The 50,667-nt window shown below is 38.2% G+C and carries 51 protein-coding genes; 4 read left to right on the plus strand and 47 right to left on the minus strand.

The window, feature by feature from the left end; genetic code table 11:
• Positions 1–45: 45 nt before the first annotated feature.
• The 6 genes from P0N36_RS05895 to P0N36_RS05920 all read right to left on the minus strand — a co-directional run bounded on the left by P0N36_RS05895 (position 46) and on the right by P0N36_RS05920 (position 6,772).
• Positions 46–924, minus strand: coding sequence for a YicC/YloC family endoribonuclease (locus tag P0N36_RS05895; protein WP_275841963.1), 879 nt, complete (start codon positions 922–924; stop codon positions 46–48).
• 96 nt (positions 925–1,020) lie between these two features.
• A complete protein-coding gene (locus tag P0N36_RS05900) occupies positions 1,021–3,003 on the minus strand; it encodes a YgiQ family radical SAM protein (protein ID WP_275841916.1) in 1,983 nt (660 codons plus the stop codon).
• Positions 3,004–3,006: 3 nt separating this feature from the next.
• A complete protein-coding gene (locus P0N36_RS05905) occupies positions 3,007–3,675 on the minus strand; it encodes an HAD family hydrolase (protein WP_442957182.1) in 669 nt (222 codons plus the stop codon).
• 11 nt (positions 3,676–3,686) lie between these two features.
• On the minus strand, positions 3,687–4,400 hold the full coding sequence (locus P0N36_RS05910; RefSeq protein WP_275841918.1) for a pseudouridine synthase: 714 nt from the start codon (positions 4,398–4,400) through the stop codon (positions 3,687–3,689).
• Positions 4,400–5,764, minus strand: a complete 1,365-nt coding sequence (locus tag P0N36_RS05915) for an RsmB/NOP family class I SAM-dependent RNA methyltransferase (RefSeq protein WP_275841919.1) — start codon at positions 5,762–5,764, stop codon at positions 4,400–4,402. Before P0N36_RS05915 ends, P0N36_RS05910 begins: the two co-directional genes overlap by 1 nt.
• A 213-nt stretch (positions 5,765–5,977) precedes the next feature.
• Positions 5,978–6,772, minus strand: a complete 795-nt coding sequence (locus tag P0N36_RS05920; protein WP_330683968.1) for a GTP pyrophosphokinase — start codon at positions 6,770–6,772, stop codon at positions 5,978–5,980.
• A gap of 438 nt (positions 6,773–7,210) precedes the next feature.
• Here P0N36_RS05920 and nadA point away from each other — a divergent pair, with 438 nt between their 5' ends.
• Genes nadA through nadC form a run of 3 tightly spaced genes read left to right on the plus strand, consistent with a single transcriptional unit; the run spans position 7,211 to position 10,483 of the window.
• Entirely contained in the window at positions 7,211–8,119 is a 909-nt protein-coding gene (gene nadA, locus P0N36_RS05925) for a quinolinate synthase NadA (RefSeq protein ID WP_275841920.1), read from the plus strand.
• Between the two features lie 13 nt (positions 8,120–8,132).
• Complete coding sequence (nadB, locus tag P0N36_RS05930) at positions 8,133–9,653, plus strand: L-aspartate oxidase (protein WP_275841921.1); 1,521 nt, start codon at positions 8,133–8,135, stop codon at positions 9,651–9,653.
• Entirely contained in the window at positions 9,638–10,483 is an 846-nt protein-coding gene (nadC, locus tag P0N36_RS05935) for a carboxylating nicotinate-nucleotide diphosphorylase (RefSeq protein WP_275841922.1), read from the plus strand. Before nadB ends, nadC begins: the two co-directional genes overlap by 16 nt.
• A gap of 89 nt (positions 10,484–10,572) precedes the next feature.
• Here the strand turns inward: nadC and recN are convergent, their stop codons facing one another.
• The 39 genes from recN to mtaB form a co-directional block, all read right to left on the minus strand.
• Complete coding sequence (gene recN, locus P0N36_RS05940) at positions 10,573–12,276, minus strand: DNA repair protein RecN (protein ID WP_275841923.1); 1,704 nt, start codon at positions 12,274–12,276, stop codon at positions 10,573–10,575.
• Positions 12,277–12,301: 25 nt separating this feature from the next.
• Complete coding sequence (argR, locus tag P0N36_RS05945; RefSeq protein WP_275841924.1) at positions 12,302–12,757, minus strand: arginine repressor; 456 nt, start codon at positions 12,755–12,757, stop codon at positions 12,302–12,304.
• A gap of 12 nt (positions 12,758–12,769) precedes the next feature.
• Entirely contained in the window at positions 12,770–13,633 is an 864-nt protein-coding gene (locus P0N36_RS05950) for an NAD(+)/NADH kinase (RefSeq protein WP_275841925.1), read from the minus strand.
• Between the two features lie 11 nt (positions 13,634–13,644).
• Positions 13,645–14,457, minus strand: a complete 813-nt coding sequence (locus tag P0N36_RS05955) for a TlyA family RNA methyltransferase (protein WP_275841926.1) — start codon at positions 14,455–14,457, stop codon at positions 13,645–13,647.
• A gap of 4 nt (positions 14,458–14,461) precedes the next feature.
• Positions 14,462–16,327 carry a 1-deoxy-D-xylulose-5-phosphate synthase gene (dxs, locus tag P0N36_RS05960; RefSeq protein WP_275841927.1) on the minus strand — a complete coding sequence of 622 codons (1,866 nt, stop codon included), beginning with the start codon at positions 16,325–16,327 and terminating at the stop codon, positions 14,462–14,464.
• 3 nt (positions 16,328–16,330) lie between these two features.
• A complete protein-coding gene (locus P0N36_RS05965) occupies positions 16,331–16,909 on the minus strand; it encodes a hypothetical protein (protein WP_275841928.1) in 579 nt (192 codons plus the stop codon).
• 656 nt (positions 16,910–17,565) lie between these two features.
• A complete protein-coding gene (locus P0N36_RS05970) occupies positions 17,566–18,009 on the minus strand; it encodes a divergent PAP2 family protein (RefSeq protein WP_275841929.1) in 444 nt (147 codons plus the stop codon).
• 11 nt (positions 18,010–18,020) lie between these two features.
• On the minus strand, positions 18,021–18,917 hold the full coding sequence (locus P0N36_RS05975) for a polyprenyl synthetase family protein (protein ID WP_275841930.1): 897 nt from the start codon (positions 18,915–18,917) through the stop codon (positions 18,021–18,023).
• Positions 18,918–18,919: 2 nt separating this feature from the next.
• Positions 18,920–19,114 carry an exodeoxyribonuclease VII small subunit gene (xseB, locus tag P0N36_RS05980; protein WP_275841931.1) on the minus strand — a complete coding sequence of 65 codons (195 nt, stop codon included), beginning with the start codon at positions 19,112–19,114 and terminating at the stop codon, positions 18,920–18,922.
• A 1-nt stretch (position 19,115) separates the two neighbouring features.
• On the minus strand, positions 19,116–20,333 hold the full coding sequence (gene xseA, locus P0N36_RS05985; RefSeq protein WP_275841932.1) for an exodeoxyribonuclease VII large subunit: 1,218 nt from the start codon (positions 20,331–20,333) through the stop codon (positions 19,116–19,118).
• A gap of 58 nt (positions 20,334–20,391) precedes the next feature.
• A complete protein-coding gene (gene nusB / locus P0N36_RS05990; RefSeq protein WP_275841933.1) occupies positions 20,392–20,790 on the minus strand; it encodes a transcription antitermination factor NusB in 399 nt (132 codons plus the stop codon).
• Positions 20,791–20,859: 69 nt separating this feature from the next.
• Positions 20,860–21,228: an Asp23/Gls24 family envelope stress response protein gene (locus P0N36_RS05995; RefSeq protein WP_275841934.1), complete on the minus strand. Its 369-nt coding sequence runs from the start codon at positions 21,226–21,228 to the stop codon at positions 20,860–20,862.
• Positions 21,229–21,379: 151 nt separating this feature from the next.
• Complete coding sequence (gene efp, locus P0N36_RS06000; protein WP_275841935.1) at positions 21,380–21,940, minus strand: elongation factor P; 561 nt, start codon at positions 21,938–21,940, stop codon at positions 21,380–21,382.
• A gap of 150 nt (positions 21,941–22,090) precedes the next feature.
• Entirely contained in the window at positions 22,091–23,176 is a 1,086-nt protein-coding gene (locus P0N36_RS06005) for a M24 family metallopeptidase (protein WP_275841936.1), read from the minus strand.
• 36 nt (positions 23,177–23,212) lie between these two features.
• The gene (gene aroQ, locus P0N36_RS06010; protein WP_275841937.1) at positions 23,213–23,650 is read right to left on the minus strand and encodes a type II 3-dehydroquinate dehydratase; all 438 of its coding nucleotides are present in this window, start codon (positions 23,648–23,650) and stop codon (positions 23,213–23,215) included.
• 9 nt (positions 23,651–23,659) lie between these two features.
• Positions 23,660–24,181, minus strand: a complete 522-nt coding sequence (locus P0N36_RS06015) for a shikimate kinase (protein WP_275841938.1) — start codon at positions 24,179–24,181, stop codon at positions 23,660–23,662.
• A gap of 20 nt (positions 24,182–24,201) precedes the next feature.
• Positions 24,202–25,059: a shikimate dehydrogenase gene (aroE, locus tag P0N36_RS06020; RefSeq protein WP_275841939.1), complete on the minus strand. Its 858-nt coding sequence runs from the start codon at positions 25,057–25,059 to the stop codon at positions 24,202–24,204.
• Positions 25,060–25,560 carry a YqeG family HAD IIIA-type phosphatase gene (locus P0N36_RS06025; protein ID WP_275841940.1) on the minus strand — a complete coding sequence of 167 codons (501 nt, stop codon included), beginning with the start codon at positions 25,558–25,560 and terminating at the stop codon, positions 25,060–25,062.
• Between the two features lie 115 nt (positions 25,561–25,675).
• Positions 25,676–26,221, minus strand: coding sequence for a prepilin-type N-terminal cleavage/methylation domain-containing protein (locus P0N36_RS06030; protein ID WP_275841941.1), 546 nt, complete (start codon positions 26,219–26,221; stop codon positions 25,676–25,678).
• Positions 26,214–26,753, minus strand: coding sequence for a pilus assembly FimT family protein (locus tag P0N36_RS06035; protein WP_275841942.1), 540 nt, complete (start codon positions 26,751–26,753; stop codon positions 26,214–26,216). Before P0N36_RS06035 ends, P0N36_RS06030 begins: the two co-directional genes overlap by 8 nt.
• 10 nt (positions 26,754–26,763) lie before the next feature.
• The gene (locus P0N36_RS06040) at positions 26,764–29,301 is read right to left on the minus strand and encodes a type II secretion system protein (protein ID WP_275841943.1); all 2,538 of its coding nucleotides are present in this window, start codon (positions 29,299–29,301) and stop codon (positions 26,764–26,766) included.
• A gap of 8 nt (positions 29,302–29,309) precedes the next feature.
• A complete protein-coding gene (locus P0N36_RS06045; RefSeq protein WP_275841944.1) occupies positions 29,310–30,224 on the minus strand; it encodes a type IV pilus modification PilV family protein in 915 nt (304 codons plus the stop codon).
• 55 nt (positions 30,225–30,279) lie between these two features.
• A complete protein-coding gene (locus tag P0N36_RS06050; RefSeq protein WP_275841945.1) occupies positions 30,280–31,350 on the minus strand; it encodes a hypothetical protein in 1,071 nt (356 codons plus the stop codon).
• On the minus strand, positions 31,350–32,930 hold the full coding sequence (gene pilM / locus P0N36_RS06055; protein ID WP_275841946.1) for a pilus assembly protein PilM: 1,581 nt from the start codon (positions 32,928–32,930) through the stop codon (positions 31,350–31,352). The genes P0N36_RS06050 and pilM overlap by 1 nt, the downstream gene beginning before the upstream one ends.
• 78 nt (positions 32,931–33,008) lie before the next feature.
• Positions 33,009–33,749 carry a prepilin peptidase gene (locus P0N36_RS06060; RefSeq protein WP_275841947.1) on the minus strand — a complete coding sequence of 247 codons (741 nt, stop codon included), beginning with the start codon at positions 33,747–33,749 and terminating at the stop codon, positions 33,009–33,011.
• Positions 33,750–33,752: 3 nt separating this feature from the next.
• The gene (locus P0N36_RS06065; RefSeq protein WP_275841948.1) at positions 33,753–34,193 is read right to left on the minus strand and encodes a prepilin-type N-terminal cleavage/methylation domain-containing protein; all 441 of its coding nucleotides are present in this window, start codon (positions 34,191–34,193) and stop codon (positions 33,753–33,755) included.
• Between the two features lie 101 nt (positions 34,194–34,294).
• On the minus strand, positions 34,295–35,506 hold the full coding sequence (locus P0N36_RS06070) for a type II secretion system F family protein (protein ID WP_275841949.1): 1,212 nt from the start codon (positions 35,504–35,506) through the stop codon (positions 34,295–34,297).
• Positions 35,507–35,741: 235 nt separating this feature from the next.
• Positions 35,742–36,794, minus strand: coding sequence for a type IV pilus twitching motility protein PilT (locus P0N36_RS06075; protein ID WP_275841950.1), 1,053 nt, complete (start codon positions 36,792–36,794; stop codon positions 35,742–35,744).
• Between the two features lie 22 nt (positions 36,795–36,816).
• Positions 36,817–38,517 (minus strand): GspE/PulE family protein, encoded by a 1,701-nt coding sequence (locus P0N36_RS06080; protein ID WP_275841951.1) that lies wholly within the window; start codon positions 38,515–38,517, stop codon positions 36,817–36,819.
• A 67-nt stretch (positions 38,518–38,584) separates the two neighbouring features.
• Positions 38,585–39,826 (minus strand): peptidase U32 family protein, encoded by a 1,242-nt coding sequence (locus P0N36_RS06085; RefSeq protein WP_275841952.1) that lies wholly within the window; start codon positions 39,824–39,826, stop codon positions 38,585–38,587.
• The gene (locus P0N36_RS06090) at positions 39,819–40,481 is read right to left on the minus strand and encodes an O-methyltransferase (RefSeq protein WP_275841953.1); all 663 of its coding nucleotides are present in this window, start codon (positions 40,479–40,481) and stop codon (positions 39,819–39,821) included. Before P0N36_RS06090 ends, P0N36_RS06085 begins: the two co-directional genes overlap by 8 nt.
• 655 nt (positions 40,482–41,136) lie before the next feature.
• Positions 41,137–42,267, minus strand: coding sequence for an endolytic transglycosylase MltG (gene mltG / locus P0N36_RS06095; protein ID WP_275841954.1), 1,131 nt, complete (start codon positions 42,265–42,267; stop codon positions 41,137–41,139).
• A 6-nt stretch (positions 42,268–42,273) separates the two neighbouring features.
• A complete protein-coding gene (locus P0N36_RS06100) occupies positions 42,274–42,627 on the minus strand; it encodes a YlbF family regulator (protein ID WP_275841955.1) in 354 nt (117 codons plus the stop codon).
• Positions 42,628–42,888: 261 nt separating this feature from the next.
• Positions 42,889–44,556, minus strand: a complete 1,668-nt coding sequence (locus P0N36_RS06105) for a ribonuclease J (protein WP_275841956.1) — start codon at positions 44,554–44,556, stop codon at positions 42,889–42,891.
• Positions 44,557–44,604: 48 nt separating this feature from the next.
• Complete coding sequence (locus tag P0N36_RS06110) at positions 44,605–45,051, minus strand: Fur family transcriptional regulator (protein ID WP_275841957.1); 447 nt, start codon at positions 45,049–45,051, stop codon at positions 44,605–44,607.
• Positions 45,052–45,154: 103 nt separating this feature from the next.
• The gene (locus P0N36_RS06115; RefSeq protein ID WP_275841958.1) at positions 45,155–45,421 is read right to left on the minus strand and encodes a DUF1292 domain-containing protein; all 267 of its coding nucleotides are present in this window, start codon (positions 45,419–45,421) and stop codon (positions 45,155–45,157) included.
• 18 nt (positions 45,422–45,439) lie between these two features.
• Positions 45,440–45,856: a Holliday junction resolvase RuvX gene (ruvX, locus tag P0N36_RS06120; protein ID WP_275841959.1), complete on the minus strand. Its 417-nt coding sequence runs from the start codon at positions 45,854–45,856 to the stop codon at positions 45,440–45,442.
• A gap of 95 nt (positions 45,857–45,951) precedes the next feature.
• Positions 45,952–46,215, minus strand: coding sequence for an IreB family regulatory phosphoprotein (locus P0N36_RS06125; protein WP_275841960.1), 264 nt, complete (start codon positions 46,213–46,215; stop codon positions 45,952–45,954).
• A 326-nt stretch (positions 46,216–46,541) separates the two neighbouring features.
• The gene (gene mtaB, locus P0N36_RS06130) at positions 46,542–47,843 is read right to left on the minus strand and encodes a tRNA (N(6)-L-threonylcarbamoyladenosine(37)-C(2))-methylthiotransferase MtaB (protein ID WP_275841961.1); all 1,302 of its coding nucleotides are present in this window, start codon (positions 47,841–47,843) and stop codon (positions 46,542–46,544) included.
• A gap of 181 nt (positions 47,844–48,024) precedes the next feature.
• Between mtaB and P0N36_RS06135 the strand changes: the two genes are divergently transcribed.
• Entirely contained in the window at positions 48,025–48,258 is a 234-nt protein-coding gene (locus P0N36_RS06135) for an HPr family phosphocarrier protein (RefSeq protein WP_125138329.1), read from the plus strand.
• A gap of 68 nt (positions 48,259–48,326) precedes the next feature.
• On the opposite strand, the gene thiI is transcribed toward P0N36_RS06135, so the two are convergent.
• Entirely contained in the window at positions 48,327–49,508 is a 1,182-nt protein-coding gene (thiI, locus tag P0N36_RS06140; RefSeq protein WP_275841962.1) for a tRNA uracil 4-sulfurtransferase ThiI, read from the minus strand.
• Between the two features lie 7 nt (positions 49,509–49,515).
• The coding region (locus P0N36_RS06145) for a cysteine desulfurase family protein (RefSeq protein ID WP_330683972.1) at positions 49,516–50,667 on the minus strand (1,152 nt) is incomplete at its 5' end.

Genomic DNA, 50,667 nt, shown 5'->3' on the forward strand with positions numbered 1-50,667 from the left:
TATCGAATGTGAAAATTCAACTAAATAGTTTTGACCCTTAACCATTTACTCAATGTTTTGAATCTGTTCTCTGATTTTCTCAATATCCGTTTTCAACTCTAGACCATGACCGGATATTAGTAAACTATTGGCCTTAGACAATATGGTATTGGCTTCACGGTTCATTTCCTGTGTGAGAAAATCCAACTTTCTGCCAATGGGTTGGTCTGACTCGAGGGTTTTTTCCATATGCTCAATATGACTTCTTAAGCGTACAATTTCTTCATCGATACAACAACGATCAGCGAATAGTGCAACCTCAACAGCTAACCTAGCTTCATCTACAGCTGCATTCGATAACAGTTCTAAAATGCGTGCCTCCAACTTGATTTGATAATCCTTAACCACTGTTGATGATTCTTTCTCAATAAGAAAAAGTGCATCTTTCATGGCCGTCATTTTTAGAAGAATATCTTTCTTAAGTAATTCGCCTTCTACTTGTCTTGTCTCAACCATCTTTTCAATGGCTAAATCAAGGGCTTCTTTTAGTATGCCCCATAGAAGATTCTCATCATCTTGTTGTTCTTCTAATACAAAAACATCAGGGTATCTTGATATATGAGATACTTTTATATCATTTTCAAGGTTATATTTATCACTTATATATTGGAAATAGGTTAAATACTCTTCTGTTAGAGCTTCATTGAACCGGATACTCTCTTGCTTTGTTGAATTGTCCTCATAAGTTAAATAGACATCTATCTTTCCTCTAGACAACTTCTTTTTGGTATAGGTTTTAATGTCATTTTCCAGAAAATTCAGTTTTCTAGGGAGACGGACATTTACATCGCAGTATCTATGATTGACGGATTTCATCTCTACAATCATCTTTCTTTGATCTTTGACATGTTCGCCTCGACCAAATCCGGTCATACTGTTGATCATTTTCATCACTCTTCCTCATCGTTTTCTATGCACATCCATAGTTATAGGATTCTTTAGTACACTGTATTATAACTTAAACTGCTTAAAGTGTCAAAACTACTTTTTCTTCTTGTGCACATTCCGTATTGTTTTTCTTTTTTGCTTCGGTCCTGTTTTGGTTTGCCCCTTAGAATTATTCTTAATATGACTCTTAACATTACTTTTTGGTCTATCTTTTTTAGCCAATCCGTCTTTTGTCTGCTTAGGTACACTATGGGGTTGATGTTGGTTCTGTCTTGATTTATCACTGTTTTGTCTTGGCCGTATTAAGCAGTCTCGATCAAAACCAATAAGATCTTCTCTTCCTGCTAATAGAAGTGCTTCTTTAACCAACTCATAATTTTGTGGCTTTTTATATTGAATCAAAGCTCTTTGCATAGCCTTTTCCTTCGCCTTTTTAGGCACAAAAACAGGTTTCATCGTTCTTGGATCCAATCCTGTATAATACATAGTGGTCGAGGCTGTTGCCGGTGTTGGGTAAAAATCTTGTACCTGCTGAGGCTGATGGCCAATGTCTCTTAAATATAGAGCCAGTTTTATTGCGCTTTGTAAAGTGGAACCGGGATGGGAAGACATTAAGTAAGGTACAAGAAATTGCTTTTTCTCCAACGCCTCATTCTTATTTTCGTAACGTTTGGTAAAGCGTTCATATATCGCGTGATCTGGCTTTCCCATATAGCTTAGTGCTTCATGATCAACATGCTCTGGCGCCACTTTAAGTTGACCACTAATATGATGTTCACAAAGCTCATTAAAAAATGTAGGGTCTTTATCATACATGAGATAATCAAACCGAATGCCGGATCGTACAAACACCTTCTTCACTTTTGGGATACTACGTAGTTTTCTTAAAATCTCTACATATTCTGTATGATCCACATCTAGATTTTCACATTTCTCTGGAAACAGACATTGCTTCTCTTTACATACACCATATTTGAGTTGTTTCTGACAGGACGGCTTTCTGAAATTCGCTGTCGGTCCACCAACGTCATGAATATAACCTTTAAAGTCTTTGTCTTCAACAAAGCTTTCTGCTTCTCTAATAATTGATTTTGGCGATCTGGCCTGCATGACTCTCCCTTGATGAAAAGTCAATGCACAGAAATTACAAGCCCCATAACACCCTCTATTGCTAATTATGCTGAATTTGACTTCCTTAATAGCCGATATGCCACCTAAGACTTCATAACTTGGATGATATGTTCTTTCATAGTTCAACCCATAGATACTGTCAAACGCGCTTTCAGTTAGAGGCGCTTGAGGTGGTAATTGCACAATATACTCCCGATCACCATAAGTTTCTACAAGCGTTTTCCCTGTTATGGCATCTGTATTTTGAGATTGGAGTAAAAAGCTTTTTGCATAAGCTTCTTTTGAGGTTTTAATGTTCTTAAATGTAGGCAATATAATTTTATCATAAACCCCTTCAAGATTTGTTCCCCTATAACAGGTACCTTTTACAAAAGTTATGTCTTTTATATGAATACCCGACTCAAGGGCTTGCCCTACTTGAACAATGCTTTTTTCAGCCATGCCATACAGAAGTAAATCCGCCTGACTGTCTAAGAGTATAGACCGCCTAACTTGATCACTCCAATAATCATAATGACCCATACGTCTAAGAGATGCTTCAATACCACCAATAATAATAGGCACATCCCCAAAGGCTTGTCTAATCAGGTTCCCATATACAATGGTTGCTCGGTCCGGTCTTTTCCCCGCGACATTACCTGGTGTATAGACATCTTCTTTTCGTCTTTTCTTCGTTACAGAGTAGTGGTTCACCATAGAATCAATGTTCCCACCGGTTACCAAAAAGGCATGTCTTGGAATACCAAGTTTCATAATATCATCATGGTTTCTCCAGTCCGGTTGAGCAATAATACCGACAGTAAAGCCTTCTCTTTCAAGTACTCTTGCTATAATAGCTGCACCAAAAGAAGGGTGGTCCACATAGGCATCACCCGTTACTAAAATGAAATCCAATTGATGAATGCCACGTTGTTCCATATCCGGTTTTGAAATCGGTAAAAACATAGGTCAAGCCTCATTCCTAATCACTTGCATCACATCCGTATAACCATTCACATAATAATCTGCCAATCTTATTTTTTCGTCCGTCATATTTTTGGAAAAATCATCATAAATGGCACATACTTTCATACCTGCATTTTTTGCGGCCATAATACCCATCGGCACATCTTCAAAAACCAAACATTCCTCAGGTAGAACCATCAAGTCTTTGGCAACTTGCAGATAGATATCCGGACTTGGCTTACCTTTTGCTACCTCACAGCTGGTACGTACGCTGTGAAAAAAATGATTGATTTTGAATTTGTTCATAACCAATGAAACCAACTCTTTGGAGTTACTTGTACCTATGCCTGTTTTAAATCCATGATCCTTCAAATGACTTAAGAATAGACTTGCGTCTTCTTTTAAAGTCACCTTTTCAGTGTAATAGGACCATGCCATCTTATTCCATTCACCTTTAATGGTTTCAACCGAATCCAAAAGATTAAATCTTTTTTTGAAATACGTCGCGGTTTCACTGAAGCTCATACCTTCAATATCACCTTGAAGATCATCTGGTAATGACAATCCAAACCGCTCTAGATATTCCATATCAATCCTTTTCCATAACCACATGGAATCAATCAATGTTCCATCCATATCAAATATGACTGCTTTTATATTTTTTAACATAATTCTCCTTGTATTTAGAAAGTCTCGAGTGCTTGTACTTCGTCTTCACGAAGTTCTCTATAACCACCCAGCTTAAGATTTGAATCTAGGCTCAATCCTCCCATTTGTATTCTCTTTAGATAGACAACTTCTTTGTCAACGGCTTCAAACATACGCTTCACCTGATGGAATTTCCCTTCATGTATGGTGATATAGACCTCTGATGCTTCACCGGCACTTAAGATTTCCAGTTTTGCCGGCATGGTCTTATAACCATCATCCAGTGTCACGCCTACTAGAAATAGTTTGCAATCGGCCAAAGTAACACAACCTTTAATTCTTGCATAATAGACTTTTGGAACGTGTTTCTTAGGTGATAATAAGCGATGTGCCAGTTGGCCGTCATTGGTCAGAATCAAAAGTCCTTCTGTATCTTTATCCAATCGACCAATAGGAAATAAATCTTTCTTTCTCTTGTGGTTTACGAGGTCCAGCACCGTTTTATCTTTTGTGTCCTGGGTAGCTGTAATACAACCGGCCGGCTTGTTTAACATCATATACACATTGACGGCATACCCTATTGTCTTGCCATAAACCATGACATGATCCTTGTCTTCAGCCACTTTATAATCTATGGTCTTGACAACTTCCTTGTTCACCATGACTTTGCCGTATTGGATTAATTTCTTGACTTCTCGTCTCGTGCCAACTCCCATATTGCTTAAGTACTTATCTAAACGCATGGACATTATAACCATCTCCAACTTGCTTCAATCTTATTTTTCAGCTTATGATTAACCACTTTGCCCCATCCCAAGCTATAGACATCGACACAAATGAGATACCAACCGTTCTCTACATCTATCGACAAGGTTTCACCTTTCAAATACCTAGTTACATTAATATCATCATGGCTTAACATAATCTTGTTTCTGACTTGATCCGGTTTAAGTGCACTGGCAAGAGCCTGTGAAGGTTCAAACCGTTTTTTTTGATAGGTACCAAGTAACCAACCACTGGAAAAAACTCTAAGCCCTTGGGTCTTTGGTGCCTCTTTAGGCATACAAAATATCTTATCAACATGTTGATGTAAGGCATCTATTATACCTTCTTCCGGTTCGTAACCGATGGATTCTGCAAAATTCAAAAAAGCAGCTTTAGCCTCTTGATGAATAGAGGACTGAAAAACATGAACATTTGATTCTATGTACACATCTTTCTTTATCATTTTTGCAACAAAATGCCCTTCACCTTCAAACAAATGGGGCCATAGTCTTTTTGTTCTCTTAAGACAAGCATCTGAACCATTTATAGAAAAACCATCTGACACAGGCAAAATACGCTCCAATTCTAATAATTCATACTGCGGGTATTCCTTTAAGAATGCCGCAACCATATACTCATTTTCTTTCATATTAAAGGTACAGGTAGAATAGGTTAAGGTCCCACCATTTTTCAGTAACCTATGTGCTGAAGCTAAGATGCTTCTTTGTATAGGGACAAAATCATCCGGTCCGCTCTCTTCCCAGCTCTTAATCAGCTTAGGGTCTTTACGAAACATACCTTCACCTGAACAAGGCGCATCTACCAGTACTTTATCAAAATAACCTGGCCAAGCCCTAGCCAAAACCTTAGGATCTTCACTTGTAACGACACAATTTCTAATGCCGCTAATTTGTATATTCTTACTTAAATGCCTCACCCTTGAAGGACTGATGTCGTTTGAGACAATTAAGCCACGATTATCCATCATACCGGCAATATGAGTCGTTTTACCACCGGGAGCAGCACATAAGTCTATAATCTTATCTCCAGGTTTAGCATCTACCGCCCTACCTACCATCATCGCACTGGGTTCCTGAATATAATAACAGCCCGCCATATAATAAGCATCTTTGCCAGGACGTTCCTCTTCTTGATAGTAGTAGCCTTCATGGCACCAAGGTATTTTTCTAAGCTCAAAGGCCATCTTATCAGGAAAATCTGCTCCTACCTTCAAAGGATTAACCCTCAAACCAAAATATCTGGGTTGATCATAAGCATCTATAAAATCAGTATACTTGTCTTGCAGTAGCAATCGCATTTCTTTTTCAAATAATAAAGGTAAATCCATCCTAAACCTCACTCATGACCACGCCATTCATATCAGCGCATAGCCTGATTAATCATATCATGTGAAGTAGAAATAAACAATATAAAAAATACCATTATTGGGTTCCTTCTCTTATTTAAATGTGTAAAAAGCAGTAAGTATTCATTAATCAGATAATCCTATCGGACATCAGATTCAAATAAATACTTACTGCTTACAACAATCTTTATCTCTTTAATTCAAGCTCTGAGCCCTATATGTCTCAGCTACAATATCCAATCTCTTATTAAACTCCGTCAACTCCTCAATAACACCGGATTCCCATAAACGATAAAACTCATCTTGAATATGTTGAATTTCCAGATCATCCTTTGCCACACTGCTAATATTCTGAACATTATTAAGAATATCTGCAATAATACCGGACTTATATTGAAAAGAATCCTGAGCATCCAGAACTTCTGTACGAATCTTAGACATTTCATTATCTAAGTTATGAGCCGCCTCAGCTGCAGCTACCAATCGATTTCTAATCTCTATCGGTATATTATGCTTATACTTATATTTTAGAGAATGCTCAATCGTTGCCCAAAAATTCATAGCTAAAGTACGGATTTGGATTTCTGCCTGTATACGCTTCTCACCCAAAGCTGTGTGAACATCATAGTAGATAATCATATGATAACTTCTATACCCACTGGACTTCGTATTGGTCACATAATCTTTTTCATACTTTATAATTATGTCCCTTCTACTCTTAATAAGATCTACAACCTTATCAATATCTTCAACGAACTGACAAATAATTCTAACCCCTGCAATATCTTCAATCTGATTTTCAATATCGCTTAACGCAATGCCTTTTTTCTTAGCTTTTTCTAGAATGCTAGAAATCTTTTTAACCCTAACAGCAACAAATTCAATTGGTGAATATTGACTTAATTTATGATATTCATTCACAATACTTTCAAACTTTATTTGCATTTCTTGTACCGCTTGCTGATACGGAATTAAAAATTCCCGCCACATTTGCGTCTCCAATACCATCACTCCAATCCTGTTTGACTTTTGTTAAAGTGTCAAAATGAGGTTATTCTAAGTTCATATATAAAATACATGATAGTTCAACCCTATTGTTTAGACACTTTACTATGTTTTATAATATTTTTATATATTTCGTAGTATTACCTTTTGTTAAATGTTTAAATGAATTTAAACTCTTATTATGACTTGCATTCATTATAACATAAAATATAACATTTATTAATGATATTATTCATTTTTTTTGTATATATTTACTTAAACGATTAAAGTATCCATGCTAAACACTTAAGTATTTCTTTTCCTAGTATGTTAAGCTTGATTCTAATAAGGTTTCTATAGCTTCCTTTTGACACTTGAACCCTCTTTGTGATATACTTCTCCTAAATAATGTCAAGACACATGCTAAATTGGAGAGGAATAACCATGTCTCAAGAACTGATATCAAAAATTCATCATTTAAAAGCTAAAAAAAACGCAACCATCATTGCCCACTTTTACCAGTCTCCTGAAATACAGGATTTGGCTGATTTTGTGGGTGATTCTTTGGCTATGGCCAAATACGGTAAAGATGTTGATGCCGATTGCCTTGTCGTTTGCGGTGTAAAATTCATGGCTGAAACTGCCAAGATTCTATCTCCAGATAAGATGGTACTTCTACCCAATCAAGATGCAGGATGCCCCATGGCAGACATGGTTGATGCCAAGTCGCTCTCTATGCATAAAAAAAGACATCCTAACCATTATATTGTATCTTATGTCAATACTTCAGCGGATGTTAAAGCTTTAACAGATATTTGCGTCACCTCATCTAATGCTTTGCATATCATCCGACAACTGGACCAGAAAGAAATACTTTTTTTACCGGACAAAAACCTTGGTCACTATATCAACACACAGCTACCCGGTCAGCAAATGCATTTGTGGCCCGGGTTTTGTAGAACCCATGACCGTTTGAAGCCTGAAGATGTCATTTCTATGAAAGTTCTTTATCCAAGTGCCGAAGTCCTAGTCCATCCTGAATGCGATCCAAGTGTAGTAAAATTAGCTGATTTCGTTGGTTCTACGGCCGGCATTATTCATCGCGCTAGCGCCTCATCAGCCAGATCTTTTATCATTTGTACAGAAGAAGGTGTTTTACACCGTCTGAAGCAAAACGAACCTGAAAAAGCATTTTACCTAGCATCCGGTAAATTATTATGTCAGAATATGAAAAAAACTGAATTGGAAGACATTTATCGTTCTTTACTTAATAATAGTCCTGAAATGATGATCGATAAATCAACACGATTGGCCGCTTATAATGCCTTAGATCAAATGCTGGCACTCAGTTAGAAGGTGACATACCATGAAAACTACAGATGTTCTTATTATCGGTACCGGCTTAGCGGGTACTTATGTTGCACTTAATCTACCTACCCATCTTGAGATTACCATGATGTGCCACCACTCAACCAACTCAACCTTGGCCCAAGGCGGTATTGCCATCTCACTTGACCAAAAAGATTCTTTTGAAGCGCATATTGAAGACACTTTAACGGCCGGAAGGCATACCAATAAGCTTGACGCGGTTAAGACATTGATTGAGAATGCACCCTATCAAATCCAGACTCTAAAAAAACTTGGTGTGGAATTTGATTACGACGCACAAAAAAAAATACATGCTACTTTAGAAGGTGGGCACTCATATCCTAGAGTGATTCATGCCGGCGGCGATCAAACCGGACAATCTGTAATGAGTCTATTAGACCAAAAAATTGAGTCCGCAAATAATATACAAATCTTAAAAGGTGCTTCCTTACTAGAGCTGGTAATACATGATCAGCAAGCCATAGGCATTGTTTATGAAATGAATGAAACCATACAAGTTATCTATGCCAAACATATTGTTATGGCAACTGGTGGACTTGGTGATTTGTATACACATACTACGAATCAAGAAGGTTCAACCGGTGAGGCCATCGCCATCGCCGCTTTTGCAGGTGCAAAATGTCAAGATATGCGTTATATACAATTTCATCCCACTGCATATAAAAATAAAGACAAGGGGTATTTTCTTATAACCGAAGCCATACGAGGTGTAGGGGCCTATTTGCTAGATGCTCATAAAAATAGATTTATGGATCCCATTCACCCTTTGAAAGAGTTGGCTCCTAGAGATATTGTTTCAAAGGCCATCTATGATGTTATAGCGTCCACTCAAGAAGCTTTTGTTTACTTGGATACAAGGCACTTAAAAACAAAATACTTAAAAGAACGCTTTCCGAACATATATAAAACATTAGAAAAAGACGGTTTAACTCTAGGGGTTGACCTTGTTCCTGTAACACCGGTGGCCCATTATGCCATTGGTGGCATTTGTACGGATTTAATGGGACGTACCAATCTTATGAATCTATACGCATGTGGTGAAGTTGCCTCAACCGGAGTTCATGGTGCCAATCGATTGGCCAGCAACTCACTCTTGGAGTGTTTGGTCTTTGGTAAAAACGTTGCCGAACACATTGTTTCTAGTCACGAACATATATCACTGCCTTCTATTACCAAGGACCCACTGGATACATGGAAACATACTAAGACAACTGTTTCAAATAGTTATAAAATCCATAAGGCCTGTGTTCAAGAAATCATGACCAAATATGTTGGCATTGTTCGCTATGACCATCAACTTAAGTTGGCAAAATCTGAGCTAATACGCCTTCTGTCCCCGCTCAAAAAAATACGTTTTGATCATGTAGACCATGCCAAATCTTATAACCTCGTGTCCGTCAGTTTGATGGTTGTTGAAGATGCCTTAAATCATGAGAGCTTAGGCTGCCACTACAAAGAAATAGAAAAGAAAGGGCTTAAATCATGCAAGGACCTATAAATAAGCATCAATTAGTAGCAAAAATTATTGAATGGCTTGAGGAAGATATGCCCTATGGCGATATCACTTCCCAAAACATCGTATTTCATGACCATAAGGTTCAAGCCTCTTTTATCGCTAAAGAAGATGGTGTTATCTGTGGTATAGAAGTTATGAAACTCGTCTTTCAAACGATAGACAGTACAATCGTTTTTGAAACATTTGCTAATGATGGTGATTTGGTAGAGCCGGGATTCATCATAGGTACCCTAAACGGCCCTCTTGATAAGATTCTAATGGGTGAAAGATTAGCCTTGAATCTATGTCAACGCTTAAGTGGTATTGCAACGATGTCCCATCATTATGCTCAGGCTGTTAAGGCCTTTCCTGTTCGGGTCGTTGATACAAGAAAAACCACGCCCGGTCTTAGACTACTCGAAAAATATGCCGTTCGAATCGGAGGCTGTTACAATCATAGATATGGACTCTCGGATGCTGTTATGATTAAGGATAATCACATTGCCGGAGCCGGATCAATAAAAAACGCAGTGGCTCAAGTTCGCTTAAGGGTACCCCATACAACCAAAATCGAAATAGAAGTTGAAAGTCTTGAAGGACTAAAGGAAGCCTTGAGACTTGGCGTGGATATTGTCATGCTAGATAACATGACCAACGATATGCTTCGCGCTGCTGTCGAGATTAATCAGGGGAGAGCCCAATTAGAAGCCAGTGGCAATATGACCCTAGACCGCATCGTTGATGTGGCCAAAACCGGTGTGAACATCATCAGTGTAGGTGCTCTCACCCATTCGGTTCATGCTCTTGATATCAGCTTGAAGTTCTTAATATAATATCTTGTTCTGTATTTGCTATTGTAGTTACTTTTTCTACAAACCAAGGGGGCTAAAGTATAACTTTAGCCCCCTTGGTTTCATCTCATTTAAGCTTTATTAATATAAGCCTCTTTTATTGCTGTCGCTTGTTCTTTCATTTCTTTAGCCGACTCTAATGTATTCTCAGTTATTTTCACACCGCCAATAAGTCTGGCCAATTCTTGGAAGATTTCCGCACCTTTTAATGGTCTAACAAAAGTCTCAATCCTGTTTTGTGACTCTGACTTCTCGATTAAATAATGCTGATCTGCCATGGCGCTGATTTGTGGCAAATGGGTGATACATATAATCTGTCTATGCATGGCCAAAATCGACATTTTTTCTCCTACTTTTTGGGCGGTTCGACCGCTGATACCGCTATCGATTTCATCAAAAACCAAGGTACCAATTTGATCCATTTCAGCAAAAACGGACTTAATGGCGAGCATAACCCTTGAAAGTTCACCACCGGATGCGATCTTAGTTAAGGGTTGTACGGACTCGTTTTTATTGGTACTGATCAAGAAAGTAACTTGATCATAGCCATTTTGGCCGAATTCATCTAGTTTTTCAATATTGATTTCCATTTTTGCGTCTGCAAAATTCAAATCCACCAGTACGGTTTCAATATTTTTTCCAATTTCTTTTGCCGCTTTCTGTCTTAGACGAGAAATTTTTTCACACTTTGTCTCCAGTCGTTCTGTTAACTTTTGAATGGCTTCTTTGTTTTTTTCCAAGTCTATTTCATAGTTTTCCAAATGTTTTAAGCGCTTTTCTTTCTCTTCTAATGCAGCTAAAATCGCCTCTATACTATGACCATATTTAGACTTTAAAGTATTAATGATGTGTATACGTTCTTCTACTTCATTCAAGCTTTGATCGTCTGCTTCTAATGCCTCTAGATAATTTTCCACATGTTTATTCAAATCCCTGACCATATCTTCAATTTGTGCCATCATAATGGCCATATCTTCAATTTCTTCATCCAAATGGCGTATACCTTCAAAATCCCGTAAAATGTGACCAATCCATTCCCATAGATTCATTTCCGGGTTTTGTGTTAAACGCTGTTCAACACCCAATAATTTTTGAAGGATTTTATTACGATTAGATAAAAGCTTAAACTCTTTACTTAAAGTTTCATCTTCGCCTTCAATCAGATGGGCAGATTGAATCTCATTGATTTCAAACTTTAAAAAATCTATTTCCCGCTTTCGATCATCTACTGTGAGATAGTCTTCTTCTACGATTTTGGTCAGTTTTTTATAGGCCTTATAATCCATATATAGATCATCTTTTAAGGTCTTAAGCCCTTGACCAACATACCGGTCCAATAAATCAATATGGTTGTTTTGATCTAAAAGAGATTGATGTTCATGTTGACTGTGAATGTCCAAGGTCATATCCGCTATTTCGCTTACCACCCCAACCGTCACGGTCTGATGGTTGACTTTATACACACTACGCCCTGTCATATTGAATCTTCTTGATATTAATAGCTCTTGTTCATGATTGTAGTCAATACCATATTTTTCTTTTAATCTGATTAACGCTTCTTCCTGTAGAACAAAAATCATCTCAATCAAGGCATAATCAGATCCTTTACGAATCATCGACTTATCTAACTTTCCACCGGAGATGGCATTCATCGAACCAATAACAATAGATTTACCTGCACCGGTTTCACCACTAAGAACCGTCAGACCATGATCAAAGTCAATTTCCAAAGATTTAATTAGAGCAAAATTTTCTACATGTAGATAAGTTAACATCTAATCCTCCCATAAGCCTATGTTCTTATTGGCTGTGTGCCACTTTGTTTAAACGTTCCATGACAAAAATAGCATCAGCTTCAGTTCGAGTTGCACAAAATATGGTGTCATCACCAGCAATACATCCCACAACTTCATCAAAATCCATAGCATCTACTGCAGCTGCTACTGCCATAGCCATACCGGTTAAAGTCTTAAGTACAATCATATTACCTGCCCGATCCATACTGCTGTATCCATTCTTAAAAATACGAATGTACTTTTCACTCAGATTGGTTTCTTTAGATGGAAGTATGGCATATTTTTGTTTGCCACCGGGTATGGAAACTTTGGTAAGTTTCAGATCCCTAATATCTCTTGAAATCGTTGCCTGTGTAACTTCAAAACCATCTTCCTGAAGTCGATGCACCAATTCCTCTTGGGTTTCGATGACAAAATGATTCACCAACTCTATGATCTTTGACTGTCTAGCTATTTTCATAACCAACCTCCTCTAATTACCACCCAGTTTTCTTCTTAATATATGATAAAAGTTATGTCCTTCTATTTTAATCAGCCTGGTTTTTAAATCGGCTTTTTGGATGATGATTTCTGCATCATTGTTGATTTCTTTACCATCTTGACCATCGATGGTCACCATTAAGTCATTATCCCAAGAGCGACGATTATGTTCAAAATTAATTTTGACTTTATCGTTGCTGGACAATACAATACTTCTAGCTGTTAAAGAGTGGGGACAAATAGGCGTCATAACAATCATTTCATTATGAGGCGCCAGAATCGGTCCGTTTGCAGATAGATTATAAGCTGTGGATCCCGTAGGTGTTGCAATAATAATCCCATCCGCTGAATAATAATTAACAAATTCCTCATTAACGTAAATACTAAATCCAACCATTCGAGATAAAGCCATACGACTAATAACCACATCATTTAGGCAAAAACCCTCTTCGATTAAGAGACCTTCATTGTATATTTGTGCTTCAAGCATCATTCTGGTTTCAATTTCAAACTTACCTTCCAATACTTTTTCTAGATTTTCTTGCCACTCATGTTCCTCTATCTCCGCTAAGAATCCAAGATTTCCTAAGTTAATGCCTAGAATCGGAATTTCATGCATAGCTAATCGTCGGGCAGAATGAATAATCGTACCATCACCTCCAAGTACAATGGCAAAATCAATATCGTCCAGTTCAGAATCATCTTCTATATCAATAGCATTGAAGGCATAACACTCTCGTACATAGTTATCTATGTACACTTTACAGTCCTTTGACTTTAACCAATCCATGATTTTACAACTATAGGTCAAAGTTGGGTCTTTACTGGTGTTAATAATCATATAGACATTCTTCATTACGCCACCAACTACAGTGTATTATGAGCTTGATCTACGACCGCATCAATACGTGCCTTAAAGCTTTCATAGGACACATCCACTGTATTCTTTCTTACATATAATAAATACTCAATATTACCCTCTGGGCCTTTAATTGGTGAATAGTCCAAACCTAAAAATTCAAAACCCATTTGAACCGATTCTGACAAAATACGGATCAAAACTTCTTTATGAATTAAAGGATCTCTAACCACACCCTTTTTCCCAACTTTTTCACGTCCGGCTTCGAATTGAGGCTTGACCAAGCAAATCATTTCACATTGTTGACGCATCAACAGCTTAACTGTAGGTAGGACTTTAAGAATTGAAATGAAGGATACATCCATACTAACAAAATCAATAGGGTCCGGAATCTGCTCTGGCGTTACATACCTAATATTTGTTTTCTCCATACAGACCACACGCGTATCTTGTCGAAGCTTCCAATCCAATTGTCCTCGTCCAACATCAATTGCATAGATTTTCTTCGCACCATTTTGTAACATACAATCGGTAAATCCACCTGTCGAAGCCCCAACATCCATACAAATCTTGTCTTCAAGAACGATTGGGTATTGTTGTAATGCTTTTTCCAATTTGAAACCACCACGACTCACATAAGGGTTTGGGTTGGATTTAACAATAACTTCCAGGGCTTTATTGACTTTTGTTCCTGCTTTATCTTCTCTCTGACCGCCAACAAAAACATTTCCGGACATGATTAATGTCTTGGCTTTTTCACGTGATGGTGCTAGACCCAACTCAACGAGTAAAATATCAAGCCTTTCTTTCTCAACTGACATCGTATCACCTGTTATATCTTTCTATATATGCCGCTATATGATTGGCTGTCAAACCTAATACTTCCATTAGCTTATTTCTTGAGCCATGTTCTATAAAATCATCCTTAATACCCATGATTTCAACTTTAATATCATACCCTTTACGATGCACATACCGTAACACTTCACTGCCATACCCACCTATCATGGTGTTTTCTTCTGCTACCAAAAGATGCTTATGTGTGTTTGCCAATCTATCAATCTGATCATAATCTATGGGCTTGACAAATCGAGCGTCTACAACGGTTACAGCTGTTTCGACCATTGCGCTGGCTTTTATGGCTTCATCCACCATAGAACCAACGGCAAGAATGGCAATTTCTTTACCCATTTCTAATACTTCACTTTTACCATATGCAATGGGACTTTTGTCATACTCGTAATAGGGTGCTTCACCCTTTGGATACCGAATGGCAATTGGACCCTCCATATAGGTTAAGGCAAAATCCATCATGTCCTTAAAGGTTTCACTGTCCATGGGCGCCATGACGGTCATATTCGGCATGTGATTTAAATAAGATAAATCAAATACACCTTGATGGGTTTCGCCGTCTTCTCCAACCAATCCGGCTCTATCTAACATAAAAACGACGGGTATTTTCTGTATACAAACGTCATGTAAAACCTGATCATAAGCTCTTTGTAAAAAAGTAGAATAAATGGCAACAAATGGCTTGATACCGCTTAGACCCAAACCTGCAGCAAAAGTAACCCCATGTTGTTCGGCAATCCCTACATCAAAAAAAGCTTTTGGGCATGTTTTCATAAAATGGGTCATACCTGTTCCATCCGGCATGGCTGCTGTAATACCTGCAACCTTATGACCTTCTTTAACATATTGAATTAATTTATCCCCCATCAGTTCTCCATAAGACTTTTTAGTATTTACCTCTTTTTTTACTAACGCTTCACCATTTTTCGTGATAAAGGGTTTAGTACCATGAAACTTAGAAGGGTTGATTTCAGCGTGGTGATAGCCTTTTCCTTTAATTGTATTAATATGAATCAGAACCGGTCCTTCAATCCGACGGGCTTGATTGAGTACTTTAATAATCTGTGGAAGTGCATGACCGTCTATTGGCCCCAAATAGGTATAACCCATCTCTTCAAAAAACATACCGGGAATAAAAACTTGTTTAAAGGCATCTTTGATTTCTCTAACCCCTTTTGTCAGGCTTTTACCTATTACAGGAATATGATCCAATACCTTGTGAACATCATGCTTGATTTCTTTATAAACATGACCTGTTCTAATGGTATCTAGATATTCTGCCATACCACCAACATTTTTTCCAATGGACATTTGATTATCATTTAAGATCACGATGAAGTTCTTTTTCATTTGCGCACCATTGTTAAGGGCTTCATAGGCCATACCTCCAGTCAAAGCGCCGTCTCCGATTATGGCAACAACACTATGATCTTCTTTACGCATATCCCTAGCCACCGCATACCCAATAGCTGCAGATATCGAAGTTGAACTATGTCCGACATCAAAGCAATCATGCTCGCTTTCATTACGTTTAGGAAAGCCACTTAGTCCTTGGTATTGTCTAACGGTCTTAAGCGCTTCTTTTCGTCCTGTTAAGATCTTATGGACATAACTTTGATGCCCAACATCCCAAATTAATTTGTCTGTAGGTGAATTAAATACATAATGTAGACCAATGGTAAGTTCAACGACACCTAAATTAGAACTTAAGTGACCACCTGTCACGCTGATCACATCTACCAAGTATTTTCTCACTTCATGACTTAATCTATTTAAATCATTCATATCAAGACTTTTTAAAGCCTTAGGAGAATGAATTTTATCCAATATTTTAAACATATGTCACCTTTTTTTCCTTCTTTTTATGTAACTTAATATAATACCCAATCTATATACAATATGATTGGCGTGTCGTAAAGCAACTTCTTTTCCAATTGCCTTGCCACCAACAGTAAGCCCTGCAATAATAGAGGTCAGAATAATACTGGCAGCTGTTGTTTTTAGGGTCATGGTTTCATTTAGTTTAATAATAATGGCCGCAGATGCAGATCCTGAAATAATGCCTGAAATATCCCCAATCACATCATTGAAGAAGTTGGCTACAGCACCGGCATTTCTAATAATCAATATGGCTTCTTGAGCACCTCTAACCTTACCGGAAGACATAGAGTGAAAAGGTGTCTCCGTGGCAGCTGTAACAGATATACCTAATAAGTCAAAAATGACGCCTAAAAAAACAATAAATAACAATATAAAGAGTGCGCCAATAACACTAACTTTTTCCATAAATACTAAAGATATATAGCCTAAAATTAAGGCTACAAAAAATGTAATCACGGTGATTACATAAACCCATAAATAATTCACCTTTTTATTTGTATACATATTGCGGAATTTGATCCGACTTTTTTGGTCACTCATGTACACCCTCATCTCATAATTTAAATCACATTAATCCCATTTTATTAAAAGCTGAAGATAATTATCATAGTAAATTTTGCGGCATATGGTCTAGCAGGTTTTCCCGAATTCAAACTCCGATGTCGCCAAAGGAGCGATTCCTCTTTCATTGAATTCCCAAAATAAATGGCGCTAGATCGCCTTAATAACCACACTGTAATCCTATGATAACCTCTTTCGAACAGTCTAGGAGTTTTCCTCACATCACCAAACGCTTCTTAGCCTCTTTAGCAACTTCAAATTTCAAGCAACAATAACACTTCCTCTTTGGCCTAAGAATCCATGCCTAAATTACTATCCCCTTCAAAGTCACGCAAGGCAGGCTACACTGTCCACAGCTTACGCCGCATGACAGGTTTAATCCAACGCCGTAGATCATGTTAACCCACATACGTTGGTCTCCGCGACAAAAGGGTCAACGCCCACATGCCCTTGTGGATCGCCCTAATGTCTTAACTCCCAGCACAAGCCCGCGACTGGGCGTCGCAAGCTCACACCAGAAACTTCATCGATATGCCCTTATACGGTTTTTTAGGCCCGTCTTCTGATGCGCAGGTCATGACTAGAATACTGCATCTTCAGCACTAATAAATCATATTATAACATCACTGGCCCTATTATGCCATATTAAGTCCGATAATCATACCCAGTAAGGCACCTACAAAGACTTCCAGATAAGTATGACCCAAGAGTTCTTTAAGTTCCTTGTACATTGAGAATTTATGTTCTCCCAGTTCTTTGATAATCCGATTAATAAGCTTTGCTTGTTTACCTGCGGCCATTCTTACATTGGCTGCATCATACATAACAATAAAACTCATCATGCCGGCAAAGCCGAACACAGGGCTGTTAAAACCCATAATCCTACCGATAGAAAATGTGGTTGCAACAACAGATGCTGAATGGGCACTGGGCATGCCACCGGACCCCATTAATCTACCAACATCAAATCTTTTTTCTTTGATCAATATCCAGGTTATTTTAATAGATTGAGCGATAAACCATGCTAACATTGCAGAAAGAAAAACCCTATTGGTTAATAAATCACTGATCTCATTCATGCTATTCTCCTCTAATAACTACGTTCTTTGATATAGTCTGTAAATGCCATTAAGAAGGCCGTCTTATTGTTGTCAAAGGATTTTAGGATGCTGATGGCTTCATTCAACAAGTCGCTAACAATCACTTTAGAACCTTCAACGCCTTTTAAATCTACATAAGTTGTCTTTTTGTTTTTCATATCACTTAAAATTGGCTTACCAAGCTTTGCCTCTTCTCCCATTATATCTAGTAAGTCATCCTGAATCTGAAAGGCTAGACCAATGCACCTTCCTATTCTATTTAATTTTTTAATGACCTCATCATTTTGTCCGGCTAAATAACCACCCATCATAAAAGCTGCCTCTATTAGGGCTGATGTCTTATGTTGATGGATATAACCAATTACATCCATATCGACCAACTGGTCTTCATAGGTAATATCTGCAACTTGACCGCCTATAATACCTTTTGTTCCCGCATTGGTCGCTAAGCATGATGCCGCAAGTAGACCTTGATCGTTTAACTTATATTTCATGATACCTTCAAGCATAATCTCATAGGCCCTATTTAACAAAGCATCTCCGGCTAGAATTGCAATATTTTCACCATATTTTTTGTGGCAAGTGGGCAAACCCCGTCTTAAATCATCGTTATCCATAGCCGGTAGATCATCATGAACCAAAGAATAAGTGTGCACCATCTCTATTGCCGCCATAAAAGGCTCAATAGCCAATGACTTTGGTTTGAATAAACCATAGACTTCTTCTAGAATCATAGGTCTAACCCTTTTTCCGCCTGCTAAAAGACTATAGGTCATCGCCTCTATGACGATCTCGTGATAGCCACTGGTTTCTTGAGGAAGAAATTCGATAAGAAGTTGATTAATATTTTGTTGTCGTTGTTTTAATTTTTCATCAAATCCATTCATCTTTACGCCTTCTTATTTGTCAGGATTTCCAGTTCTTTTTCTATTTTGTCAATAGAATCGTTACAATGCTTTACCAATGCCATGCCTTCTTTGTATTTTTTAATTGAATCCTCTAGTGTAAGATCATCTGATGTTAGGTCATTTACGATATTCTCAAGTTTTTCTATTGATGTTTCAAAAGAAGTCGTTTTATCCATTTCAAGCATCTCCTTTATTATATTCTATGACATCAACATTGGCTATGACCTGACCATCGGATAAAGTCAACATAACCTTGTCATTAGGATTAAGTTGGTTAACGGATGTAACTTTATTAAGCTGAAGATCACTTAAGTAAGCATATCCCTCTTTTAATCTCTGAATCGGTGACAAGCCTTTTAATTGTTCCTCTAGTAGGTTCACCTGATGTTTCTTTTTTCTCAAGATGTTTTCCATGCGCATTTTTATTTTATCTTCTAATTCTGTTATATATTGATACTTTCTTTCATATTTCAATCCCGGGTGCTCATGGGATAATTGTATTTTTAACAATTCTAATCTTTTTTTCTTATAATCCAACTGACGGTACATGGCCTGCCTTAATGTTAAGTCATATTGATTCAGGTTGTTTTGTAAGGTATAGTAATCATAAACCGCCAATTCAGCTGCTGCTGAAGGTGTTGGTGCTCTAAGGTCTGCAACAAAGTCTGATATGGTAAAATCCGTTTCATGACCGACAGCAGATATAATGGGTATATCTGACGCATAAATACTTCTAGCCACATCTTCTTCATTAAACACCCATAGATCTTCAATGGACCCACCACCTCTTCCAAGGATAATGGTGTCTACTTTTTGTTCTTGATTAAAATATCCTATACCTTTGATGATGGTTTGGGCTGCATCCGGACCTTGCACAAGTGCTGGATAAAGCGTCATTTTTATATATGGGTTGCGACGTTTCGCCACTTGGACGATGTCCCTTATAGCAGCACCTGTATCGGAGGTGATGATTCCAATATGCCCTGCGTATTTACAAATAGGTTTTTTGGCTGCTTCATCAAAGAGTCCTTCACGACTTAATTTTTTCTTCAATTCTTCAAAAGCCTGATATAATTGACCTAACCCGTCCTGCATTATTTTGCGAACATATATCTGGTATTGACCGCTTCGCTCATAGACTGAAACCGCTCCCTGTACAATAATCTTCATACCGTTTTCGACTTCAAATCCCAGATTCTGGACATGGGTTCTAAACATAATACAGCTTATGGTACTCTCGTCATCTTTTAAAGTGAAATACAGATGACCTGAACTATGTGCTTTATAATTAGATATTTCACCTTGAACCGAAAGGTTCTTTAAGATGAAGTCTTTATCCATCAATTGTTTTATATAGGCGTTGACATGACTGACCTTAAGTACCTGTTTTTCCATCTTTCCCCTACTTTAACTATAATTATTAATGCAGCTTTCAAAAAGTATGAAAGATGCGCTATTCATTAATAATGCCTGCAATAACACCGTTTACAAATTTTGGTGATTGATCCCCACCATATTTTCTTGCCATTTCTATAGCTTCATTTATAGCCACATTGGTAGGTATTTCCTCATCATATAGAATCTCAAACAAAGCCAGTCTAAGTATGGCCATTTCCACATTTGCAATTCGTTTCAGATTCCAACTTGTAGAACTTGATTCAATGGTGGCATCTAAATCAGCTTTCTTGCCAACGATACCCATGGTCTTTGATTTAATATAATCGGCTTCATCTTCCTTGACTTCAATGGTCTCAAGATAGTCCTTAATATGCTCCTCAATAGGAACCTCAAGTCCAAATTCATAGGAAAATATAATTTTAAAAATATTCTCCCTGATGTTTTTTCTGTTCATAATTGCCTCCATACATTACAATACCCTTAAATAACAATTTAAGGGTATCAACGTTTTCGATTTGTGATACTACTTTTCTATATCAACACCGGTAATATTTATATTCACGACTTCTACAGTAAGTCCGGTCATGGTCTCCACTGCATTCTTCACCTTCTCAGAAACACTTTTGGATACTTCTATAATCTGACTACCAAAAGTCACAACAATGGCCAAGGTAAGAGAAACACAGCCTTCGCCTACTTCTACAACCACACCTTTAGCTAGATTTTTTCGTCCAAGAAGTTCAACAATATCACCTGCCAGATTACCGACCATACCCTTGACACCTTCTACTTCTGTCGCTGCAAGGCCTGCTATAATCGCAATAACCTCATCTGCAATATGGATTTCCCCTACATCTTCATGATCATGTATTTTCAAAACTTGTCTGTCCATTATATTGCCTCCATTCCATTGTATTCACAACTTGCTAGTATCATTATATCGAAAGTCGCTCAAGTATGCAAGAACAAAGCGACTATGTCGCGGTTTGCTTGCAAATTAAGAAGAATAAAGCAGCCCTTTTAATATAGAGGGCTGCTTTATTCTAGTTAGCTCTAGATATGTATTCGCCGGTTCTTGTGTCAACTTTTAACTTGTCGCCAATATTCACAAATAAAGGTACATAGACGGTTGCACCAGTTTCAACTGTAGCTGGCTTCGTCGCACCTTGTGCTGTATTGCCGGCAACACCTGGTTCAGTATGTGTTACCAACACCTCCACAATAATAGGTGGTTCAACGCCAAATACCTTACCTGCATGTGATAAAACCTTTACAATCTCATTTTCCTTTACGAACTTTAACGCACCATCCAACTGTTCTTCCGTCAAACCAATCTGTTCATAAGACTCAACGTCCATAAAATGAAAAATATCACCATCTCTATACAAATACTGCATATCTTTTCTTTGTATGATCGCATTTTCAAATTTCTCTGTTGGTCTAAATGATTTTTCAATCACAGAACCTGTTTTTAAATTCTTAATCTTCGTTCTTACAAAAGCCGCACCTTTCCCGGGTTTAACATGTTGAAACTCAATAATGACATAGATGTTATTATCTATTTCAATTGTTAAACCATTTCTAAAATCACCAGCTGATACCATTTATTGTCCTCCTTGTAATACCTAAATCATCACTCAGATATTTTTCCTCATAAACTCTTGGAAATCATTTACATATTGTAATCTAAATACCTTATTTTTTCAACACCTTTTTGAGATTATTGTTAAACTTATTATGGATTCTTTAACCACTTATAAAATTATAAGGGTCTTGTCTGAATGAACAAAATTTTTGCAACCTTCAGCGGTGACGACAACAAGGTCCTCAATACGTACGCCACCAAAATCCGGTATATAAATACCCGGCTCTATGGTCACAACCATACCTTCTTCAAGAGTCATATGTCCTTGTTGGGATAATCTTGGATTTTCATGTACTTCTAAGCCCAGACTGTGTCCTAATCCATGACCAAAATAGCCTTCATAACCTTGGTCATAGATATAGTCTCTCGCTATAAGATCCACTTCCTTACCAGTCATACCCGCTTTAATGGCCCTAAGTGCCATTTCTTGAGCTTTTAAAACCGTATTGTATAATCTCGTCTGATCCGGGTTCGCGTCTCCCATAACTAGAGTACGAGTCATATCTGAGCAATAACCTTCATAAACACAACCAAAGTCTAAGGTTACAAAATCACCTTTTTCAATCACTTTTGTCGTTGGTTCAGCATGTGGTAGACTGGATCTTTTCCCTGATGCAACAATGGTTTCAAAAGAAAGACGGCTGGCACCTTTTTTCTTCATAAACATTTCCAGTTCCAAAGCCACCTCGACTTCTTTCATGCCTACCTTAATGTATTCAAGTATATGTTTGTATGCTGCATCACCAATACTTGCAGCGTATTCAATCAAGTCCAATTCCGATTGATCCTTGACCATACGCAACCTTTCCATCATATCTTCAAGGGGAATCCATTCAATATGGTCAAGGTGATTTCTATGAAAATCAAATGCCTTGACCGTCAAATGATGGTTTTCATACCCAAGACTATGAATACCATCTACCTTCATGATTTCTTTAATGGTCTCATTTAGACCTAATTTCATATAGTCCAAGATTTCATAATCCGGACAGGAGATTGCTGCTTGCTCCATATATCGAAAATCTGTCATGAGTACTTTTCTATTGGCTGTGATATATACATAAGCTGAAGAACCTGTAAAACCGGATATATACCGCCGATTGTGGGCACTGGATATAAATATTGCCGGGAGCGCCCATTCTTTCATTTTTTTTAGTAAACGTTCATGTCTTTGAACCTTGTATCTTTCGGTCATTGGTTTCCTCCGTGTTTTATAACATTGGTTATAAATTTATGCTTTAAGTCTATCTTTAAGAAAAGAGATGGCTTCCAAATAACCATCTAAACCTTTTCCAACAATCTGATGTACACATACGTCTTTCGTGACCGAAACATGACGAAAGGCTTCCCGTTCATGTATGTTCGAAATATGAACTTCCACAGTCGGAATCTGAATGCTACTAATTGCATCTCTAATTGCATAACTATAATGGGTATAAGCACCCGGATTAATAACAATACCTTCCACCCGATCATAATAGGCTTTTTGGAGTCGATCTATGATGGCACCTTCATGATTAGACTGATAACACTCAGTTTCAACTTGTTCCTTAAAACCATAGGTCATAATCATCTCTTGCAGGCTTTTGTAATCCTCATGTCCATATATATCCTTATTTCTAATGCCTAAAAAATTCAGATTAGGTCCATTAATGACCAACACTTTCATTCCATCACCTCATAAAATCTCTAGAATTTCATCTACGATGTTCTTGATTGGCTTACCGGATGTTTGTATAATGACATTGGCTGTTCTTAAATACAAGGGTTCCCTTAACTCCAGCATGGTCGTGATTTTTTTTTCTATATCTTCTTCATCTTGTAACAAAGGCCGCTTATGATCATCTTTGATATTCTTAAGAATATGCGCAACATCCGCTTGTAAAAAAACAACAATACCTATTTTTTTTACCATTTCAATGTTTTCATCTCTTAGAATAATGCCACCGCCGGTTGAAATAATCTTGCTTTTTTGATTCTCTAGTTTGCTTAGAAATGTCGTTTCAAGATCTCTAAAATAAGCTTCACCATGGTCTTTAAATATTTCACTGACTGTTTTACCTTCAGCTTTTTCAATTTTTTCATCCATGTCAATATAATTAAGATTTAAGCGCTTGGCCAGTTCTTTTGTCACGGAAGTTTTACCACAACCCATGAATCCTATTAAAACGATATTCTCACCTTTGTTTCCATCACTCATATTATTCACCTATTGTTGTATCATTTCGTCATCTGTTGTAAAAAAGCCTGATAGCATCTTTTTTTAGTTCCATCATCAATCGTACATTCACGCCACAATTCAAAAGCGGCAACAGCCTGATGAAAAAGCATGCCCATACCATTCATGGTTATGGCACCTGCTTCTCTTGCTTCACGTAAAAAATGGGTTTCAAGTGGGTTGTATATAAGGTCCACCGCCACCTCCAAAGTCTCATAGAACTTGGTTTCATAAATAGGATTATTGGCACTATGAGGATACATGCCAATAGGCGTCGTCTGAAAAGCCATCACCAAATCATTTCTTTCTTTAAGCTCTTCAAGGGGAATCACCTCAGTGGATACATCATAATGACGATTAATTAATTTGGTTAATTGGTCTGCATGGGCCTGTGTTCTATTTGTTATGGCAATATGGCCTGCGCCTTCGTGGGCACACATCATACCAACTGCTCTTGCAGCCCCTCCGGCACCAATAATCAGTATAGATTTATCTTTAAGATTGACCTTGATTTCCCTTAATGCTCTTGAAAGTCCAATCCAATCTGTATTATAACCTATAAGCTCATTATTCTTATGTATGATGGTGTTAACGGCACCAATCGCTCTGGCCATATCCTCTACTCGGTCCAAATATGCCATAACATCGACCTTATAAGGTACTGTAACATTAACGCCCCTAATATTCAACCCCAGTAGACCTGCCATGGCATGCTCAAGTTGATTTTCCCTAACATGAAAGGCTACATAAGCCATATTTTCCTTTAGGGCCTCTGCCAACATGTTATGAATGAAAGGTGAAAAACTATGACCAACCGGATCTCCGATTAAACCATATATGTCCGTTGTCCCTTTTATCATTTAGCGCCCTTCTTTCTTTAAATATCTATTTAAAAGTAATTTTTCTGTTCTTCTCTTAATGAAAGTAACCATTTGTTCCTTGCTTTGTATCGGTTTAACCAAAATCGTATACAAACCTAAGCGATTACCCACCCATACATCTGTAAAAATTTGATCACCAACAAAGATTGCGTTTTGGGGATGAACCCCGATTGTTTTTAATATGCGCTTAAGTTTATAAGTAAAAGGCTTCATCGCATTTGCCATCACAGGTATCTTCAAACCTTTATTAAGAGCATCTACCCTTGCCTTAGAGTTGTTGGACACCAAAGCCACTTTATATCCCATGGTCCTAAGTGTTTTCATAAGGTGAATCAACGCATCATGGGCATCAAGCTGATCAAAAGGCACTAAGGTATTGTCCACATCAAACAAAACTGCCCGGTAACCCTTCTCATATAGACTTTCAAAGTCAATGTTATACACTTGATCCAAATATTCATCCGGATATAATATCTTCATTTTCATCACCATACTTTCATGATTTCACCTAATGATTATAACAACAAACATGCTGAGTGTCAAAAAAAACAGACCAAAATTAAGTTGGTCTGTCCTTCATATGTAAAGATTTCTATTATTTTTCATAATTACGAAACTTCACTTGACTTTGAAGACTCATTTTTGCATCACCATCCAACATATCCATAAAAATCTGAATGCTTTTGGTGTATTCAAAGTCTATATTATTGGTGGGTGCTACCCTTAACTGTTCAATACGACTGGCCATGATATAGCTTGAAGACGCACCCCCATCCGGTGTTATGGTGCAGGTTAGTTCTTGAGTGCTTGGGTCATAAGTGATTTCATATTCGATGGTACCTTCTATAGGATCTTCTTGATGGAAGATAATCATACTTGGATTAATGACAACATCCGGTGAATCAATACTTGAATTACCTGCTTGATCTTCTATGGCTTCGATACCCTTTGATTCCTTGGCTATGGCCGTCAACTGGTTCATGGCCAACTGGCCTTCATACTGAATATCGATAACGCTTTTTGTAGCGTTAAAGCCTTTCAAGTTAAAGGTTAAGTACGTACCCACAGCCCCCATGATAATGCCGGCAATGGCAATGGCCAATATAAGCTCAATGGTGGTAAATCCTTTATTATTATTCATTCATAACCACCCTTCCGTTTTGCTTAATCACCTCAAATTCAATGACACGGCTGGAAGCCGTTGAACTGATTTCATATCTGCCATCACCATTGGCCGTATTCTTAACTTGACCGGAGGTGCTGTCGAACTCAAAACTGATTAATGAATAATTCGGTGGTTGAATGTCCACATAATCTGTACCGTCCCATTTTTTGATGGCTACTTTTTTGGGTAACTTAATGGTCTTTAGCGTCGAGTAGGTACCGGTTGTTCCTACGCGCACCAGAGTCCTTCCGATGTATTGTTCAAGGGTTGAGTCATAGGTCAAAGTTAACCTATAGTCTTTATCCTTGGAAGCCATTTCTTTTGTTTGAACCAGCTTAATTTCGCTAATCAGTTGATTGGAATAGGTATTAATGTTGTTGGTGTATAAAGTATTTAGCCCAAAACCGGAAAGACCAATGGCAATGGCCAATAAAGCCATGACAATGATCATCTCAATCAGTGTATAACCATCCTGTCTTTTGATATTGTTCATACTTTTAACACACATTATCGATCACCTATTCTTCAACTTTCCAGAATTCAAAACGCATTAAATCACTGTATCTATAAGGACTGTTGTTGTTTAGATCTAAAGTCGTACTATCATCAAAATCAACAAATTCAATCTCTTCTAGGTATACCGGAGCAGATCCTGGTCCACTTCGGTCCACCACATTAAATAAATTATATAATACATTGTCCTCGTAAATCTTCTGTGCTAAGTAATTTTTTATGACCATTGAATTATTCTTATAGGTCTGAGTACCACCTATAGCGGTTATGGAACCACCTGAAATGATGGGGCCTGCAAAAGCCAAATCACCATGAATCATAATGTCACCATTATGAACAACTATCCCTTGAGCCCTACCACTAGGTATGTCTATGGAAGGGCTATTGGTGCCTGAACTGCCTCCACCATATATATGTAAGGTTTGTGCTGTTGCATCATTGACATAGGTTATTTCCAGAGCATTCTGAGCTGCATTTAAGACGCTTGCCACCGTTGGATAAGGGGCATTGTTATAATTTAGTGAACCCATGGTATCTATTTTGGTGAACTTATCGACAGCATTCACATTATAATAAGTTGGGTCTACCAATGGATCTGGATCCGGATTATCAATAGAAGGTGCACCCATATCACTTCTGTGGCGCATCATATGCAGTTGATAGATATGATCTTCACTAATCTTAATTCTTAGGTTGTCATAGCCCTCTTGGCCGACTTTATTAATATTTGTCCCATTGTGATAAGTCAGATCTAAGAAATCATTAACACCATGTGTAGGGTCTTTCACAAGCTTCAATCCCGTGGTATAGATATAATTTTCAAGAATGATGCCCGGACCGGTCTTAATAAAGGTATTACTATTGCCATCAATATAATGCTTAAAAGCCACAAAATAGGCTTTTCTATCATTTAGTTCGTATTCTTCTGTTGTCGTGCCCTTTGCCAAACTTATGGTTGTACCGTCAATGGCCATCCATGAGACATTGTCCTTTAAAAACTTACCTTCAACCTCAGCATCTTGGATGGTTCCGCTACCTGCATAAAAATCATAAGGGGCTTTATTGAAAAAGTTATCTCCTGCCGACTTCATAAGATCAATGGTTTCTTGATCGAATCCCCAAGTGTAGGCTACAAAATTACCCTTTAGAGATACGCTTTCTCCCGTTTGATATCTGGTGGGTTGTACATCCACATAGGCTGTACCGCCAATTAGTATACCTTCGTGGCTTTCCAAAAAATCAATATCTTTTTTTGTCGTACCTACAGGAACTTTATTAAAGGCACCATCTATGGATAATGATGATCCGGCATTCATATCCGCATTAATAACAATGGCACTGCTTAAATCATGAGTGATACCGGTTCCACTACCATCGGTGTAACCATAATAGCTGCCATTGATGTTAATTCTCCCGCCTGTACCGTTAAGCTCTAAGTCATCGCTGGTATAAACATTGCCGTTAAAATTCATCTGGCCACTGGCACCATCTTGCAATACAACACTGTTGGCATAAACCAATCCGTTATTCACCGTCAACCGAGCATTGGTTGAACTACCATCTCTCAGTTGCACATAACTACGGCTAAAAATATTGCCATGAACCGTAACGCGACTTGTGCCATTGACTAAGATACCGCCATAATTTTTGGGATTGTGAATGGCATTACCTGTGGGTAGGTTCCCATAACCATACACATCGCCATGTATATCTGCAACCGTACTCGAATTAAAAGAGATGTCTTCATGAGCCACCAAGGCCTTTTGCCATATAGGATTATCCGGTACAAGTATTCTTTTTTCTATGGTATTGAGAGGATAGGACTTAACCTGGTCACTTACAACGATATCTGTAGATATTTGCTTTTTTGTATGATCCCCAAGTATAAATGTGGATTCTATCCCTTCAACACGGTATGTAGAATTAGCACCTAAGAATTGTGTAACTGTAATGGCTGCTGTATTAATGTTAATGGAAGAGTTGTTCTCAGCTGGTGTGTTATCATCTAAATAGACAAACAACTCAGAGTCCAAAAAGGCTCTCAAATTACTTGGTGAACCATTGCTGTTCATGGCGCTTCTAAAATGATATCTGTATATTTTATCCGATAGAACCTTAAGTGCCTCTGTATCTAGCATATACATAGCACCACTGGGTAGAATCAGATCTCTAAGTTCAATAATTGGTGCTTCATCCACATAAGTTATGCTACTATTAATACCCACAAATGGGGGTATGTTGTTCTCATCTTGTAACATGGCATCGATTTCATTTAAGATGATTTTAATATCATCATCTGTATTGGCAATGGCTTCGTTTATAGACATCTCTACAAGCTTACCTACGCGGGCATAGACCTGATCAATACCGGATTCAGCATAGTACAAGGTTTTCTTGATTCGATTGTCATTATGTTTCATATTGATGTTCATTAAGGACATGGATAATAAAGCTGTACCCAACATGGCTAAAATGGCCACGGTGATGACAACAAATAATAATGTAGAACCTTTTTGATTGTTCAATTTATCCAATAGTCTCATATGATCACCTACTCGCTTATCTTGGTGGTTGTATAAGTACCCAGTTTTTTACCGGAATACGTGTCAAAAATCTCAACTTTTATGCCTAGGATTCTACGATCATAAGTATCAACCGCATTCAAATTCCGACTAATACTGACAGAGCCACTTATAATATTGGTGGTTGCCTTTACCGAATTGGTGTCCTCTTCATAGAAATACAATTTAATCGTCTGGGGTAAATTGCTTTTTATATCTATTCTAGTTATCATAGGCGTCCCAACACGACCTTCGCCCATAAGAAGTCTTATAACCGGATCAGTGGATGGCACCGTTATGCTAAAACGGCTATCAATTGAACCGCCACCACTTGTCAACTGATCAAAATAGTCTAAAGTGATGGTATTGGTATCACGGTCTCCACGAATTCGAATAACTCTATCTGTACTGGAAGTTGGTGTTTGTGGATACGTCATCTGATTGCCACTGCTCGTATCGGTTAAGATAACCGTGTTCATATAACCACTAGGGATATCTATGATGATATCAGCATCCGGCATTGGATTTGGTGTTGGTAAAGCAAAAGCGTTTATATCCACACTTGTATCATAGGACAGTACAGCCCTATATCCCTTTGGCAGTGGTGTTAACCCCATTAGATCATAGGTATCTTGTGTAAATGAATCATTGATTTCTATGTTTGTATTGACGCCAAATACAGATGCAAAATCTGAAAACTCTTTTGCTTTTATGGCTTCAAGGTATTCTTGTCCCAGGCCATTGGCCACCAATTGTTTTCTTGTTTCTACAGTTGTACCGATGGTTTGGGTAAAGACCATTGAAATAGGAATCATGGCAGCACCAACAATGGCAATGGTGACCAATGCCTCTACAAGGGAAAAACCGCTATTGGATTTTAATTTGTTCCACCATGATTTTATCATTTTTTTCACCTTACCTTAATTAAAGCCTATTAAAGTTCAACTAATATTCAATCTTTTAATTTACTTCTCCTTCTGTGGATACGATGTTGAGTCTGGGGTTCGTGGGGTCTTCTTCGATTTTGTTAATATATAATGGTAATTGGGTTTGATTTACGATGGTGAGGTTCATCCCAACAAGGTCATTGGCATCCACACGTTTAGACGCATATAAATCTAACTCAAGGGCTTGTCCCACTTCAAAGGCTTGTCTGCTCTTTGTGATACCATTCATGACGTAAGTGGCATAATAATTACCATTTTCAATAAAAATCCTAAGGTTGGCCTGTACCACACCATCCACATCGCCTGTTACATAACTTCTTTGGCCAGGGTCATTGGTAAGACCTATGACTTGTGCATAGCCATCTGCTCTGGTTGGTTTTAGAGCGATGAACAAATCACCGGTTCCGTCACTTACACGATTGGTGACTGTCTGTGGAGTAATACGTAGATTCGGAGAATCAAAAGGTTGTATTTTACCTTTTGGTACGGTATCAAAAATAACCGGTTCGACTTCTCGCTTCGCACCTACAAGGCCATACATGTTCATCACCAAGGTGGTGGTAATCTTATTCTCTTCTTCTAAAAGGTTCATGCTGAGATTGGTCAGAACAGTTCGGTCTTCGTAATTGCCGATATACCTTAAAAATGCCTTTAGATCCGTATAAGAAAGGTCTAAGTTAGAAACCACATTTTGCCTAATGGCCATTTCCGTGGTACCATCGTTCTCCTCATTGCTATAAGCTAAGGTCTCTACATTAGAAAAGGTTACATTGCCAAAGTTAATGTCCGAAAAAGTATCTTCGATGTCAAAAAGCAACTTAAAAGCACGCTCCTGTGTCAGTTCTGCCGGTAATACTTCTTGGATTTCCTCGATGCGTGTTTGAGCGACTTCTGTCTCTTCCAGATAAAAAGGCATTTTTTCATATTCCACTCTAAGAGTCGCTGCCCTTTCCTCAATGGCAACCATTTCTTCTTCTAAAGCTTGTTTTTTAATGGTAATGGGTCGATACATCGCATAATATAGAATAAGCCCTATAATAGCAATGCCCAAAATCCCTAATAACCGTTTATCTCTATTACTCATTATTCCACCTCCTGAACATAATCACAGGCAATGGAAAAGGCATAATAAGAATTACCTGCCGTAGAGCCTTCAACTTCCGAGAAGCTGGGTACATAAACTTGACTAAAAACAAGTTCATCATTAAGGGTCATGTTTTTTAAGATGGTAATAAAATTAACCATGGTGAGCTTGTCCGATGCAATACATGAAATAAGAATGCCTTCTTCTGAATTGTTCATGGTTAGATAACTGACACTTGTAGGTATCTCAGCTTCCATTTTTTCCAAGAGATCTGCCATGATTTCCGTAGTCGATGAAGATGTGCCTATAATAGATTCATGAAAGGTCAAGGATGTCATGGTTTGGTTATACTCTTCTAGTACCACTTCTGCAATCTGCTTCTCTTCGATCTCAGCCAGAAGGTTTTCTTTCTCTTTTTCTAGTTTTCTAAGACCTGCAAAAGGTAAATAAACTACCACGGCTACTAAAACAATAGCCAATAGTGCCAGCTCCAACTTTAGACGTCTGGATACTTTCAGCTTATCTTTGTTCAAAATATGAATAGGTAAAAGGTTCATTTCTGAATAAATGGCACCAATACAGTTGGTATAAAAAACGCTGTTCTTCCCATACCCATCATCACTGGCAACCACTTTTGGGTTCTCACTTAAAATAGTACACGTCATATTAAAATACCGTTCAATGTACTGCGCGATACCGTTAATGCCTGTACCACCACCAACAAGATAGATGTGTTCGATGCTGTCCTTGTTTCTGGAGGCATAATAATCCATCAGTCTGGCAACACCGTTTAAGATCTGGTTCAGCGCTGATGAGACATCATTACTTAGAAAGTCATTGGTCTCCGGTTCATGGTTTAATAAAGTTTGTTCAGAAGCAATCTTCATGGCTTCCTTAAGATCAACACCAAAATGGTTTTGTATGCTATTATTAATGACCTTGGTACCATAAACCAGATTACGGTTGAACTTCACTACCTTCTTGTTCATAACGGTGACCATGGTGCTTTCACTACCTAGATCTAGAAGCATATAGGTGTTATCCATATCCAAGTGACTGGCGAAATTAATAATACTGTTGCCACCATAGTCAATGCCTCTAATTCTTAGCTTCAAGGACTCAGCCAACTCTACATACCCATCCATTAGCGTGGATAATGCTGCCACAAGGTTGACCTTGGCTTGCATGCCATCCCCTAGATCCACCCGGTCAATAATTCTATAATCCAAAGTATATTCTGTTAGATTCACAGGAAAATACTCATCTGCATTCATGCGTATCAATGTGTTCAACTTCTTAACAGGCAGATCCGGTAAATCCACCTCTCTGGTAATAATCTTACTGGAAGCCACTGTAAAAATCACATCTTTTGTTTTGATGCCTTTTTCTCGTAAAGCCGCACCAATCACATCTCCAATATCTGTAACACCGTTAATAACACCATCACTAATGGCGTTTTCAGGTGTGTTAAGGAGTATACTATGTCCTATTTTTATGGTGTCTTTTTTTCTAATGTAGTCGATTATCTTAATTTTTTCATTTCCAATATCAATGGAAAGCCCTCTGTTTGGATAACTCACTTGACCCCTCCTACCCAATTCAATCAATTATACTTATATTTTCATAATAGTAATTTATTTTCTCTGGTCTGTCTTTTTTCATCCAAAGACAAGTCCAATATACCAATTAATGATCGGTTCACCAAAGAGCATGGCCGTCATAATACCTGTGGCCAAAAAAGGTCCAAAAGGTATGGCTTGTCTTGGTTTAATCATCTTAAATACAATAAGGCCTATACCAATAACCGATCCAACCACAGACCCAATCATTAAAGCCAGTAAAATCTTATCCCACCCAAGTAAGAGTCCTGCCGCCGCCATCAGCTTAATGTCCCCCATACCCATGCCGTTTTTTACCATGAGACTAAGAAGGATGAGTATACCACTGACAATAAAGAAGCCTATGATATGTCGGATATAGTCCCCGGTTAGGAACATCTGAGTGACGCCTAAGATTAGAATAAAGACCACCAGACCATTAGGAATGATCTTGTACCTTAGATCAATCACGAAGACCACCAACAAGGCTGAGAACAACAAACATGCTATAAGCGTTTGCCAAGATAAGCCTAAGTATAGATAAATACCCAAATAGGCTGCTCCGTTGAGCAGCTCTATTATTGGGTATTGAAAAGATATTTTTGTCTGACATGACCGACATTTGCCGCCAAGGATGATGTAGCTAAGCAGAGGTATAAGATCATACCATTTTAGGACATAGCCACACTTAGGACAATGAGAACGGTCAAAGGTAATACTTTCATGCAAGGGTATCCTCAAGATACATACATTTAGGAAGGAACCGATGATGATGCCGTAGAGCAAAAATAGAATGTTCATGATTTATGGTGTTGGGAATATTTCAACATTATCACCATTTTCAACAGTAATTACCCCTGTAGTTTCAAGTGTCACATAAAAATCAACATCTGTTCCATGTTTGAATCTACTTGATTTAATTTCTGGAACATCGCCACCAAAAACTTCTTCAACAAATTCTAATACCGCTTTTTGATCACTTGGATCCGTATAAGCACTACCAAGTGCAATGTCAGTAAATGAAGATCCTTCTAAATCAGGATTTTGTGCTATTACCGTTGCAACTGCATCACCAATTAATTTAGCATTTGAAATATCAGTACCTTCATTGGCTCTTTGAATATTATTAAGTAGATTTGGTACGGCAATGGCTGCAATGATTGCAAGAATTGCGATAACGATGATGAGCTCGATCAGTGAAAAACCTTCTTCTTTCTTAAATACACGCTTGAATAATTCTCTCATAATTTAATCTCCTTAAGTTTAGTTTTATTTTTTGGTTCATGGTTAGCCTAAGTACTGCCCTTATGCTCTCTCCATAAGTTAACAGCTTGGACTCACCTTGGTTAACTATAGTTGCTGATGCCGTCGTACATCTGGAACATGGGTTGTATGATGGAGATGACCACGAAGCCGACCACAACGGCCAAGACAACGATAATCAAAGGTTCCAACATGGTGGTGAGTTGGGATACGGCGGTTTCGACTTCTGTATCATAGAAATCAGCCACCTTATCCAGTATGGGCTCTAGTTGTCCTGTATCTTCACCTATGCGGACCATATGGGTAATCATGGGTGGAAACACACCCATTTCTTCAATGGGCTTGGATAAAGGAAAGCCTTTACTGACTTGATCTTTGGCATCCATGAGGCCCTTCATAACCGAATGGTTGTCCACCACCTTGGAAACCACTTCAATGGCTTCAAGTAAAGGTAGTCCGGAGGCCAGTAGGGTGCTTAAGGTCCTTGCGAATCTAGATGCAACCACTTTGGTGTTTAAGGGTCCAAACAAAGGTACTTTAAGCTTGAGACCGCCTAGAGTCATCTTACCAATTTCTGATCTTGCATAGTAGGTGATGACACCGATTGTCAGAAGTACAACCATTATTAAGATGTACCATTTGCTGGTGACAAAGTTGCTCATGGCCAGTAGCATTCTTGTGGTTAAGGGCAATTCCATGCCCAGTTCACTGAACATGCCTACAAAAGTTGGTATAACCACCACCAGGAGTAGAATGACCACCCCAAGAGAGATAAAGGCCACGACCAATGGATAGGTAGTTGCTTTTTTGATGCTCTGTTGTAACTTGAACTCTTTCTCAAAGTGGGAGGCCATTCGACTTAAGGCCACTTCAAGGTTACCGCTGACTTCCCCTGCTTCAATCATATTAATGAGAATGGCCGGAAATGTCTTTGGATGTTTGGTCATGGATTTGGATAAGGATTCACCCTGTTCTACAGAACTGTATAAATCCGAGATGATTTTTCTAAAGTGCTTGTTCTCGGTTTGTTCTCTCAAAAGATGTAGGGCTTCTAGTACACTGATACCTGCAGATAGAACTGCTTCAAATTGCTGACAAAATATGGTCAAGTCTTTTGTCTTGACAGGATTGCCAATTACTAGGTCCTTTTGCAAGTTTCCCTCTTCAGTTATTTCCAAAGGATAAAGCCCACTGTCTTTCAGCATTTGGATCGCCGTTTTTTTACTATTGGCTTCTAATTTGCCTTTTTTGACTTTACCTGCTTTGTCCATGGCTGAATATAAAAAATTAGCCATATCACGCCCCCTTATAAATTTCTTAATGCCGGTTTACAACAATCATCTAAGGTATGGCCCAATACCTTCATATGTCACTTGTGAATACAACTTAGTATATCATGTCATAGTAACATACTGTAGATAATTATCTATCATATAGTCCATTATACCACCTATTGGACCTATGTAAATAGTTATTATGCCTTAGGTATTTAGTACTAGGGTCTTATTAAATAACTTTTTAACAAATTTTTTACATTCTTCTTTCAAGATTCGCCGGATCTTGGGCAAAGGTCAAGGCGTCATCTCTAGATATACTGGCGGTTCTAAGAAGTTCTAAAATAGCATCATCCATGGTTTGCATGCCCAATCTTTTATTGGTCTGCATAATGGATAGAATCTGATGGGTTTTGTTTTCACGAATCAGATTACGTACTGCCGGATTGGCATGCATCACTTCAAAAGCCGCACATCGTCCTTTACCATCTAGGGTTGGTAAGAGTTGTTGAGATACGACCGCGGTTAGTACCGCAGATAGTTGAACACGTACCTGTTGTTGCTGATGGGGTGGGAAAACATCTATAATCCTGTCAATGGTGTTGGTTGCACCGATGGTATGTAGGGTCGATAAAACAAGATGGCCGGTCTCGGCTGCTGTTATGGCAATGGCAATGGTTTCAAGGTCTCGCATCTCGCCGACAAGAATCACATCCGGATCTTGTCTTAGGGCCGCTCTTAAGGCGTTGGCGTAACTAAAAGTGTCCAGTCCAATCTCTCTTTGATTAACGATGCTCTTTTTGTGCTTGTGCAAATACTCTATAGGGTCTTCAAGGGTAATAACATGTGCGCTTCTAAGTTGATTGATTTCATTAATAAAAGACGCCAAGGTTGTGGATTTACCACTTCCTGTTGGTCCTGTTACCAGAACCAGGCCTCTTTTCTTTGTATACAGGTCTTGAATGGAGCTTGGCATACCTAGTACTGTGGGACTTGGTATCTCCGAACCAACAAGACGAAAGGCTGCCGCAACGGAGCCTCTCTGCATAAATGCATTTACCCTAAAACGTCCTAAACTGGGTATAGCAAAGGAGAAGTCAACTTCTCCGTTTTTATCAAAAACTTTTCTTTGTTCTTCCAACATAATTGGGAGAATCAGCGCCTTAGATGTTTCAGGCAACATCATATCGTAAGGTAGGTATTCAAGGTCGCCATTGACCCTTAATATGGGCGGAACACCTACTGTTATGTGCACATCGGAAGCTTTTTTATCTTTGGCTAGGCCAAGAAGTTCTTCTATGGTAATCATACATCATCCTCCTTGATCGACATTAATCTGTGCCATAGGCTATTCTAAGCAGTTCATCTACGGTGGTAATGCCATCCATGACCAACCGAGTTGCGTTGAATTTCAAGGTTTTCATACCTGCGTTCATAGCTACCTTTCTAATATCGTCAGCATTGCCTCTTTTATTAATGATATCCCGTATCTCATGGGCAACAGGCATAATCTCATATACACCGATACGACCCATATAGCCGGTATGGTTACATACATGACAGCCAACGGCTTTGTAGAGTTGTATTTCTTCCTCTACGGGTAGGTTGATAATACTTTTTTCAAATTCTGTTGCCGGCGCTTTGGCGCGGCACTTGGGACAAAGCCTTCTGACCAAACGTTGGGCGATGACACCTACAACAGATGCCCCAATTAAGAAGGGCTCTATACCCATATCCATTAAACGGGTAATGGAACTTGGTGCATCATTGGTATGCAAGGTACTAACAACAAGGTGACCTGTAACGGATGCCTTGACCGCTATTTCAGCCGTTTCACCGTCTCGAATCTCTCCAATCATAATAACATCCGGATCTTGTCGTAAGATGGATCTTAGAGCCGATGCAAAGCTTAGACCGGCCTTTACATTCACTTGTACCTGATTGATTCCTTGAATCTGAGACTCAACCGGGTCTTCTACCGTAACGATATTAATCTCTTCGTCGTTGATTTCGTTAAGGGCTGTATATAAGGTTGTAGACTTACCACTCCCTGTTGGTCCGGTTACGAGAATAATGCCGTAGGGGTTGCTCAAAATATTTTCAAATTTCTCAAGGTCATCTTTGAAAAGACCCAGTTCACTTTTACCTTTGTTAAAGCCTTCTTTGGAATTAATCCGCATAACCACTTTTTCACCATAAGTGGTAGGAAGGCTGGACACCCGTATATCATACTCCAAACGGTCTACGGTGATTGAGATACGGCCGTCTTGTGGTTTTCTTTTTTCGGCTATGTCCATACCGCCCATGATCTTGATTCTTGCCACAATAGCGGATAGTAAGGAGGTTTCGTATTCAAAGAGTTGCTTCAAGTTGCCGTCGATCCGGTATCTGACGCGAATTCTCTTCTCATAAGGTTCAATGTGGACGTCACTGGCTCTATTGTGAACCCCTTGTTCCAATATGGTGTTTACCAACTTTACAATAGGGGCATTCTTAACGGCGGAATCGGATGCACCTTCAAGGTCTTGAAGTCCTTGATCGATTTCCGAGGTGTGTTCTGCTTTGTATTGCTCTGCCGCTTGATTGGCTTGTTCTTTACCATAATGTAAATCAATGGCTTTTAAGACTTGTTCCTCTGTTGCTAACATAGGAATAATATCTTTACCTGAGAAGATGCGCACATCATCAATGGCAAAAATATTAAGGGGGTCTTCCATGGCCACATATAATTCAGTTTCTGTAATCTTTATGGGTATCAAAAGATGACGTCTGGCCAGTGTTTCTGTAATGACACCGGTCGCGTCTTTATCTATGTTATATTCTGTTAAATCGACATAAGGAATACCAAGTTGATATTCCAGAACTTCATTAATGTTTTGCTTGGTAACGTAACCAAGACTAATAAGGGTTTCACCGATCTTGCCACCATCTGATTTTTGATGACTGAGTGCGGTTTGAAGTTGTTCCTCCGTGATAATACCGTACTGCAACAACAAGTCCCCAATACGCAACTTCTTCTTGAAATTCCTCAATTTGATTACTCCCTCTTTTTAAGTTCTCTCACATATGAACCCGAATTGATGCTACCAGTAACTACCGTCAAGCTTCACCTTGATCTGCCGGTCTTCTAATGATTTCATTGGGTAAGATTTCAAAGTCGACTTCTATCCAGATGTCTTGTTTAGGATGCGGCGCTTCCTTGACGATTTCTCCTTCTATATTGTACATCGTATTTACAATAAATTCAATATTTTTACCATTTGTTTTAAGAACTTCTAAAGTATCGCCTACTACGAACTTATTTCTTTGTTGAATATGAGCCAACTTTTTAATAGGGTCATAGTCCATGCCCTTACCTACAAAGGTATAACTTCGGGTATAAGTGTTGCTTGTATAAATCTGTTCATCACCATCCGGTTTATTAAAATAAAACCCGCTTGTAAACTGCCTATGGGTGCATTTACGTACTTCTGCCTCGTAGTAGGCTAACTTAGCGGCGTATACATCAGGATCATAAAAAAAGTCATCTATGGCTTCACGCCAAGTTTTTGTGACGGTTGCCACATAAAGAGCTGTCTTCATTCGACCTTCTATCTTAAAGCTATCTATCCCTGAAGCCACCAATTTGTCAATATGGCTAATCATACATAGGTCCTTAGAATTGTAGATATACGTGCCTCGCTCGTTCTCATATACCGGCATGTATTCCCCCGGTCTGGTTTCCTCCACTAAATGATAGGTCCAACGACAAGGATGGGTACAAGCTCCTTTGTTGGCATCTTTTCCACTCATATAATTGCTAAGCAGACATCTGCCTGAGTAGGATATACACATAGCCCCATGAACAAAGGCTTCAAAGTCAAGGGTCTCCGGTACTTTATCCTTGGCAAAACGTATTTCATCAAGAGACAACTCTCTTGCTACCACCACTCTTTTAACCCCTTGTTGATGCCAAAACTGCATGGTGGCATAATTGGTATTATTGGCTTGAGTGCTCAAATGGAATTCCATATCCGGCATGACTTCTTTGGCTACCATGAGCATCCCCGGATCCGCTATAATAACACCATCCGGTTTAATTTCAAGCAGCTCTTCAAAGTAAGCCCTTGCCTGATCCACATCTTCGTTATGAGCGATGATGTTGGCTGTTACATAGACTTTAACCCCATATTGATGGGCATAAGCTATGCCTTGAATCATTTTTTCTTGATCAAAATTTTTGGCCTTTGCTCTAAGTCCAAAGGCTTCGCCACCTATATAAACGGCATCTGCACCATAGGCAACGGCTATATATAGATTTTCCAAGCTTCCTGCCGGAATTAATAATTCTGGTTTATTCATTTTTGCTCCTTTTTCTCACACTGACCGTGGCACCATCTGCAATCGGTAAAATAGATGTTGTCAACGCCTCGTTATATGATAGGGTTTTTAAAAATTCACGCATCCGACTATGGATGGTTCTTTGCCTTCTTGGTACAGCGTATCTTGATTTGGCCACCAGTCCGTCTTGCAAAACATTATCCGCAACAAGGATACCACCTTCTTCTAGAAGTCTCATGACATCTTCATAAAAGTTCATATATTGGCCTTTGGCTGCGTCCATAAATATCATATCAAAAGGTTCTTTTAAGTCTTTTAGAACTTCTACTGCATCCCCTTGGATTATGGTAATGCTTTTTTCTAAGTCGAATTTTTTAATGTTGGTCCTGGCTTCTTGAAGCATCTTCTCGGATTTTTCTAGGGTTGTGATTTGAGGCGGCGGGTCTATTGCCAAGGACATAATAATCGATGAATAGCCTATGGCTGTTCCGATTTCCAGAATCCTTTTCGGTTGGTTCATTACAACCATAAGTCGTAAAAAGTCTTCCATCTCATGTTTGATGATGGGTATGTTGTTGGTTGTTGCTTCTTGATAAAGGGCTTCTAGTTTACTTTCACGTTCCGGTGTTACAGATGCTAAATAGGCTCTAATATCTGGATTGGTAATCGGCATCATCGTCCTGGCTCCTTTTGTCTTGACTTATCTCTAGTAAAGGGATTGTCATTATGACAATCCCTTTATGTTTAGAGAGGTTTATTACTTTCATCCTTAACTTGTGGATTACCATCGCTAAGTAATTCTATGTTGGGGCTATCTCTGGCCAACTTTACTTTCCCAAAGAATTTATTTCATAAGAAAGTTTTTCTTCTATGCATCATGTCTTGAAGACTGACATGATGCTTTAGTGATACCTTCTTATGAAACAGTTAGAAATATGAGCGAAGCTCATAACGAGGCAAAGCCTCTTTTCTCGAGCTCTTGGCTGGCAAGCCAGCCTAATCCACCGCGGATGTTTCTCATCCTTAACTTGTGGATTACCATCGCTAAGTAATTCTATGTTGGGGCTATCTCTGGCCAACTTTACTTTCCCAAAGAATTTCTAAGCTCTTGGCTGGCAAGCCAGCCTAATCCACCGCGGATGTTTCTCATCCTTAACTTGTGGATTACCATCGCTAAGTAATTCTATGTTGGGGCTATCTCTGGCCAACTTTACTTTCCCAAAGAATTTCTAAGCTCTTGGCTGGCAAGCCAGCCTAATCCACCGCGGATGTTTCTCATCCTTAACTTGTGGATTACCATCGCTAAGTAATTCTATGTTGGGAAAGTAAAGTTAATAATTAAATGTATTCGTGTATTTGGACTTGTCGTTGACGTGGTCGTTGTAGTCTGAGTTGAATTCGTGGGTGCTGGATCCATCGTCTTTTAATACAAAGTATAGATAGTCGTTGTCGTCTGGATATAAGGCTGCATTTATAGCACCTGCACCTGGATTGGCTATGGGTCCTATTGGAAGCCCTGGGTGGATGTAGGTGTTGTATGGTGATGGGGTTTCAAGGTCACTGTAGAGTAACCTGCTTCTGTGCTTGTCCAATACATATAGAACGGATGAACACATCTGAAGCTTCATATCAATCTCTAGCCTGTTGTGAATTATACCGGATACTATGACCTGCTCACTTGGCTCAACCACTTCTTTTTCAATAATGGAAGCTATGGTTATGACCTGATCTACCGTTAAACCTAATGCTTCTGCTCTTTCATAGTATTCCTCTGTCCATATCTTGTCCATCTGATCAAACATGGTACTAATCACGTCTACCGCTGTTGCGTCGGCATAGATTTCATAGGTACTTGGAAACAGATAACCTTGATATCTAATATTTCGAACGCTGCTATCTGGTACACTTTCTAAAAATCTGTAACCCCAGTTGGTATTATCTAGGGCATCAAAAAATTCTTTTCTTGTACATATACCTTGTTTTTCTAATGATTCAGCTGTTTTTGCTAAGGTAAGACCTTCTACTATAGTGAAGGTCTTAGTCTCCCTTTTTGCACCTTCTGTCATTAGTATTTTCATGATGTCTTCTTCACTCATAGCTGTGCTTAAAGTATAGTCACCATATTGAAATTTACCGTCATTGCCGTCAAATTTGGCTTTCATTCTAAAAAACAAGGTACTACCAATCAAACCATTTTCTTCTAAGATACCTGCAATGGTTTCCGTTGTGGCGCCTTTGGGTATGACCAAGCTTACGTTTCGAACTTCATGGTTGCCACTGGGGGTTTTGCCCAATAGATCATACGCTTCTGCAAAAGCCCAATTACCTGCTTTTATCAATATGGCGATTGCCAACACAATAAAAACACCTCTAATAACCCACTGCATGATTTCTCCAAATATTTTTTTTACCATATTTTCACCTTTTTGTTTTTGTTTTTTCGGATTACTTTTATTTTCCAATATACATCACTCCTGTAAAAAATCTAAATCAAAATCAACTTCTGCAGCAAATGTATTGAGTATATCCGTAAGCATTTTTGACACTTTCAGCTCTGCTTCAAGAAAGGATTTTACAATGGCTTCGTTTAATAAATCATTGTTTTGAGACCTTAAGTTTAGTAGATTCTCATAAGCATTAAAATACCCATACTTATGTCCTGCTTGAATTTCAAAAGATTTACGTCTAAATGCATCCACCTGGGCTTTTAGTTTTGGTTGTCGTTCTAAAATGGATTTATAATTAAGGTAATCCACATATGCTTCGGTTTTCTTGATGCGCTCAATGTATGCTTTTGTCTCATTCATTAAGTTTTCATTCATACTATCACCTACAAATTCATATTTGACCTTCTATCATTATAACCACTCTTTATTCATGTGTCAAAACTAATAACTTTGACCGGTATTAATTTAGGGAATTTTATATTCTAAAATTCCCTAAAGGTTGGTTACAGTGTCAAAACGATATCGTTGAACTTATACATACAAATATAGTTTTGATTGTATCAAGGTAACCTATATGTTGGATGCAATTTAGAGCAACTTACTTTTGACACTTTAACCGAGGTTTGTACTTTGGAATTATGCGTCCACTTCCATAATGACCGGTAAGATCATAGGATTACGTTTTGTTTGAACCCATAGATAATCTCTTAGGGCGTCTCTTACGGACATTTTTATTTTGTTCCAGTCTCTAATGTTCTTGCGACTGCATTGATCGAGGGCCTTTAATACCACCGCCTTGGCTTCTACCATCATATCACTGGATTCACGTACATAGACAAATCCTCTAGAGACAATATCCGGTCCTGCTAGTACTTCTCTGGTTTGTTTGGACATGGTAATAACAACTGTTAGTAAGCCATCTTGGGATAATTTTTGTCTATCCCTTAGAACGACACTTCCTACATCGCCTACACCTAAACCATCCACAAAGATGGGCTGAGAATTGACATGCCCTGTTTTTTCAGCACTGTGAAAATCCAGTTCATAAACATCACCAGGTGCTAATATGGTGATTCGATCCGGGCGCATACCTAAGGATTCTGCCAACTCTGCGTGCTTCTTCATATGTCTGACTTCACCATGTAATGGTACGAAGTATTTGGGCATGACCAATGAATGAATGAGTTTTAATTCTTCTTGGTAAGCATGTCCGGATACATGGGTGTCTTCAAATATAACTTCAGCGCCTTGTGAGAACAAAGAGTTAATGACTTTTGAAACGGTTTTTTCGTTTCCGGGAATCGGTTTGGAACTTAATATGACTTTATCACCTTTTTGAATGCTAATATGTCGATGGGTTTTGGATGCCATTCTAGATAAGGCGGCCATAGGCTCACCTTGACTGCCTGTGGTAATAATAACGATTTGCCCGTCTCTATATTGATCCATCTCTTCGTGCGTTATCATCATTTTTGGTGGCATTTTTATATAACCAAGTTCAATAGCTGTTGCTACGACGTTAATCATGCTGCGTCCTTCGACGACGACTTTACGCTTGTATTTTCCTGCTGCGTGTATAATTTGCTGTACCCGATCCACATTGGATGCAAAGGTAGCAACAATGATTCTTTTGCCTTTAAAGTCTGAGAATAGCTCATCAAAAGCACGGGCAACTGTGGTTTCTGACATGGTATAACCGGGTCTTTCTGCATTGGTTGAATCTGCCATCAACAGAAGGACCCCTTTTTTACCGATTTCGGCAAATTTTTGTAAATCGATTGGTTTACCATAAATAGGGGTAAAGTCGATTTTAAAATCACCTGTATGCACAACAACGCCGACCGGAGTGGTGATTGCCAATGCCACAGGGTCGGGAATGGAATGGGTGGTACGTATAAATTCAATGTTAAATACACCTAGACTGATTTTTTGACCGGGTGTTATGACGTTCCTAGTAACGTCATTTAGAATCTTGTGTTCCCTGAGCTTATTTTCTACAAGACCTATTGTAAGCTTAGTACCATATATGGGCACGTTGATATCACGTAGAACATAGGGCAATGCGCCTATATGATCTTCATGACCGTGGGTCAATACAATACCTCTGACTTTATCAATGTTTGTTTTTAGATATTCGACATCCGGGATAACTAAATCTATACCTAACATCTCATCTTCTGGGAAGGCTATGCCACAATCTACTACAATTATATCATCTTCATATTCGAAAATGGTAATATTCATACCGATTTGTTCTAATCCACCCAGAGGTAATATTTTCAATTTTGATTTGCTTTTGTTCAAAACTACACCTCCGTATTTTCTTCAACCTTGCTTGATTGCAAAGTATTATTATCCTTGTTTTTGTAAGCAGGACTTACAGACACCATAAAACTTAACCACATGGTCGGTGACTTTAAATCCATATTTTTTGCTGAATGCTTCTTCAAGAGCGTCCAACATATCATCATCGACACCCATAATGGTGCCGCATTCTTCGCAGATTAAATGATGGTGACGATGTTTCGTTTCCATTTCACCGATTTCATACCGAACAACGCCATCATCTAAATTAAGCTTATCAATAAGTCCTAACTCTGAGAGTAATTGTAGCGTTCTATAAACTGTTGCCAGACCAATTTCTGAGTTAACCATCTTAACCAACTGATGCACTTCCTCAGCTGTTAGATGTTCACCCACTCTATTGTAAAGTGTCTCAAGTACGACACGTCTTTGATTTGTCAATTTGTACCCATTTTCTTTTAATGTTTTTTCATATAGATCAACAAACTTTATCATTAGCTCATCCCCTAATTCATTAGTATTTTGAGACATACTCTAATTAAACCTTAGTCCTATACAGATTATAATGTAGTAAAGGTCTTTTGTCAAATAAATGATTTTATAACTCAATCTCAAAATCATCTAAGAATTTTTCAAGTAGAGGTACTACAATAGAAAGCTCTTCTTCATTGTCTACGATTTCGTAAATTATATCCATATCATCTGCTTCTGTTGCTTTTAGAATATATGCGGTCATATCTTCATCTTCGATTTCATTTTCATCAACAACGAGTATATAGGCTATTTCATTGACTTGAGCATTGCCTAAGACACAAAAAATAACATCTTCTCCTGTTTCTTCAAATGTAAATTTTATTTTCTCCATTTTTCCTCCTGTCTATCTTTAATGACAGTCTAAGTATCCTTGTAAAATAAACACCGCTGCCATCTTGTCAATCACTTTCTTTTGTTTTCGAGCATTCATATCTGCTGCTGTCAGTGCACGGCTTGCACCCATGGTGCTTAGACGCTCATCCCATAAGATTACTTCAAGATTAAATTCGCGTAACAGTCGGTTCTGGAATTGCTTTGTCTTTTCAACCCGTTCACCTTCTGTATTGTTCATGTTTTTAGGGAGACCTAAAACAATCTTCTCTACTTTATAATACTCTATAATCTCTTTAAGTCTGGCAATAGACGCTACTAGATTGTTCTCTTCCTTACGCTCAATGGTTTCTATACCTTGAGCGGTCCAACCAAAGGGGTCACATATGGCAACTCCAATCGTTTTACTGCCATAGTCAAGTCCTAATATCCTCATACTTGTTTTTAATCCTTTCAAGAAGATGTATTGTCTATTTGGCGGCTAAGAAAAACTGTAGAAACCGAGTCTCTACAGTTTTTTGAGGCGACATATTATTTCAAATTATGCTCTACATAATCTTTAACCAACTCTTCCATCAAAGCGTCTCGTTCTATTCTACCAATCTTCGTTCTTGCATTCTTATGACTGGTAATATATGTTGGATCGCCTGATAAAATATAGCCTACAATCTGATAATTGGGATTATAGCCTTTTTCGTTCAGTGCTTCATAGACTTCCTTAAGTACAACCTTAATTTCATTTTCAGGCTCTTTATCAAATTTTTTAAAGAAAAGCGTATGCCCAAATTTGCCCACAATTTCACGTCCTAACAAACCATTGATATTTAGTTAAAGTGTGAAAACTATACAGTTGAACTTTTACATACAATAACCAGTTATGAGTCTATCAACCTAACCTATATGTTGTATGTGATTTAGTGAAACTTAGTTTTGATACTTTAACCATATTTGTATTAATAGATGGTTAAGCACTCTATTTTTGGTTTTACACGGTTTAGAGTAACTTAATTTTGAAACCTTAATCATAGATACAGTTTATAATAAAAATCCTAAAAATACAATCAAAATAATATTAAATTTAACCGACATTCCTATTTCAACCTTAATCTTGAAGCTGTAAGCTATAAGGACCCAAGTATACCATCTTTAAATCTTTGTATTAATTCAACTGTATTCATGGTATTTTTTTCTAGTACTTTGTTGGACTGTATATATACTTTAATATGATTGGTGGTATGGCCGACATAATAAGCATGCTTATCTTCTATAACTTGTTCCTCAACCAACACATCCATCTCTTTATCTATGAACCGGCTTAAGAATACATTTTTCATATCCTCAGCTGCTTTTATAGCTTTGGTGCTTCTCATATTTTTTTCTTTTGAACTGACTTGTTCCTTCATCCTCCCAGCTGGTGTTCCATTGCGCTTAGAATACTTGAATACATGTACATCTGCAAACCCTATAGCTTTCATAAAAGCCAAAGTGCCTTCAAATTGCGTCTCGGTTTCAGAAGGAAACCCTACAATTAGATCTGTTGTAATTGCACATGTGGGCATTTGCTCTCTTAATTTTTCAACCGCTCCTTTATAGTCTTGTGTCGTATATTTTCGATTCATTTTTTTTAGAATGTCATCATGACCTGACTGCAGGGATAAATGAAAATGATTGCACACCTTACTTAGCTTGACAAGACGACGAACAAATTCGTGGGTTATTAATGTAGGCTCTAAGGATCCAAGACGTATACGTTCTATCCCTTCTATCCCTTGTAAGTCCTCTAATAAGTCAATAAGTCTATAGTCTTCAAACTGTATGCCGTAGGATGCTAGATGAATGCCGGTTAAGACCATCTCTTTATAACCATTCTTTGCAAGTTCTCTACTTTCTTCCAAAATACTTGATGAAGATCTGCTTCTAATTCTTCCCCTTGCATAAGGAATAATACAGTAGGTACAAAATTGATCACACCCATCTTGTATCTTTATATGTGCCCTTGTATGGTCTTGTGCCATACTAATCCATAAATCATCATAAACTTTGTAGTGGCTTAAATCAACAACTTTTGGCTTGATTTTACTTTCTAGATAGGTCTCAATGACTTGGACCATATTACCTTTATCCGTGTTTCCTATTAAGAGATCTACTTGAATCATTTCAAGAAGTTCCTTATTAGAAGCCTGTACGTAGCATCCTACCGCAACCACCAAACCTTTAGGATTGGTTTTTTTTGCTTTTGCTAACATTTGTCTGGATTTTTTATCTGCCATATTGGTCACTGTACATGTATTAATTATATAAATATCTGCTTTTTCAGAAAAGCTTACAATGTCATAACCTAACTGTTCAAACTGGGTCATCATGCCTTCAGTTTCATATTGGTTAACCTTACAGCCCAGTGTATGAAACGCTACTTTTGCCATTTTTTACCTCTTTCTTTGACACTTTAACTCTAACCAACCTTAATTACATCTTTTTAGATTTATTCCATTTGCCTGAAAGCCTTTACATTTCTCAAATTTTTTTAGTCAATATTCGTATTGACATCGATTTTCAAAACGTGTAGTATAAGTGTGTATAAATAATATAAAGGAGGACCATATAATGAAAACTATAAAAGTATCTTTAAATTCTATTGATAAAGTTAAGGTGTTTGTCAATGCTGTAAGCAAGTACGATTCTGATTTTGATCTGGTATCTGGTCGTTATGTCATAGATGCAAAGTCTATAATGGGGATTTTTTCACTCGACTTAAGCAAGCCTATTGAGTTAATGATTCATGATGATTCTGTCGTCGAAGAAGTTGAATCTGTACTTCAAGATTTTATCCTCGAATAATTGGGTTAAGGTATCAAACTTAACCATGATTAAGTCAGTAAAAAATCCACTTAGGTGGATTTTTTTTCTTATAAATCAGGTTCAATCTTGATTACTTCTTTTTGTTCGATTGCTCTTTGAAGCATTTCTTCAATATTTACAAGAATCGTTTCTGAACGCATAATTGATTTAATATTTGGCTTGGTCACCGGATGTTTCGCCACAAAAATAGTACAACAATCTTCATAGGGTAATATAGAAGTCTCAAACGTCTTAATGCCTTGTGCAATATCTACAATTTCTTGCTTATCAAAACCAATAAGGGGTCTAAAAACAGGCATACCACATACATCATTGGTTGCTGCAAGACTTTGTATGGTCTGACTGGCTACTTGACCAATGCTCTCACCGGTAATCAGTGCTAAGCAATTTTTCTCCCTTGCAATACGTTCTGCTATAATCATCATGTATCGACGCATGATGATGGTAAGTTGTTCGTGAGGACATTTCTCATAAATCTCCAACTGAATCTCAGTAAAAGGTACCACATGTAGGTTAAAGCTGCCATTATATCTGGCAACAATTTTACCTAGATCAATTACTTTTTGCTTGGCACGTTCGCTGGTATAAGGATGGGAATGATAATAAACCGCATCAAAGTGAACGCCACGCTTAGCAACCATATAGCCTGCAACAGGACTGTCAATACCGCCTGAAAGCATCAACATGGCTTTGCCATTTGTACCTACAGGCATGCCTCCTAGGCCCTGAATTTGTTTTGAGAAAATATAGGATTTGTTTCTGATTTCTACATTCACTCGTACTTGGGGCTTATGAACATCTACACTTAACTGATTAAAAGCATTCAATAACACACCACCGATGTCTCTAGAGATCTCCATAGAGTTCAACGGGTATTTTTTGTCAGCACGTCTTGCTTCTACTTTAAAAGTAAAATCATGTTGGTCATAGTGTTGCTTCAAAAAAGCAACCGCTTGATTTCTTATATTTTCCATGCTATTGTCTTCTAAAATATACACCGGACAAATACCGATGATACCGAAAATCATTTGTATACGGTTCATGACGGCTTCATCATCTACATCTGAAAGGGGTTCGCATATAATACGTCCCTGTTCTTTAACCACTTCAAATTCACCAAAAGGCTTGATCGCGTCTCGAATATGTTTGGCCAATGCATTTTCAAATATATATCTATTTTTTCCCTTGAGGGCCAGTTCACCGTATTTTATTAAGTATCCTTGCTTCATATTTTTCCTACTTTCTTTTAAATCTTCTAAGTGTGGGCAACAGCTTATTGAGCTGCTTTATAAATTGATCAACTTCTTCTTGTGTGTTGTACTTGGAAAAGCTCAGTCGTATAGCATGATCTTTTTCATCCGCAGTCAAATTCAGTGCCGAAAGCGTCATGCTATGATTTTTCTTTTTTGAAGAACAAGCTGATCCTGTCGATATGTATATCTGAAGTTCCTCTAATGCATGAAGCAACACTTCACTCTTCACACCGGATACACCTATGTTTAATATATGATATGCGCCTTTTTCTATGTCACCGTTAAAGGAGATATCAGGCACATCCTTCCTTAGTCTTGTAATCATATGTTCTTTTATGGCCTCTATATAGGTTCTGTTGTCAAGAAGTTGTGCATAGGCTTCTTCTGTTGCCACACCAAGTCCAATAATTCCCGGAACGTTTTCTGTACCGGACCGTATACCGCTTTCTTGACTACCGCCATAAAACAAAGGTACTATTTTAGTGCCTTCTTTTATATATATGGCACCGATGCCTTTAGGCCCATGAAGCTTATGACCACTTATGGTCAATAGGTCTATTTGGTCCTTCTTCGGTCTTAAGACATATTTGCCAAAAGCCTGAATGGCATCCACATGGAAGAAGGTATTTGGATTTATTGATTTAATCAGTTTCCCAATGAGACCCATGTCTTGTATTGTACCGATCTCATTGTTCACGTACATAATGGATACCATTAAAGTATCTTGCCTTACTAACTCTTCTAGAGCTTCTATTTGAACATAACCCATACCATCTGTTGGAATGGGTTCAACCTCATACCCCATCGTATGAAGGTACCGAACAGTTTCCTTAACAGATGGGTGCTCGATAGAGGATACCAATATATGTTTACCACCTCTTGTATGGGCTGCTGCTACCCCGGTTATGGCAATATTGTTCGCTTCTGTTCCACCGGATGTAAAGTAAATCTCTTTTTTTTGAACTTTTAAAGCTTGGGCAAGTATCTGCCTACTGTTTTCAATCGCTTTTTCAGCTTCAAATCCCTTTTGATGTAAGGATGAAGGGTTGCCAAAATTCGTAGTTAGCATACTTAACATAGCTTGTGCCACATCATCCGACACCTTCGTGGTTGCTGCATTATCAAAATATATTTC

The organism is Petrocella sp. FN5 (assembly GCF_029210395.1).
In the GTDB taxonomy this organism is placed as follows: Bacteria; Bacillota; Clostridia; order Lachnospirales; family Vallitaleaceae; genus Petrocella.

Excerpts from the sequence above, each read along its gene's own strand:
- P0N36_RS05895 (WP_275841963.1), bottom strand. The coding sequence starts at position 924 with ATGATCAACAGTATGACCGGATTTGGTCGAGGCGAACATGTCAAAGAT.
- P0N36_RS05900 (WP_275841916.1), bottom strand. The coding sequence starts at position 3,003 with ATGTTTTTACCGATTTCAAAACCGGATATGGAACAACGTGGCATTCAT.
- P0N36_RS05910 (WP_275841918.1), bottom strand. The coding sequence starts at position 4,400 with ATGTCCATGCGTTTAGATAAGTACTTAAGCAATATGGGAGTTGGCACG.
- P0N36_RS05915 (WP_275841919.1), bottom strand. The coding sequence starts at position 5,764 with ATGGATTTACCTTTATTATTTGAAAAAGAAATGCGATTGCTACTGCAA.
- P0N36_RS05920 (WP_330683968.1), bottom strand. The coding sequence starts at position 6,772 with ATGTGGCGGGAATTTTTAATTCCGTATCAGCAAGCGGTACAAGAAATG.
- nadA (WP_275841920.1), top strand. The coding sequence starts at position 7,211 with ATGTCTCAAGAACTGATATCAAAAATTCATCATTTAAAAGCTAAAAAA.
- nadB (WP_275841921.1), top strand. The coding sequence starts at position 8,133 with ATGAAAACTACAGATGTTCTTATTATCGGTACCGGCTTAGCGGGTACT.
- nadC (WP_275841922.1), top strand. The coding sequence starts at position 9,638 with ATGCAAGGACCTATAAATAAGCATCAATTAGTAGCAAAAATTATTGAA.
- recN (WP_275841923.1), bottom strand. The coding sequence starts at position 12,276 with ATGTTAACTTATCTACATGTAGAAAATTTTGCTCTAATTAAATCTTTG.
- argR (WP_275841924.1), bottom strand. The coding sequence starts at position 12,757 with ATGAAAATAGCTAGACAGTCAAAGATCATAGAGTTGGTGAATCATTTT.
- P0N36_RS05950 (WP_275841925.1), bottom strand. The coding sequence starts at position 13,633 with ATGAAGAATGTCTATATGATTATTAACACCAGTAAAGACCCAACTTTG.
- P0N36_RS05955 (WP_275841926.1), bottom strand. The coding sequence starts at position 14,457 with ATGTCAGTTGAGAAAGAAAGGCTTGATATTTTACTCGTTGAGTTGGGT.
- dxs (WP_275841927.1), bottom strand. The coding sequence starts at position 16,327 with ATGTTTAAAATATTGGATAAAATTCATTCTCCTAAGGCTTTAAAAAGT.
- P0N36_RS05965 (WP_275841928.1), bottom strand. The coding sequence starts at position 16,909 with ATGAGTGACCAAAAAAGTCGGATCAAATTCCGCAATATGTATACAAAT.
- P0N36_RS05970 (WP_275841929.1), bottom strand. The coding sequence starts at position 18,009 with ATGAATGAGATCAGTGATTTATTAACCAATAGGGTTTTTCTTTCTGCA.
- P0N36_RS05975 (WP_275841930.1), bottom strand. The coding sequence starts at position 18,917 with ATGAATGGATTTGATGAAAAATTAAAACAACGACAACAAAATATTAAT.
- xseB (WP_275841931.1), bottom strand. The coding sequence starts at position 19,114 with ATGGATAAAACGACTTCTTTTGAAACATCAATAGAAAAACTTGAGAAT.
- xseA (WP_275841932.1), bottom strand. The coding sequence starts at position 20,333 with ATGGAAAAACAGGTACTTAAGGTCAGTCATGTCAACGCCTATATAAAA.
- nusB (WP_275841933.1), bottom strand. The coding sequence starts at position 20,790 with ATGAACAGAAAAAACATCAGGGAGAATATTTTTAAAATTATATTTTCC.
- P0N36_RS05995 (WP_275841934.1), bottom strand. The coding sequence starts at position 21,228 with ATGGACAGACAAGTTTTGAAAATACATGATCATGAAGATGTAGGGGAA.
- efp (WP_275841935.1), bottom strand. The coding sequence starts at position 21,940 with ATGGTATCAGCTGGTGATTTTAGAAATGGTTTAACAATTGAAATAGAT.
- P0N36_RS06005 (WP_275841936.1), bottom strand. The coding sequence starts at position 23,176 with ATGACCGAAAGATACAAGGTTCAAAGACATGAACGTTTACTAAAAAAA.
- aroQ (WP_275841937.1), bottom strand. The coding sequence starts at position 23,650 with ATGAAAGTGTTGGTCATTAATGGACCTAATCTGAATTTTTTAGGCATT.
- P0N36_RS06015 (WP_275841938.1), bottom strand. The coding sequence starts at position 24,181 with ATGAGTGATGGAAACAAAGGTGAGAATATCGTTTTAATAGGATTCATG.
- aroE (WP_275841939.1), bottom strand. The coding sequence starts at position 25,059 with ATGATAAAAGGGACAACGGACATATATGGTTTAATCGGAGATCCGGTT.
- P0N36_RS06025 (WP_275841940.1), bottom strand. The coding sequence starts at position 25,560 with ATGAAGATATTATATCCGGATGAATATTTGGATCAAGTGTATAACATT.
- P0N36_RS06030 (WP_275841941.1), bottom strand. The coding sequence starts at position 26,221 with ATGAATAATAATAAAGGATTTACCACCATTGAGCTTATATTGGCCATT.
- P0N36_RS06035 (WP_275841942.1), bottom strand. The coding sequence starts at position 26,753 with ATGTGTGTTAAAAGTATGAACAATATCAAAAGACAGGATGGTTATACA.
- P0N36_RS06040 (WP_275841943.1), bottom strand. The coding sequence starts at position 29,301 with ATGAGACTATTGGATAAATTGAACAATCAAAAAGGTTCTACATTATTA.
- P0N36_RS06045 (WP_275841944.1), bottom strand. The coding sequence starts at position 30,224 with ATGATAAAATCATGGTGGAACAAATTAAAATCCAATAGCGGTTTTTCC.
- P0N36_RS06050 (WP_275841945.1), bottom strand. The coding sequence starts at position 31,350 with ATGAGTAATAGAGATAAACGGTTATTAGGGATTTTGGGCATTGCTATT.
- P0N36_RS06060 (WP_275841947.1), bottom strand. The coding sequence starts at position 33,749 with ATGAACATTCTATTTTTGCTCTACGGCATCATCATCGGTTCCTTCCTA.
- P0N36_RS06065 (WP_275841948.1), bottom strand. The coding sequence starts at position 34,193 with ATGAGAGAATTATTCAAGCGTGTATTTAAGAAAGAAGAAGGTTTTTCA.
- P0N36_RS06070 (WP_275841949.1), bottom strand. The coding sequence starts at position 35,506 with ATGGCTAATTTTTTATATTCAGCCATGGACAAAGCAGGTAAAGTCAAA.
- P0N36_RS06075 (WP_275841950.1), bottom strand. The coding sequence starts at position 36,794 with ATGATTACCATAGAAGAACTTCTTGGCCTAGCCAAAGATAAAAAAGCT.
- P0N36_RS06085 (WP_275841952.1), bottom strand. The coding sequence starts at position 39,826 with ATGAATAAACCAGAATTATTAATTCCGGCAGGAAGCTTGGAAAATCTA.
- P0N36_RS06090 (WP_275841953.1), bottom strand. The coding sequence starts at position 40,481 with ATGATGCCGATTACCAATCCAGATATTAGAGCCTATTTAGCATCTGTA.
- P0N36_RS06100 (WP_275841955.1), bottom strand. The coding sequence starts at position 42,627 with ATGAATGAAAACTTAATGAATGAGACAAAAGCATACATTGAGCGCATC.
- P0N36_RS06110 (WP_275841957.1), bottom strand. The coding sequence starts at position 45,051 with ATGATAAAGTTTGTTGATCTATATGAAAAAACATTAAAAGAAAATGGG.
- P0N36_RS06115 (WP_275841958.1), bottom strand. The coding sequence starts at position 45,421 with ATGGAGAAAATAAAATTTACATTTGAAGAAACAGGAGAAGATGTTATT.
- ruvX (WP_275841959.1), bottom strand. The coding sequence starts at position 45,856 with ATGAGGATATTAGGACTTGACTATGGCAGTAAAACGATTGGAGTTGCC.
- mtaB (WP_275841961.1), bottom strand. The coding sequence starts at position 47,843 with ATGGCAAAAGTAGCGTTTCATACACTGGGCTGTAAGGTTAACCAATAT.
- P0N36_RS06135 (WP_125138329.1), top strand. The coding sequence starts at position 48,025 with ATGAAAACTATAAAAGTATCTTTAAATTCTATTGATAAAGTTAAGGTG.
- thiI (WP_275841962.1), bottom strand. The coding sequence starts at position 49,508 with ATGAAGCAAGGATACTTAATAAAATACGGTGAACTGGCCCTCAAGGGA.